The organism is Pseudomonas sp. fls2-241-TYG-175 (assembly GCF_030209155.1).
Taxonomy (GTDB): domain Bacteria; phylum Pseudomonadota; class Gammaproteobacteria; order Pseudomonadales; family Pseudomonadaceae; genus Aquipseudomonas; species Aquipseudomonas viridiflava.
Window position 1 is genome coordinate 172,034 of the sequence record NZ_JARVSO010000009.1, and the last position, 57,671, is coordinate 229,704.

Here is a 57,671-nt window from a genome sequence, read left to right on the forward strand (position 1 = left end):
AGTCGCACCTGTCGTTCCTGGCCAACGTGTACAACCAGAAAGCGCGTGATTTCTACCACCGTCATGGTGTGCAACTGATCGATGCGGCTTATGAAGCGCACGAAGAGACCGGCGAAGTGCCGGTCATGATCACCAAGCACTGCCTGCGTTTCTCGTTCAACCTGTGCCCGAAACAGGCCAAGGGCGTGACCGGCGTGCGCACCAAGGTCGCACCGATGCAGCTGATTCATGGGGACGAAGTGCTGACCCTGAAGTTCGACTGCAAACCCTGTGAGATGCACGTGGTGGGCAAGATGAAAGGCCACATTCTGGACCTGCCACTGCCGGGCAGCGCCGCGGCCAAGGCAGTCGTCGGCCATATCACGCCTGAAGACCTGATGAAGACCGCACGCCAGCGCGCTCCGCGCTGATATGAGTCAGTCCTGAGGGCAGGCGTTTACTCGCCCTCGGGATTCCGTTGCCGCTCGCCAGGCACGCACTCCATATGCGTGGTGTTCCACACCGGATCGGTTTCAACGTCGGTCACCGAAAATCCCTGCTTTTCCCAGAAGCGGATCGCGCCGGGCAGAAACGGATGGGTGTGCAGGTACAGCACCTCTATCCCGCCAGCTTCGGCGTGCGCCCACAGCGCTTCACACAGGCGACTGGCCAGACCATCACCCCGGAACTGAGGCATGACGTAAAGGCGCACGATCTCCACGGTATCGCGACCGACGTAGTCCAGTTGTGGAAAGCGATGATCGAACGGCAAATAGCCGACAGCCGCGATGATCTTCCCGTCATGACGTGCAGTCAGAAATTTTCCTCTGTCGCCGTTCAGGTACACCTGTTCGAAGGCTGCCAGATCGGCAGGGAGCACGGCGGCATCGAGCATGGGGAAAACCTCGGCTCGGGCACGCATGGCGAACTCGATGGTTTCAGAAATTTCGGCGCGGGTGACTTCCTGGATAGTAAGGGTCATGGCAACGGATCTTGTGAATGAAGACGCAGGGTAATACAAATGCTGCGCCAGCTTCATACGGTAATGATCGTGCCCATCGCACTGCGCTCATCGGTGTACACAAGTCCTCATGCGGGAATACGATGATGATCGTTCCCACGCTCCAGCGTGGTAACGCCTCCCAGGACGCTCCGCGTCCGCTCTTGAATGCGGTGCAGATGTATGCCCAAGCTCCAGCGTTATCCACGTCATGCGCCCGGCTCACTGAGTCCGCAATCTGTGCCATTTGTGACGCGGAGCGTCACGGGAGGCGTGCCCACGCAGAGCGATGGGCACGATCAGTGGTGAGGCGGATTTTTGTATAACAATGAGCGCGGAGCATAGGCACGCATCCAGTGACGCTCCGCATCCACCACCTATCCTCTTCCATGCACACCTTTACAGCGCAACCCGTCCGTTGCGCACCATTGCAATGCAGCCTGCCCGGCCATCCCGATACCTGCTCCAGGACACTGATGTCGCTTAAGACGCCCGGAAACACGAGGCGTGCGGTCACTCATCAATGATCGACACCAAGCTGGCACAACCCCTGCATTATTCCAGACAACCCCACCTTCAATAAGGTCGGGCCGCCCCGGTTGATCGACGCAGATCGCCAGTCTCATGGAGACCTCAGGGCCATCAGGTGCATCCGGCAACGAGGCTCGATCCGCACCCTTTACAGCATAAGAGAACAGGCAAAGGCGCCTGGAACCGAAAGGTTCCGGGCGCTTTTTTTTGCTTCAAAAAAACTGATTGGCCTCGGCCGGGATTAGCCATGAACACCACAGTCTTCCCCCACAACGATGTAAAAACCCTGATCGTCGTCGGCAATGGCATGGTCGGTCATCATTGCGTCGAGCAGTTGATCGCAGGCGGCGCGCTTGAGCGTTATCGCATTCATGTGTTCGGCGAAGAGGCACAGCGTGCCTATGACCGCGTTCACCTGTCCGAGTACTTCACAGGGCGCGATGCCGAGTCGCTGGCCATGAGCGAGATGGCGCTTTACGAACAGGCGGGCCTGACCCTGCACCTGGGCGTGCCGGTGCTGGAGATCGACCGTGATCGACACGAGATCATCACCGCTGAAGGCTGCTTCAGTTATGACAAGCTGATTCTGGCGACAGGCTCGTACCCGTTCGTGCCGCCCATCGAAGGCGCGCAGGGCAATTCAAAACTGGTCTATCGCACACTGGAAGACCTGGACAGCATTCGTTACGCCGCCTCGAAAGCCCGTCGTGGTGTAGTGGTCGGTGGCGGCCTGCTGGGACTGGAAGCAGCCAACGCCCTGAAATCCTTGGGCCTTGAAGCTCATGTCGTGGAGTTCGCACCACGTCTGATGCCGGTCCAGCTCGACGAACTGGGCGGCGCTGCGTTGAAGGCCCGGATCGAAGCGCTTGGCGTGGGCGTGCACCTGTCACGCGCCACTCAATCGATCACTGACGGCAAGCAATACCGCTACCGCATGAACTTCGCCAACGATGAATTCCTCGAGACCGACCTGATCGTGTTCTCCGCCGGTATTCGTCCGCAGGACGCCCTCGCCCGCCAGTGCGAGCTCGAACTGGGCCCGCGTGGCGGCATTGCGATTGACGAACACTGCCGCACCAGCGATGAAGACATCTATGCCATCGGCGAATGCGCGGCCTGGAACGGCAGCGTGTTCGGCCTGGTTGCGCCGGGCTATCAGATGGCCCGTGGCGTAGCGGCGCAATTGTGCGACAAGGACACCGACCCCTTCTTCGGTGCGGACATGTCCACCAAGCTCAAGTTGCTGGGCGTGGACGTCGGCTCGATTGGCGATGCCCACGGCGCGCTGGCCGGTGCGGTCAGCTATCGCTTCATCGACGAAGCCACCGCCAGCTATCGCCGACTGGTGGTGTCGGCTGACGGCAAACAGGTGTTGGGTGCCGTGCTGGTCGGCGACAACAGCTACTACGACACGCTGCTGCAATACGCGCAGAACGGCATCACCCTGCCTGGCGATCCGTCGAGCCTGATCCTGCCGCACAGCGAAGGCGCGCCGACACTGGGTGCCGACTCGCTGCCCGCCACCGCGACGATCTGCTCATGCCACAACGTCAGCAAGGGCTCGATCTGCTCGGCCATCGACAACGGCTGCACCGACCTTGCCGGAATCAAAGCCTGCACCAAGGCAGCGACCGGCTGTGGCGGCTGTACCGCGCTGCTCAAGCAGGTCTTCGAACATGAACTGATCGCCCGCGGCGTTGCGGTGGACAAGAGCCTGTGCGAGCACTTCGCCTACACCCGTCAGGAGCTGTATTCAATGGTCCGCATCGAAGGCATCGAAACCTTCGAAGAACTGTTCGCCCGTCATGGCAAAGGCGCTCACGGCTGCGACATCTGCAAGCCTGCGGTCGGCTCGATCCTGGCTTCGTGCTGGAACCGGCCAATCACCGAGCCTTCGCTGGTGCCATTGCAGGACACCAACGACACCTTCATGGCCAACATGCAGAAGAACGGCACCTACTCGGTGGTGCCGCGCATTCCAGGCGGTGAAATCACGCCCGATGGCCTGATCGCCATTGGTGCGGTGGCCAAGAAGTATGATCTTTACACCAAGATTACCGGCGGCCAGCGCATCGACCTGTTCGGCGCGCAACTGCACGAGTTGCCGGACATCTGGAGCGAACTGATCGAAGCCGGCTTCGAAACCGGTCACGCCTACGGCAAATCGACCCGGACCGTGAAGTCCTGTGTCGGCAGTACCTGGTGCCGCTACGGCGTTCAGGACAGCGTCGCCATGGCGCTGCGCATCGAGGACCGCTACAAGGGCCTGCGCTCGCCACACAAGCTCAAGTTCGCGGTGTCAGGCTGCACCCGTGAATGCGCTGAGGCGCAGAGCAAGGACGTGGGTGTGATTGCCACCGAGAACGGCTGGAACCTGTACCTCTGCGGCAACGGCGGTATGCGCCCGCGTCACGCCGAGCTGTTCGCGACCGACCTGGATGACGAAACCCTGATTCGCTACATCGACCGATTCCTGATGCTCTACATTCGTACTGCCGACAAGCTGCAGCGCACGTCCGTATGGCGCGAGTCGCTGGAAGGCGGGCTGGATTACCTGAAAGCCGTGATCCTCGACGACAGTCTGGGGCTTGCGGCGGAACTCGAATCGCAGATGCAACTGGTGGTCGATCGCTATGAATGCGAATGGGCCAACGCATTGAAGAATCCGGAAAAGCTCAAACGCTTCCGCACCTTCGTCAACGACGGCCGTGGCGACCCGGACGTGCATTTCGTCAAGGAGCGCGCCCAGCGTCGTCCGGCAAGACCTGAAGAACTCAAGCTGATCCCATTGTTCAAGGAGGTGGTGTGATGAACTCATCCGATACGGCTTTTGCAGAAAACACTCAGTCCGCACTGCATCTGCACTGGCATGCCCTGTGCGGACGCCAGGACCTGGTCGCCAACTCAGGCGTGGTGGCATGGCTCGACGGTACGCAGGTTGCGCTGTTTTATGTGCCTGATACGGCAGACGGCGAGAAGCTTTACGCCATCGACAACCGCGACCCCAAGTCCGGAGCCAACGTGATCGGACGCGGGCTGATTGGCCAGATCGCTGGAGACCTGGTCATCGCCTCACCGCTGTACAAACAACACTTCCGCCTGCATGACGGCTCCTGTCTGGAATATCCGGAACAGCGACTGGAGGTCTGGCCGGTGCGGTTGAACGGTGATCAGGTGGAGATTGCGGTTTAGCGGCAGGGATGTTTGGCCGGCATGATCACGCGTTACTCCAGATGCGTCGCCAGGACGCGGAGCGTCCTGAGCGGCATTCCCACGCAGAGCACTCATCGTTATACACAAATCGACCTGAAGGAACGCGGTGCCCGAAAGTGGGAGCGGACTTGTCCGCGAATACTGCGATTCAGACGCTGGATCTTTGTCGGATGTGCCAGCTTTCGCGGACAAACGGAACGCCGCCCGGTCCGCTCCTACGACCGAAATAGTGCTCGCTCCAGATGCGCGTAGCGACTTGTGTATAACGATGAGCGCAGAGCATGGGAACGATCGTTGATCATCCGGACACTGATCATGCCCATCGCCGCGTGGGCATGCCTCCCGTGACGCTCCGGGTCACACATGGCACAGATTGGGGATTCAGTGAGCCGAGCGCATGGCTCCAGTCACCTTTTGATTTCCCACGGGTTTTGATCAGTCAAATATGGCCCTCAGAGCATTTATCTGTATATCCATACAGATAAAACTTGCCCATCGGCGCTTCAAAGTTCATCCTTGCAGCCTTCACCACCGGTAATCGAAGACGGTAGTCATGCGGCTGTTCCTTTGCGAAAAACCCTCTCAGGCCAAAGACATCGCGGCTGTGCTCGGCGCAACGCGGCGTGGGGACGGCTGCTGGGTGGGTGCCAATGCCACCGTGACCTGGTGCGTCGGCCATTTGCTGGAAACCGCACCGCCGGATGCCTACGACGCCCGTTACAAGCGCTGGGTGCTGGAAGACCTGCCCATCGTTCCGCAGCAATGGAAGATGCTGGTCAAACCCAGAACCGCCAGTCAGTTCAAGGCGGTCAAGCGTCTGCTGGGGGAAGCAAAAGAGCTGGTGATTGCCACGGACGCCGACCGCGAGGGTGAAATGATTGCCCGGGAGCTGGTCGAGCATTGCCGCTATCGCGGGCCGATCCAGCGCCTGTGGCTGTCTGCCCTGGACGACGCTTCGATCCGCAAGGCGCTGGCCACGCTCAAGCCCGGTGCGGACACCTTCAGCCTGTATCACTCGGCACTGGGCCGTTCCCGCGCCGATTGGCTGATCGGCATGAACATGAGCCGACTGTTCACCCTGCTGGGCCGGCAATCGGGCTATCAGGGCGTGCTGCCGGTCGGACGCGTGCAGACCCCGACACTTCGACTGGTCGTGGACCGCGACCGCAGCATTGCCAATTTCGTCCCTGTGCCTTACTGGGCCATCGATGTGAAGCTGCTGCATGACCAACAGGCGTTCATCGCCCAATGGCGAGCGCCTTCGGACGCTTGTGATGATCAGGACCGCTGCCTGAATCAGCCGCTGGCGCAGCAGGCAGCAGAAGACATTCTCCCGGCAGGCAGCGCCCGGCTGGTCAAACTGCGCACCGAGCGAATTCGTGAAGCGGCGCCCCTGCCCTTCGATCTCGGCACGCTGCAGGAAATCTGCTCGAAGAAGCTGGGCCTCGGCGCGCAGGAAACCCTCGACATCGCCCAGTCCCTGTACGAAACCCACAAGGTGATCACCTACCCGCGCAGCGATTGCGGCTACCTGCCCAACAGCCAGCACAGCGAAGCCGCGAGTATCATTGCGGCGCTGGGCAAGGCCGATCCGGCGCTGGACGAGCTGATGCCGCACCTTGATGCACAACGCCGCTCTCGGGCATGGAACGATGCCAAGGTCAGCGCGCACCACGGCATCATCCCCACCGCAGCGGCCCGAGGCATCGAGCGCCTGACCGGCAAACCGAGAGCGGTCTACACGCTGATCAGAGCCCGTTATCTGGCGCAGTTTCTGCCCAATCATGAGTACGACCGCACCCAGGCCGACTTCGACTGCGCAGGTCACGCCTTGCGCGCCGTCGGCAAACAGATCGTCGAACCGGGCTGGAAGCGTGCCATGCCAGAGGCGCTGGCCCCGGCAAAAGGTCGCGAGGCCCCTGCGCCGCAGCCGCTGCCCAGATTGGTCCAGGGCTGCGACTGCGCTGTTGCCGATGTCATCCTCAAAGACCTCTGGACCCAGCCGCCCAAGCCGTTCACCGAAGGCGATCTGATCAAGGCGATGAAGAATGTCGCAAAACTGGTGGAAGATCCGCTGCTCAAGCAGAAGCTCAAGGACACCACCGGCATCGGCACCGAGGCGACGCGCGCTGGCATTATTCAGGGGCTGCTGGATCGTGGCTATCTCACCAAACAGGGCAAGGCGCTGTGTGCCACGCCAGCGGCTTTCAGCCTGATCGATGCCGTACCGCGCGCCATTGCCGACCCAGGCACCACTGCCATCTGGGAACAGGCGCTGGACATGGTGCAGAGCGGCGAAATGAGCCTTGAAGAGTTCGTTACCCGGCAGGCCGCCTGGATGAGCAAGCACGTTAGCCGCTGCGTCGGCATGCGCATGTCCATCAGCGGTCCGGCAAGCCCCGCAGGCGTGAAGCCGCCTTGGAAGAAAAAGCGCAAGGCCGGCCCGCGCAAGGCCGCCGGCGCCGAGAAAGCAACCGGCACGGCGGCGAAAAAACCGCGCCGCGCCGCGAAACCTGCCAGCAAGGCTTAGGCCCGCCGAGCAGGTATTCGCTGCAAGGAATCAATTCAAAACTGCATAACCAGGTGTAGCCACATGTCAGACCGCGAAATCATTGTCCCTCCCACCATGGAACTGATCATGGACCGTGCTGGCTACGCGCCTGCGGTCAGGGTCGGCCACACGCTCTACTGCTCCGGGCAGGTCGGACGCACACGGGATATGGACGTGATCCTGAACCCTGAAGCGCAATTCATCGCCTGCTGGGAGAACCTGCGCACGGTATTGGCCGAAGCTGGCTGCACGTTCGAGGACATCGTCGACATGACGACTTATCACGTGTCGATGAGCGAGCACATGCCGGTCTTTCGCGACGTGAAAAACCGGCTGTTTCCACGCGGTCAATGCGCCTGGACCTGCATCGGCGTTGCCGAACTGGCGCATCCAGGCCTGTTGCTGGAGATCAAGTGCGTGGCCGTGATCCGCCAAGCCTGACTGAGCGCTTCAATTCTGGAAATGCGCCTTTAGCTGGTCCAGCATCGCCGTGTCAGTACGCTCGAAACGCAGCGGCGTGACGGAAACTCCGCCGTTCATGATCACGTGGGTTTCGCTGCCGGGCGCGTCCACCAGATCGTGGCGATGAATGCTCAACCAGAAGTAGTCCCGCTCACGCATGTCGGTGCGTGAAGCGACTTCCAGTGAGTCGATGCGACCGGCCCCCTGGGTGGTGAATTGCATCGGGCCCGCTTCCGCTGCCGGGACATCCGGGAAATTGATGTTCAGACAAGCGCCCTGCTCCCAACCCAGCCCCCAGACCTTGCGAATCACATCAGGCGCCAGTTGCCGTGCCGTCTCCCAGCGCACCGAGTCACGACGCGTCAGGGCCTGGCTCAGGGCAATCGAAGGGACGCCCAGCAACAGCCCGGCCATGGCCGCACCGACCGTACCGGAAAACACCGTTTCAACGCCCAGGTTCGCGCCTTTATTGATGCCGGACAGGATCAAGGTGGGTGGTTGACTCATCAATTGCTGCAAAGCCATGGCGACACAGTCGGCGGGCGTGCCCGACACCGAAAACCTGCGCTCGCCACGCTTGGTCACGCGCAGTGGGTGATGAATGCTCAAGGCATGCGATATGCCGCTCTGGTCGTGATCAGGGGCAACGATCCAGACGTCGTCGGCCAACTCGCCGGCCACTTCTTCAAGTGCCAGCAGACCTGGGGCATCGATGCCATCGTCGTTGGTGATCAGGATTCGGGGTAGTTTCTGGAAAGACATGACTGCTCCTGAGTAGTGAACTGCTGACCATACACCCAGCAGTACCAACTGACCGCTCTGGTGGGCAGAGCGGTGTTCCGTTCATTCGGACAGGTGAAAGCGATGTATCAGAGACTGGAGCGCAACGGAATCTCATGGCGGGAAGATTCGACCTGCACGTCGTCCAGGCCGACCATCTCGTCGTGCGCCACGCCCTGGCTCAGAAACAGCTGCACGTCCGGCACCGACGACAGCACCTTGCGCGCTTCCTCGACCGAAGCCAGATGCAAAGGCTTGCCGTGCGAGTCCTGAACCGGCACTGACTTGCCGTCCACAAGCGCATGGAGCACGTACGAACCGCCTTCCATCGACACCAGATTGAGCTCACTGATCTTGCCAGCCTTGATATCGCTGGACAGGTCTTGAATGTTCAAAATCACACCTCCGTAGGCGTTCCGGGAATCAGAGCGTCACAGAAATTGAGCCTGAACAGACGTTAACGTTCCCTTGCTGTCATGTCAGACATGAACAATAACCCTCGTCAGGCGAGCGACCAAAAGAAGTGGCCAGCTGCTACTCTGCTTGCGCAATGCTCGGTACAGACGCGCTCCGCTTCCCTCAGTGACGGTTCAAGGACAGAAAATGATCGATTTCAACAACAAAGGTTTTTTCAAGCTCAAGCAGAATGACGAGTACGCAGAACGCGTGAAGGACCTGCTGCTGGACGGCGAAACAGTCATCGACTCCTACAAGTCCATGCGCGACGGCGTGGTGTTCACCACCAAACGCATCATCTCGGTCAACGTTCAGGGGCTGACAGGCAGCAAGAAAGACTTCACGTCGCTGCCCTACAAGAACATCGTGGCCTGGTCGGTGGAAACCTCGGGGACCTTCGACCTGGATTCGGAACTGGAGATCTATTACTCGGCGATCGGAAAGGTGAAGTTCGAATTCACAGGCAAGACGTCAATGGTTGAAATCTCAAGGTACATCGCCCAACACCTGCTCGGCTGACTCACCGGACGCCCGCCTGTCTGCGCGCAGACGGGCGAGCGTCACATACGACGACTCAGTGGCCCAGCAACTGCGCCGCGTCGAAGCCCATCCGCAGGTTGCCCCAATGACGGCCTTCGAAGAAGAACGGCACGTCGATCTCGGTCATGATTTCACCGGTATCGCGCAGGTAGGTCTGCAGCAGGAAACGCTGCTTGTTGCCTGCCGCTCGCAGGCCGACCGGATCAGAGAACATCCGCTTGTTGCGGCACACCGGCAGGTCGACGGCGCGATTACCAGTCGGTTTCTGCGATACCCAGCTGTTGTTGACCGGGCAATAGCCCTTGTTATCGACAATGAACGAGACCTTGCCGCCTCGGGTGCCCTTGGTCAGCTTGTCGCACTCTTCCTGGCAGATCTGCGCGAAACGCTCGGTGTAGCTGGTCATGTATTGCTTGGGATCGGTGCCGGGAATCAGTTTGTAACTCTGATCGAACAGGTTTACGCCACCCTTGTGCAGCACCGCAAGCCGGGTCTGCAGAATATCCCGACACTCACTGGCCCGCGTGATTGCAGCGTCCAGCTCACCGTGCCCGAGCACGAAACGTCCCAGCAGCGCCTGCACCCGCTCGGCAACGCCTGACAGGTCACGGGTGGCAGTCGCCGAATGCTGCATGCGCTGGTCGATGGCCTGGCTGTCGGCATAGATGCGCGTCACCCGGTCGTTGATACCTGTGTTGGTGTTCGCGAACTGCTGGATATGGGAGGCAATGTCCGCGAGCTTGCCATTGGTGGATTCGAAGTCGACGATCATGCTCTCGAAATGCCCCGAGGCACGCTCCACGACCAATTGCGTTTCACGCGCGCTCTGGCTGATCTGGGTGGTCTGCTCGTAGGTCGAGCTGACTTCCAGCAGCATTGCGTCGATGTTCTGCGAGATGTCGTCGGTGGCTTTGCTGACGTTCTGCGCCAGGGTGCGGACCTCGTCGGCCACCACGGCAAAGCCGCGACCGCTTTCACCGGCACGTGCCGCTTCGATGGCCGCGTTAAGGGCCAACAGGTTGGTCTGCGAAGAAATCTGCTGGATCAGGCCGACAATGGACTTGATGCTCGACGAACGCTGGTTCAGGGCAGACACCAACACGCCGAATTCATTGAGGCTGCTGGATATCTGGCTGATGTTGCCGGTCACTTCGAGCAGTTCGGAGTAGGAACCGCGCGCCATGCTCAGGTTCTGGGCGGTGGTGCTGGAAATACCCTGAGTCTGCTGCGACACGTCCTCAATGCTGCCGACCGCCATATTGCTCTGATCCATGACCTCCTTGGCAAAGCGCGCCTGATCGGTTGCGCTGTCGCTGGAATCACTGATGTTCTTGAGCGAGCGCGCCGACTCGACCGCGATCTGCACGGTCAGCGCCTGAATGCTGCTGATCACTTCACGCTGCTTGGCCAGAAACCGGTTGCAGGTGCTTGCCAGCACGCGGATTTCATCATGGGTCAACAGCGGCAGATCCTTGGACAGATCACCCTCGCCATTGGCGATTTCTTCCAGCGCACCGGTCATGAACATCACAGGCCGAACGATCAGATGACGCAGGTACCAGACCATGAAACTGACCATACCCAACGTGAACAGGGTGCTGATCAGAATCGCGTTGCTCAGTGCGTCCAGCCTGCCCTCGATAAGCGCCAGTACACCGGACTCCAGTTCCGCACTGCGCAACAACATCACGATGTCGGCCCGAACAGACAGCGCCACCCAGTACAGCAGTGCACTGACGACGACCAACAGAAAAAGGCTTGAGAGCTTTTTGGTCAGGGTGTTGAAGAACTGCTTTTCGACCGACTCGTAAAAGGCCTTTAACGTTTGCATGCAGCTGCTCCTGGGCGCGGAAGATGATCGGTTTCGATGGTTAACGTCTGTTAGTGCAAAAGCTTTAATGAACCGGAGCGATCAGTTTCGAAAAACACCTGATCGGGCGACAACCGCCTGCGAGCAGGCGGTGAGCGAGCGGTTAGCGGAATGAGGCCGGATGAGGGCCTGTAGACGTCAAAGCCGGAACCGATCCACCGAGCGCGAGAGCTGCACTGCCAGGGCGGACAACTCGTCGGTGGTGGTCGCGGTCTGACCAATGACCCGGCTGTTGTCCTCGGACATGCTGGCGATCATTTCCACTTGGTGGGCGATTTCATTACTCGCCAGGCTCTGTTCGCCAATCGTGCGGGTGATGTCGTTGACAAGGTGCGTGGTACTCAGCGTGGCGTCGAGGATATCCCGGATGGCCTGCTGGACCTCGGCGGTCACCGCCATGCCTTTATCGACCTGGACCACCCCGGCTTCCATGCTGGTCACCGCCTCGCGGGTGCTTTGTTGAATCCGGGCGACCATGCCGGTGATTTCCTGAGTCGATGCGCTGGTGCGACCTGCCAGGCTGCGCACCTCATCGGCGACCACGGCAAAACCACGGCCCTGTTCACCGGCACGCGCCGCCTCGATGGCCGCGTTGAGCGCCAGCAGGTTGGTCTGATCGGCAATGCTCTTGATGACCTGAATGATGTTGAAAATGGCTTCAGACTCCTTGTCCAGCGTGCGGATCACCTGCGCCGACTGTTGCGCCGAACGGGCAATGCCGTCCATGTCGCTGACCACCTGATGGATCACCCGTCCGCCGTTCTTGGCCAGCGTCTCGGCCTGATTGGCCATCTCCCTTGCCTGTTCGGCGTGACGGGTGATTTCTTCGATGCTGGCGGTCATTTCGCTGGTGGCCGCCGACATGGTCGCCGCCGCCGAGCTTTGCTGCTGGCTGCTGCCCGCCACTTCGTGACAGCCGCTGCTCAACTGCCCGCTCATGCCGCTGACGCCATGGGCATTGCTGCGCACCACTTCGATCATGCCGCGCAGATCGCGCTGCATGACGGCAAGGCTGCGAATCAGCGCGCTGGCCTCATCACGACTGGCAGGCTCGGCAATAGGCTCGCTGAGGTCGCCATGCGCGATGCTGTCAGCGATGCGGCTGGCTGACTGCAGGGGAATCATGATGCTGCGGGTCACCCAATGCCCCTGCGCGACCAGCAGCAACAGGCTGATGACCAGAACCACGCCAAGCGTGGTATTGGCGGTGCTGATGGCGTCGCGGGTGATTTCGCCGCTGGCTTTCGAGTTGTCTTCGATCAGGTCGCTCAACGTGGACATCTGGCCTTCAAGCTGGGTGAAGGCGGCAGAGAATGTACCCAGATCCTGTTGGGCGCGGTCAGGACTGTCCAGCGCGAGGCCGACAATTCGCTCGCCCGCGCTGATATAGGCATCGAGGCTGGGCTTGACCTTGTTCAGTTCGGCCTTGAGGGTGTCGTTGATCGGCAGCGCCAGGTTGTCACTCAGCACTTTGCGGAACTGCGCGGCGTGCTCATTGAGGGAGGCCAGGACCTCGTCACGGGTTGTTTCGCTCTTGCCCAGCCCGACCAGCATCGCCGAGAGCACATCGGCGCGCAGGGCGTCGTGCATCATGTCGGCCTGAAGGTGATTGCTCAACGCGGTCATGCTGACCTCGTTGTCAGTCATCGCCGCCGCCATTCTGTTATTGCCCAGATAGCTGACCAGACTGATGATCAGCACAGCCAGTACTCCGGTGCCTATCAACAGAAACAAACGAAGTTTGATCGACATCCTGAAGCTCCCCTGCGGTCAATGAAATAACGCGAGCTGCGGATTGCTCTTATGCAAAGCTTATCGACGCCTGTTCACGGATATTTAAGACTATTTTCGCGGGGTTACCGGTTTAAATCGGATTGGATGTACCGAGCGTGCAGCGTCAGGCCCGCCGGACGGGCTCTGACGCGACAAGGGCTTTACTGTGCTGCGCGTGCCTTGGCGATTTCGTCGTACATCATCTTCACCAGACCGGCATCCAGTTGCTGGGAAAACTCGTCGATGACAGGTTTTACGCGCTCACGAAAACGGTCTTTCTCGGCAGGAGAAATGTCGTTGACCGCAATCTGTTTCTCCAGATTGGCCCGGGCATTGTCCATGCTGGCGGCCGTCACTTCACGCTGGAAGACCTGAGCCTTGGCGGCGGCATCGCGAATCAGTGCCTTTTCATCGTCGTTCAGGCGATTCCAGGTTTTCTGACTCATGATCAGCGACTGCGGGTTGAAGATGTGCCCGGTCGCGGACAGGTATTTCTGCACTTCGAAGAACTTGCTGCCTTCGATTACCGTGTACGGATTTTCCTGACCATCGATGGTGTGCTGCTCAAGGCCGGTGTAGACCTCGGGAAACGCCATTGGCACCGGGTTGGCGCCAAGGGCCGAGAAAGTCTTCAGGTAGATGGGCGACTGAATGACGCGGATCTTCAGGCCCTGCATGTCCTCCAGGCGGGTGATAGGGTGCTTGCTGTTGGTTACATTGCGAAACCCGAGGTCCCAATAGCCCAGGGCGACCAGCCCCTTGCTGTCGAGCTGCGCTGCGAGCTTCTGGCCGACCGGACCGTCGATGACCGCATGGGCTTCTTTCACGTCGTTGAATAGAAACGGAAAGTCGAGCATTGCAAAGTCCGGCGCCTGAGCGGCGAGAATTCCGGAATTGAGTACTGTGATGTCGAGCGTGCCGCCCTGCAAGGCTGACACGGTCTGCACATCGCCGCCCAGCGTGCCGCCGGGAAACAGCCGTACCTTGATCTTGCCGCCACTGCTTTCGCTCAGCAGGTCAGCGAATTTCTGTGCGCCCTGCCCTTGCGGATGCTCCTTGACGTTCTGAAACGCAAAACGCAGCGTGCGCTCGCGAATCTCTGCCGCATGGCTGGCCACACTCGCCAGCAACAGGCTGGTGGCGCAAGCGCCGGCCAACAGGGTCTTCATCAGTTTCAGCATGTCATTCTCCGGTCTTGTTATTGGAAATGGAGTGATTGAAAGCCAGCGGCTCCTGCCTCTTTGTCATCGGGTCAAAAAGCTCAGCGGAACCAGCACCAGCTGCGGGAACAGCACCAGTAAAAACAGCACGACGAACTGCGCCAGCATGAACGGCCAGACGCCTCGGATGATCTCGTCCATGCTGATCTTCGAGACGCCGCACACCACGTTGAGCACCGTGCCCACGGGCGGCGTGATCAGGCCAATGGCGGTGTTGATCAGAAACAGCACGCCGAAATACACCGGGTCGATACCCGCCATCGTCACGGCAGGCATCAGAACCGGCGTCAGGATCAGAATGGTCGGGGTCATGTCCATTACCGTGCCAACCATGATCACCAGCAGCATGATGACCATCAGCAGCAGGGTCGGGTTGTCCATGAACGGCTCGAGCAATGCCGCCAGTTGGTCAGGCAGCTCCGCGATCGTCACCAGCCACGACGAGACCATGGCCGCAGCGACCAGCAACATCACCACCGAGGTGGTCTTGGCGGACGACAGCACCAGTTCGTACAGTTGATTGATCTTCAGTTCGCGGTAGATCACCAGCGACACGAACAAGGCGTAAACCGCCGCAACCACGGCGGCCTCGGTCGGCGTGAAGATGCCGAACTTCAGGCCGAACACGATGATCAGCGGCAAGCCCAGCGCCCATGAGCCATCCACCAGCGTGCGCAGGATTTCCTTGCCGCTGCGCTTGGGCGGCGGTTCGACGTTCTCACTGCGCGAGACGAACCACCAGGCGATGGCCAGTGCGGCACCCAGCATCAACCCCGGCACGATCCCGGCCAGAAATAGTTTCGAGATCGAGACCCCGGACGCGACACCGAACACGATGAAGCCGATGCTCGGTGGAATGATCGGCGCAATGATGCCGCCCGCCGCGATCAGGCCCGCCGAATGCGAGCGATTGTGCCCGGCATGAACCATCATCGGCACCAGCAATGCAGCCAGCGCGGCAGCATCAGCGACTGCAGAACCGGACAGAGAGGCCAGCAGACAGGACGCGATGATCGCCACATAGCCCAGCCCGCCGCGCTTGTGCCCGACCAGCGCCATGGCGATGTTGACGATGCGCCTGGACAAGCCTCCGGCGTTCATGACTTCGCCAGCCAGCATGAAGAACGGCACGGCCATCAGCGGGAAGCTGTCGGCACCGTTAAGCAGGTTCTGGGCAATGATCTGCGCATCGAACAGGTCCAGATGCAGCATCAACGCAACACTGACCAACAGCAGCGCGAACGCAATCGGAATCCCCAGCGCCATGCTGCCCAGCAGCGATCCGAGAAAGATCATCAGGGTCATGGTCGATTACTCCGGGTAGCAGCAGGCGCATCGGATTTGATGGTGGTGTCGGCTTCGGCTTCGTTTTCCCTGACCATGACCAGCGCACCCTCATCCAGCCTGCCGCTCAGCGCCAGATACAACTGATACAGCAGGATCGCCGCAGCGCTGACGCCGAATACCAGCCCGGCTGCATAGAACACCGCCATCGAAAATCCGGACGCGGGCGCCACGACATGCAGGTTGATCACAGCCTGCTGCCAACTGCCGCTGGAAATCAGCCAGCAGATGTAGAGCATCAGCAGTTGTCCGGTAATCAGGCAGATGCGCCTGCCCATCGGCGGCAAGCGTTTGACCAAGCTGTCCAGGCCCAGATGTCCCCGCTCTTTCATCGCCACTAGCGCGCCAAGAAAGATCATCCACACGAAGAACCAGCGTGAGAGCTCTTCCGACACGCTGATGCCGGAGTTGAACGCATAACGCAGCACGACGTTGCCAAACACCAGCACGACCATGGCCACCATGCACAACACGATCAACAGTTTGAGCAGCTTGAAATACAGATCGACGATTTTCGTCATTGGCAGACCTCGCAGATGCACAAGAGCCAGCGCAGCGGCCAGACATCATGAGAGCCATCTCGGGATGGGCGTCATGGGGCGCAACTGCGCTGAAACGGATGGGCGAATCGAAAAACTACTGCGAGCGAATCCAGCCAATGCCTGCATATCGGGCATTGACGAACGGCGAAGGTGAAACGGAAAGGATCAATCCCTGGAGCATGACGGTGTGCCTCGATTGTTCTTATTGTGTTCCTGCCTGGAACGGCACAGGCGGATGTGCGTTAAAAATGTACCAGCCGGTTAATAACGTCAATGGGTTTTTGATTGTCGTAGGGTGGACCGAATCCTGAATTCATTGATCAACATTGCCTAACAGCCGCCAAAAGCTACGATCCGCGCCGAATAAATATTTTTTTAGAATCATTACCTCGCCTGGGCACGCACAATACTGGGCGATTATCGGATAAGAATTTACAAGGATGAATGCGATACAGGGGTCCACACCACGTCTTCGACGCAGCGCTGTCATGCGTCTATGGTGAACTGGACGCAATCCACGCCAACCGCAGGAGCAAGCGCAGTGCCTGACAAGACTTTGAAAGCCGACCTGACCTATCGCCCTCGCCTCGCCGACCTCAGCCCACTCAACCCACCTGCCGGGCTGCTGGCACCGCAAGCCGAGCCGCTGGTGTCGCCACGCACCACGCCGGCCAGCGACTTGAAGTCGCGCAAAGGCTACGCGGAAGATTTCCTCGGCGACTTCGTTGTGCCTTGGCCAGCTCCGGACACTGAGCTGGCCGCCGATGTCTACCCGTTGAAGAACGCCGGGGATCGCCTGGACTACATGCACTTTTCCATCACCATGTCGCGCAGCCGGCGTCTGGCGCTCTACGTGGGCGTGAACATTGATGGCGATAGCAGCGTGGAGGTCAAGCGCAGCAACGATTCGTGGTCGTTCGACGGCAGGCTGCCTGCCGAGGCGCAGATTGGCGAGAGTCTGTATGCCAGCAACCTGCTGGACCGCGGGCATCTGGTGCGGCGGCAGGATCCGAACTGGGGCAAGGATGCACAAACCGCCAATGCCGACACCTTCCATTTCACCAACTGTTCGCCACAGATGAGCGCGTTCAACCAGAAGACCTGGCTTGAGCTGGAAGACTACATTCTGGATAACACCCGCCGCTGGAAATCGCGGGTCACAGTGTTCAGCGGGCCCATCCTGCGCGATGACGACCGCAGCTACCGCAACGTGAAAATCCCTTCGGCGTTCTGGAAGGTCGTGGCGTTTCTTGGCGACGATGGCAAGCCTTCTGCCAGCGCTTACATGATTGATCAGAGCCGCGAACTGGGCGAGTTGAGCATCGTGTTCGGCCAGCTCAAGACCTGGCAACGCAGCGTGGCGCAGATCGAACAGCTCACCGGTATCCATTTCGGCAAGCTGGCGGACTATGACGGCTTCTCCAACGAAGAGCGCCTGACCGGTACCCGCATCGAGGCGCAGATTCGTGGACCGCAGGACATTCGGCTGTAAATAACAGCCGAACGCCCTGTCCGTGCATTACTCGAACTGCTGGCGGTTTTCCGGCGTGATCAGCTTGAACGGCACCCAGATCACCGGAGACGCCAGCGTTTCGCCGCGCGCCATGCTCAACGCCGCATCCACCGCACCGTTGGCCTGACCGACCGCGTCCTGAAACACACTCACGGCCAGCTTGCCCTCGGCCATCAGTTTCAGTCCGTCCGGCGTGCCGTCGATGCCGCCCACCAGATAGTCGCGGGCATTCTTGCCGGCCTTTTCAAGGCCCATGATCGCACCGATGGCCATTTCATCGTTGTTGGCGGCGATGATCGAAAAGTCCACGCCTTGCTTGACCCAGTCGATGACGATCGTGGCGGCCTGGCTGCGCTCCCAGTTGCCGATTTTCTTCTGCACGACTTTCATGTTCGGGTATTTGGCGACCACCTTTTCCACGTCTTCGGTGCGCATGACCGACGACTTGTTGCTCGGATCACCCACCAGAATCACCACGTTGCCCTTGTAGTTGGCACGTCGTGCGAGTTCTTCGGCCTGCAGGGTGCCGGACTCCAACTCGTCCGAGCCGACGAATGCCGTCTGCGGCGGCCATTTGGCGGGTTCCGGATTGCGGTTGACGAACACCAGCGGGATCTTCGCCTCGTTGGCCAGACGCATCATCTCCGGGGCACTCTTGCCGTTGACCATCGCGACGACAATCGCGTCGACTCTGGAGCTCACCAGGTTGCGGAACTGGCGCATCTGCAGCTCCACATTGTCCTGTCCGTTCTCCATGAAGATATCGGCGTCGAGCACTGCTACCTGCTTCTCCACACCGTGACGCAGGATGGTCTGAAAGTTGTCGTTGTACTTGGCCATGCCGACGCCGACCAAAGGCGTGCTGGCGTGAGCCAGACTGGCGGCCAGCAGACTGGCACCCAGGGAAATCGCTAACCATTGCTTCATGTTCTGACTCCCGGGCATCAAACGCTGAAATGATGGAGCAGCTCGCGCTGGTCCCTGGCCATTTTCGACAAGTCCTGGCTGCTGCTGGCCGATTGCTCGGCACCGTCTGCGGCCTGCTGGGCTGAGTCGTTGATGTGCGTGACCATGCGGCTGGTTTCCTGCACCGTCGCGCTCTGCTCTTCGGTGGCGGCGGCAATCTGGATGTTCATGTCGCGAATGGTGCCCACCGCCTCGCCCATCTCCTGCAACAGCTCATCAGCGCCGGACGCCAGCGTCACACAGTGATTGGACTGGATCTGGCTTTCGTTCATGACCTGCACCGCAGAATGAATCTTGCTCTGCATCTGGCCGATCATTTCCTGGATTTCGCTGGTGGACGTCTGGGTGCGGCTGGCAAGCGACCTGACTTCATCGGCAACCACCGCAAACCCGCGGCCCTGTTCACCCGCCCGCGCAGCCTCGATGGCGGCGTTGAGGGCCAGCAGGTTGGTCTGTTCGGCGATGGTGCGAATCGCATCGACAATGCCGTCGATGTTCTGGCCGTATTTCTGCAACTCATCGGTCACCGCTGACGCCTTGTTGACCTGCTCGGCCTGCTGGCGAATGTTGACGATGGTTTCAGCCACGCGCTGCTGAACCTTTTCGGTCAGCTCACTGGTGCTGTCTACCGCGCTGCGGGTGTCCTGGGCACGCCGGGCGACTTCCTCGACCGTGCTTTCCATTTCGTTCATGGCCGAAGCAGCCGAGTGCAGACGATCCTTCTGCTCATCGACCACCCGCGTGGTCTGCTCGCTGATCTGCGCGTTGTTGCTGGCCGTCAGCGCAAGGGTATCGGCCGAGCCGATCAGCTCGCGGAAGGTCTGTTGCAGGGACTGGGTGAACTCGTTCAGGTAGCCACCCAGCTCGCCGAACTCGTCCTTGCGGCTGACATCGAACCGCACGCGCATGTCGCCTGTGCTCAGGGTTTTCAGTACCTCGCGGAATGCCGCCAGCGGGCGACGCAGGCTGAAGGCCACCCAGGTGCCGATCACGACCGCCGCCAGCACCGCCAGAATGCAGGCAACCAGCAGCAGGCTCAGGCTGGTGGCGATCGTCGAGTCAGCACCCTCCTTGGCCTCGTTGGCAACCGCCAGCGACTGGTTGCCGAATTCGCCGATCTTGTCCAGCGTGGCCTGAAGACGTGCTTCGGCAGCCTGACGCTGTTTGCCGACCTGATCGGCCAGCGCCGCTTCCTGACGATAGGCCTGATAGACGCCATCAGCGCCGGTCAGGTCATTGAGCAGACGGTTGACCATCACCCCGGCAATGCGGCCTGCGCGAGGATCGACTGCGGTCAGCTCACGGGCTCGGGTGCTGATCACTTCGTCCTGAAGATTGAGCAGGCGCTGCAGGGTTTGCATGTCGGGCGTCGCAGCGTGCGCGGCCAGACCTTCGTAGGACTTGCCCACTTCCAGCAGCAACTTCTCGGCTGCGGCGACGTTGTCGGCCGAGCCGGTCGTGCGCTCGCGGGCAATGTAGTCACGCAGGTAACTGGTCAACTGGACGCTCTGGCTGCTGCTGTAGCCCTGCAGGACACGGGTCTGCAGCATCTGGATGACGTGTTGACGATGACTGGCGATCAGGGTCTGCGCCTGCTCGGCATAGGCCGCGCTGAGCTGCTTCTCCTGTGCCAGATTGTCGCGCAGCCCGGCGCGGTCGCCGATGTAGGCTGGCGTGCTGTCGAGCAACTGATTGAAACGCGCCATGCTGTCGTTGAACGGCTGCTTGCCGTCATCGATCTGCTTGGGGTCGTTGCTGACCAGCACGCCCAGCAGCGCCTGGTTGGCGCGCAGAACGTGAACATACAGCTCGCTCGCTGCACGGCTCAACGGTGCCGATTGACCTGTGATCACGGTCAGCCGCTCGCTTATCGAATGGGTGCTCTGATAACTGATACTCACCATGGCGAGCAACAGCACAACCAGCACGGCAAACCCACCAATCACTCGCTGAAGAATGGTCATGGCTGTCCTCTTTTGTTTTTATGGTGCACCGGATGCCTTGCGCCGGGACGCCGGGGACGTCGACACGCAAATGGGTCGGAGCTCAAAAGAGGGTGTCGGCTGGGGAACAGGCGACTTGAGGCAGGGTTCACACTATTTCATGTTGCTCAGGGAGCGCCCGATGTCGCCTCAGGCACTGCCCTGATCTGCCCTGATAACGCTCAGCGAAAGTGTCGCGCAACCGCTTCAGGTGCATCGGGAACATCCATGTTGATGCGACGCCACGCCGCCTGGGCAAAGCTGTACACCGAAAAGGCAATCAGCCCGAGCGCCACGATCAGCAGCACCAGTCCGCCGGCTGGCAGATCCTGCAGACCGTTGAGCGCATCCTTCATGCCCGGAGGATGCATCGCCTGATAGCTGGAACCGCTCACGGCAAGCAATACCGCGATCTCGATGAAGGCCACGCCCCGGGCAATGAGACCGAAGCGCGAGACAGGACGCACGTAGCGCATGACGTCTTCGTCGGCCTCGAAATACTTTTCGAACGACGCTTTGTAGCCCTTGATGATGTGCACGATGCCCAGTGCAAGCGGCACCAGCGCCACCACGTAAACGAGCAGATTGGAGTGGTCCCAGGACAGGATCGACTGCAGCAGATCCTGCGTCTGGCCGCCGCCCGAACCACCAGAGCTTTTAAGACCGCTGATCAATAGGCCCGCCGCGAAGAAAGCCAGCGCGCCATAAGTGAAACCACCTACAAGCAGACCGCCACGAATCACCAGCCCCTTGAGTTCGCGACCATGATGATCGACATCGCGGGTCGCTTGCAGCACACGCCAGGCGGCGAATGCAAGCAGGCCGACTACTACGATGCCGACCAGCACGTTACCGAACGGCTGACTCAACAAGGCTTCAAGACTGCTATGACTGTCTGCGGGTTGCGAGGAACCCTGCGCCGCCAGTACGGCGAACAGACCGATGATCAGATAGACAACACCACGAGCGGCGTAACCGCCTCGTGCAAGCATGACAAGGCTGCGTTGCGCAGACATAAGGACCTTCCCTGAAAAGAGTGATACACGAACAGACCCGTGACCACTCCAGGGGTTCGAAGCATTTTCGAAGCAATTGAGGTGCAGAGCGAAATGAATCGCTCTGCCACCTTGGGCTGCCTCAGGCGAAGGTCGCGCCTCGGGCGTTCACGAACAATGAATACAGTGAATGGCTGCTCGCCATGAACAACCGGTTGCCTTCCCGCCCGCCGAAACAGACGTTGGCGCAACGTTCCGGAAGCGTGATGTGGCCGATGGCCTTGCCCTGCGGATTGAACACCCGCACTCCGTCGAGCTTTTCAAGATCGGCCTGGGGATTGCCATTACCACCCCAGCCGCACCACAGGTTCCCGTTCTCGTCGCACTTGATGCCGTCGATGGCGGCGTAATCCGCACCCTCGACGTGCTTGCGGCGCGCGCCGAGCGTGCCGTCATCGTTCACGGCAATGGCCCAGATGATGCCGTTCGGCTTGGCGCGACCTTCGACGACATAGAGGGTTTTCTCGTCCGGCGCAAAACACAGCCCGTTCGGCCCGGCCAGATCATCGATCACCCGGCTGACCTTGCCGTCGGCGGGATCGATGCGATACACACCGAAAGGCTGGGACTGAGGCACCTTGTGGCCTTCATAGTCGCTGTTGGCCTGGAACATCGGGTCAGTGAACCAGATCGAGCCGTCGCGCTTGCAGACGATGTCGTTCGGCGAATTGAAAGGCTTGCCTTCGAAACTGTCGGCCAGCACGGTGATGCGTCCGTTGTATTCGGTGCGTGTGACACGCCGCCCTTCGCGGGTGGTGAATGACCCTTCGCACACCAGCAGACGCCCTTGACGATCACGGCACATGCCGTTGGAAAAATTCGAGTGCTCGCGATACACCGAGAAACTCCCGGAAACCTCATCCCAGCGCATGATTCGGTTATTGGCAATGTCGCTGACCAGCAGGTAGCGACCATCGCCAATCCATACCGGACCTTCGGCCCAGCGCATGCCGGTCGCGAGCTTTTCGACGCTGGCATTGAAGATGCGCAGGTCCATGAAGCTGTCATCCAATATGCCGACCAAAGGATCGGGGTAGCGCTGGGTGAGTGGCTCGGCGAGAGAAAATCGCGGCAATGCGCCAATGGCTGCAACGGTCGCCGAGACCGCCAGCGACTTTTTCAGAAATCCCCTGCGGCCCTGATCGGTAGCGGTACCTGCTTGAGAAAAATCCATCGGTGCGTCCTTATTTATTGTTAGAGGAGTGACATCGCGCCTTGTCGACGATGTCCAGGCAGTAGGACAGCGTTAAGATCGCTCAAGTGCGCTTTGCATTCGACAATGAACAGGCTGGGGCTTGAAACCACAATCAGGTATCTTGCTGCGCCTTTATTCATCTCATTTCTTTGAGGGCTTCAGCCATGCCGTCGAGCAAACGCGAACAGGCACAGACAGAGCGCAGTTTGATTGCAGCGCTGACGCAGTCCTGCGAAACGGCAAAATCGGAGATCCCGGGCTTCTGCTGGTTGACTCATGAAGTCGATTACGCAAACTTCCCGGCCAGTCTTCAGGTGATCTGGGCATTCGACACCGTGGCCGCGAAAGATCAGGCATTGAGCCATGGGCTGGATCAACGCATGATCCAGTTGACTGCCGAGGCGCTGGATGAACTTGATATCACGTTGAAGACGCTGGCTGGGCACGTACACTTCGACAGCGAAGAACAGTGCCTGCGCGAGAACGGCGGCAATTGGGAGCTGCGGCTTTCACGTAAGTACGCCAGACGAGGTTGACCCATGGCCAAGGACATCGAAAACCCCTGCATTTCTGTGTGCCAGCTCAGCGGTGATCTGTGCGTGAGTTGTGGGCGGACCAAGGATGACATTCGCAAATGGAAGCGCATGAAGCGTCCGGAGAAAATGGCAGCCGTGCAACGCGCCACTCAGCGCATGAAGAGCCTGCAGAAAAAGACTGTCTGACACCGCTTATTCATGAAACATGCTGAAACTTCTTTAAAACGGCTCAGGTCTGTATTCCTCGTGGCTCGGTGGGTTGGAGTCTGACGAATTACGAGAATGCTCGCCTTGGCCAGTCATGCAGATCGCCGCAATACCCTCTCCCTGGACAGCCTGAACTTTTTCCTCGCCGACGTGCGCGACGGACTGGGTCCCTACCTCGCCATTTACCTGTTGGCAGTACACAAATGGGACCCAGCCAGCATCGGTGTGGTGATGACCATTGCCGGTATTGCCGGGCTCGTGACCCAGACACCCGCCGGAGCCCTGATCGACCGAACGAAGTACAAGCGCGCGATCATTGCTGCTGCCGCGTTACTCGTAACCTTGAGTTGCCTTGTTTTGCCGTTCACCTCGTCATTCACGCTGGTGGCGCTGACCCAGGCGCTGAGCAGCGTCGCTGCGTCCGTCTTCGCCCCTGCCATCGCGGCCATTTCGCTGGGTATTACCGGACCGCGCGCCTTCACCCGACGTACCGGGCGCAATGAAACCTTCAACCACGCCGGCAATGCCTGCGCGGCGCTGCTGGCGGGTGGTTTCGCTTACCTGTTCGGTCCGGTGGCGGTGTTCTACCTGATGGCGGCCATGGCCGTGGCCAGCGTCGTTGCCGTCAGCTTCGTTTCCGCCGATGCGATCGACCATGATGTGGCCCGAGGTTTCGACGCCAGTCATAAGGTGCATGACGGTGCGCCGTCGGGCCTGAAGGCTTTGCTGAGCAACAGGCCGCTGCTGTTGTTCGGCATCTGCTGCGCCCTCTTCCACCTGGCCAACGCCGCGATGCTGCCGCTGGTGAGCCAGAAGCTTTCGCAGATCAACATGCAAATGGCCACGCCGCTGACCTCGGCCTGCATCGTTGCCGCTCAGTTGGTCATGGTTCCTGCGGCTTTGCTGGTGGGCATGAAAGCGGACGTATGGGGCCGCAAACCCTTGTTGCTGGCAGGCTTTCTGATTCTGCCGATTCGCGGCGTGCTCTACACCTTGTCTGATGACCCCTACTGGCTGGTCGCAGTACAGATGCTCGACGGCATCGGTGCAGGCCTGTTCGGGGCGCTGTTCCCGTTGATGGTCAAGGACCTGACCCAAGGCACCGGACGCTTCAACGTCAGCCTGGGCGCGCTGTCGACGATGTTTGGTCTCGGGGCTGCGCTGAGCAACAGCCTGGCAGGTTTCGTGGTGCACTCGGCGGGTTACAGTGCCGCGTTCCTGACCCTCGCCGGTGTGGCGGCGGCGGCGTTCTGCCTGCTGTGGTTCGCCGTACCGGAAACCCTCGCTCAGGCCGAGCAAGGGTCCGAAGGAAAAGGCCCGACCGATTCCGACCCTGACGCGATGACCTCTGTCACGCCAGCCTGACCGTCTCGACCTGCCAGCCTTGCGGCTGGCAGGTCGCGATCACCAGTCCATTTCCGGTACCTTCCAGACCGCCGATCCAGACGCCCTCTTCATCCCACAAACCGCTGCGACCGGCCGATTCCCAACCGCCAGTAGGTCCGCCGTGGTTGGCCATCAGGACAGGCAGTCCATGGCGCCGGGCGTGCCCCTGCAGCAGCGCAGCATCCTTCTCGTAACCGCCGGGTGAGACCAGCACGCTCGCTGCGTACACCCACGCCTTGCCGTCAGCCATGCGCTGAACATGCTCGGGATGACTGAAATCGGCGCAGACGCACAGGCCTATCCGTTGTTGCCCCAATGGCAGAAAACAGTCTTTCGATCCGGCACTGAACACCGCGTCCTCGCCGGGGTGCAGGTATTGCTTGGCGTACGCAATGACCTCGCCCTCTGCGGTGAAGGTCAGCGCGCCGATGTGGACAGTGTTGTTGGGACCCTTCAAAGGGATGCCGACGGTGGTTGCCAGATTCAGTTGCATCGCCAGTGAGCGGATGGGCTCCAGACGGTCATCTTCAAGGGCGACCGCCAGTTCACGGGCGATGTCCGGCTCGTAGCCGGTCAGGGACAGTTCGGGGAACAGCAGGTACTCGGCACCCTGGTCTGCGGCGCAGCGCATGAAGGTCAGATGCCCCTCGAGATTGCGCGCAAGCTGGCCACGTTCAGAATGGAACTGCGCGGCGGCGAGGATCGGGGGCATGGCGGCTCTCTGTTGGTTGATCGTGCAGGTCGGGGTTCTGTCTGCGGCATTGTGCGCGAACTATAGACCGGACGCAGAGCGTCCTGAGAGGCATTACCACGCGGAGCGTGGTAACGATCAGAGTTTGTCAAACACTGATGATCGTGCCCATCGCTCCGCGTGGGCATGCCGCCCGTGACGCTCCGCGTCACATTTGTGCTGCGCTATGCATTTCAGATGGGACGCAGAACGCAGGAGCGACCTGCATTCACAACAAGTTACATTTGAATCCCCACGCATGTTGTACGACGTCTTATCTTATCTGCGACTGTCTTTCATCTCACTACAATAACAATGGAGATTCGACACATGCCTGGCACCCCTTCGATTGAAGAAAAGGCAACGTCTGTCGCAGAACCCCGCTTGAAAAAGCTCGCCAAGCTGTTGGGACCCGGCATCATCGCCGTATTGTCCTGGCTCGGCGCGGGCGATCTAATTACCTCTTCGGTTGCCGGTGCGAGTTACGGGTACGCGATGATGTGGGTGCTGGCGATTTCGCTGCTGCTCAGGTTTCTGATCGTCAACATCATTGCCCGCTTCCAGCTCTGTAATAACCAGGGTATGACCATCCTGCAGGGTTACGCGCAACTGCATCCGTTCTTCGCCTGGTTCATGCTGGCATACGCACTGCTGATGGGCCATCTGATCAACGCCTACATGATCAAGGGCGCTGGCGAAGCATTGGCGATGCTGTTGCACATCAACCAGCCGCTGCTCTGTTCGGTCGCGGTGGTGATTGCCGTATGGTTGCTGGTGGGACGCAATATCTACGCGATGATCGAAGGCGTGATGAAAGTGCTGCTGGCGATCATGACGCTGGCCTTTCTAACCCTGGCGATCATGTCGGGGCCGGATGTCACCGGCATCATCAAGGGCACTATCGGTTTCAGCATTCCGCCCGATGAAGGCGTGCATGGCGCGCTGCTGGTCGCGGTGTCGGTCATCGGTGCAGTCGCCGGTTCCATTGCCAACTTCGTTCACCCTTATGTGATGCGTGAAAAGGGCTGGATCGGTCCGCAACACAAACGCATTCAGCGCAACGACCTGCTGTTCGCAGTCATCGTCGGCATCGTCATCAACCTGGCGATCTGGGTGGTGGGCGTCGAGATTCTGCGTCCCAACGGCATTCAGGTGAACACGCTGGGCGATCTGGGCAAGGCGCTGGAATTGTTCTTCGGTCCGCTGGGCTGGTACATCTTCTTCATCGGCGTGTTCGCCACGCTGTTCGCCAGTATTTCCGGCAAGACCACGGCATTCCCGATGCTCATCACCGACGCGTTCCAACACATCCGTCCCGAACGCCGCACACGCTACGGCAAAGAGTTTCACCGTGATCCGATGCACAAGTGGTTCATGCTGTTCATTCTGGTCACCCCGCTGGTTTGGTCGCTGCCAGGCATGCCGGATTTCGTGACCCTGACCCTGGGCGTCAACGCGCTTAACATCGTCGGCCTGCCGATCATTTCGCTGGGCCTGCTGATCATGTCCAACCAGAAATCCCTGCTGGCCAAGGAGTACCGCAACAACCTGTTCGAAAACATCGCACTGACCTTCGCCACGGGTCTGGCGTTGTGGGTAGCGTTCCAGCTGGGAACCGAGCTGCTGGCGTAATCTGATCATGATCAGGCGCGGTGAGCTGCCCGGCTCACTGCGCCTGGATCTGCGTTGCGTTCCTTCCTTTACCAGTTGTACGCCACCTTCCCGTAATAGAACGCCCCGCTGTAGCCATAAGGCGAATAGGTGCTGTACGCCAGGTTGCCGCCGCTCGACGCAAAGTCGTTGAGCTTCTCAGGGTATTTGTCTGTCACGTTGTCCCCTCCTAGGGTGAACACCCAATTCTTGTGCGTGTAATCCACGGCGAGGTCCAGAAGCCAGGCTGCACTGAAGGTCTGATCGTTGACCTTGTCTGCCTGATAGCTGGTGAATTCCCCGTAGCGGACCAGATTGGAGTGCAGCGCCCACGGCCCGAACGTGAAGTCGTTGCCCAGACTGAGCTTGTGCTGCGGCGTGGTATCGCCCAGCAGACCGATACGTTCGCGACGATCAACCCGCACCAGATTCACGCCCAGTTGATCGAGTATCGCCGGATTGGCTTTTACATCGGTGACTTTGGTGTGGTTGTAGTTGTAGCCGACCGTGCTGTTCCAGCGCACGCCGTTATCGAACTGATAGCGATAGTTAGCCACAAGATCGATGCCGTCGGTGCTGGTGTCGGTGGCGTTGGTGAAATAGCGGGCACTGGTGTAGTTGATGTCGCCCACACCATTGCTGCGCAGGTAGTTGATCGCGGTGTTGTTGAGCACCAGATTGGACGACAGCGAGATCCGGTCGCGAATGTCGATGCGGTACACGTCGGCCGTAACGGTCAGGTTGTCCAGCGGCTCCAGCACCAGCCCCAGGCTGTAGTTGCGGGACTTCTCTGCTTTCAAGTCTTCGGCGCCGAGCAGTTGCGCAACGTTGCTGCCGGCCGGAAACGTACCGGCTTCCTGAATGGTGTTGCCGATCAGTTGCGACGAGGTGAAGGTGAAATTCTGCTGGGCCAGTGACGGCGCGCGGAAACCGGTGGATACACTGCCACGCAGGGCGACTTGCGGGGTGAAATCGTAGCGTGCCGATACCGAGCCACTGATGTTGGAACCGAAGTCGCTGTAATCCTCGTGGCGCACTGCCGCCGACACGCCGAGCTTCTCGGTCAGGTTGGTTTCAACATCCAGATACTGCGCAAAATTGTGGCGTGAAGCGCTGCCCGCATCGGCCGCCCGGAATCCGCCCAGCCCGGAACTGCCTGTCTGAAAATAAGACTCGGCCTGCCCTGCTTCGATTTGATAACCCTGCCGCAGATACTCGGCGCCGAATGCTACCGACACCGGATACGGCAGCCAGGCCGCATTGAATTCCCGCGACAGGTCCAGGCTCAGTTGTTTCTGATCGTTGGTCAGCGTGCCGTTGTCGAACGAGCGTGGCGTGGTCAGACCCAGCGACGTATTGATGGTCCGGGTACGAATCTCGTAGCTGTTCTTGCCGTAGTTTGCGGACAGGTCGTAGTGCCAGTCGTTTGCCAGTTCACCACGCAAACCTGCGACCAGCGACGTGTCTTCCAGCGTGCCGTGAATCAGCGGCAGGTATCCATTGGGAAAAATGGCGGGGTTGTTGTTGGACGCATTGCTGGGACGGTAGAACGCGGCGGTTTCGCCCCGCCGCTTGCTGTAGCCGCCGAAGCTGTAGAACTCCAACGCGTCATTGAAACTGTATTCGGTGTTGAACTGGACCTTGCCCTCTTCGGTTTCCGGTTCGCCCTGACGAAACACACGTTGGCCGTAGGTCGTCGATCCGATGCTGGACGCCCGCAGGTCATCGCCAGCCCGGTTGGTGTAATCGTTGTTGGCACCCTCGCCGGACAGATTGAAAAAACCGTTGCTGCCCAGCGCAAAACCGGTATTGCCCGCAACTTGCCGCTGAATGCCATCGCCCTTCTTGTACTGACCATAACGGGTCGAGACCGAACCGCCGTGGTCGGCATTCTTGAGGATGATGTTGATCACTCCGGCAATGGCATCCGAGCCATAACGGGCCGAGGCTCCGTCACGCAGCACTTCGATGTGATCGATGGCTGACAGCGCAATGGCGTTCAGGTCCGCAGGCGCCGAGCCTCGCCCCACCGCGCCACCCAGATTGACGAACGCCGAGGTATGGCGGCGCTTGCCGTTGACCAGCACCAGTACCTGATCAGGCGAAAGACCACGCAACTGGGCCGGTCGGGCCAGCTCGGCACCGTCCACCAGGCTGGGCCTTGGAAAATTGATCGAAGGAATCAGGCGTGCCAATACCGTACCCAGCTCGCTTGAACCGGAACTGCGCAGGCTGTCGCCGGAAATCACGTCGATCGGCGACAGCGATCCGCTGGCGGTACGTTCCTGTGCGCGGGTACCGGTGACGATGACGGTGCCCAGGGTCGAGGTTTGCGCCTGCGCGTTGTCCTCAACAGTTTCTTCAGCCTTCGCGACCGTGCTGACACCTGCAGCGCCCAGCAGATTTGCCGAGAAAATCGCTGTAGCCAGCACTTTTCGTTTGAAACTCCCCATACCGCAACCCCTTGAATTCCCTTATCCAGAACATCGTGTTCTGGTGACAACGAGCGATCCGTGCGGTGGACGGTGGCGATCATGACGGTTTTATTTGATGTTCCGGTGGACCGATGCGTTATAGCTTAACGCCATTAAATATCAGGTTTTAAATACCAATAACGCATAAGCTGCTGCCTTTTTGTCTAATTGAAAGGTGCCCGATGACGCATAAAAAAGAGGCCGCATCTGCCTGAGAATGCGGCCCCAAAAGGTGACTGTTCCGAGCCTGACTGCGCCTATCTGGCGGTGATCACTGAGAGTTTGGTAATCCCGGCGCGCTCAATGGAGGCCATGACGCGTGCCACTTCGCCATAGTTCACACCGTTGTCGGCCTGCAATTGCACACGGACGTCCGGGGCTTTCTCCCTGGCGGCCTTGAGGTTGGTTTCCAGCAGGTCCGGCTGGATTTCATCCTTGTTGATGAACAGCTTGCCCTGCCCGTCGATGCTCACCACCAACGGGTCTTTTTGCTCCACCGGAGCAACGGATTCGGTCTTGGGCAGGTTGATCGGAATCGAGTTGGTGAGCAGCGGCGCGGTGACGATGAACACCACCAGCAGTACCAGCATCACGTCCACCAACGGCGTGACATTGATCTCGCTCAGCACTTCATCGCTGTCCTGAGTGGAAAAGGCCATGTCAGGAAGCCTCCTTCACTTTTTGCGCAGTGCCGTTTGCACCTGACTTGAGCACCGGATGCAGCAGCACCCGGAAGGCGCTTTTCTGCGCCAGGCTGTAGAAGTCGTGGGCAAAGTCATCGAGATCGGCAACCGTCAGCTTCAGACGGCGCAGGTAGTAGTTGTAAACGAGCACCGCAGGCACGGCGACCGCAATACCGACGCCCGTTGCCACCAGCGCAGCACCGATAGGGCCTGCCACGGTTTCAAGGCTTGCGGAGCCTGCGGCACTGATCCCCTTGAGCGCCGACATGATGCCCCAGACCGTACCGAACAGGCCGATGAAGGGCGACGTGCTGCCGATACTGGCGACAATCGCCAGACCGTTTTCCAGCGATCGACGCTCGCGCACGATCTGCTGACGCAACGAGCGTTCCAGTCGGTCCTGATGATTGATGGACTGGCTCAGGTCGTGGGGCTGCGCGGTCTCGTTGACCTGGATGGCGGCGTAACCGGCCAGTGCAACGCGGGCGGCAGCGCCCGGCTTCTCGTGAGCCAATTGGGCTGCGGAATCCAGGCTCGACGCGGCCCAGAATTGCTTGTGAAATGCGCGATCCTGAGCCTTGAGGCGTGAGAACTGCACGCCCTTGAGCAGGGCCAGGCCCCAGGTAGCGACCGAAAAGATCACCAGCAGCCAGATGACGGCGTGTTCGATGGATTCAAACGGCGAAGCAAGTAGGTTCATGGCGCAGCTCTCTCTGAACAAGGCATGGAGTGTCGCGATGCGCCTTTTGTCAGGTAGCCCGCAGGTCAATCGAATACGTGGATTTAGTTGATCTTGAAATCGATGGGCACGCTGACCCAGCCATCCTGGGCGATATCACCCTGCTTGGCCGGAACGAAGCTCCAGCGTTTCACGGCAGCCAGTGCGGCGTCATCGAGCGACTCGCGACCGCTGCTCTTCTGAATCTGAATCTCGCCGGGTTTGCCGCTGGCCAGCACGTGTACCCGCAACATCACGGTCCCTTCCCACCCGCGACGCATGGCCAGCGAGGGGTATTCCGGTGCCGGATTGCGTAGATAACCGGCACTGGCCGAAGCCGGCGTGACGGGTTTTGGCGCGGGCGGCGCTGGAGGTGCAGGTGCTGCGACTGGCGGCGCGGGCACAGGCGGCGCAGGCGTGGACTCCACGGGTTTCGCGACCGGCTTCACGACCGGTTTGGGCGGTTGCGGCTTTGGCTTGGGTATCGGCTTGGGCGGTGGCGGCTTGACGGCCAGCTCATCCTCGACCGGAGGCGGCGGCTCGGTTACAGGCTGTACGACAGGCTCGGGTGGCGGCGGCGGTGCCTGCACCGGCGGTGCAGACCTTGAAAATTCGATGGTCATCGGCGGAATTTCCGGCGGCACCACCGGTAACGCGGGCGTCGGCTTTTGACTCAGCCAGTAGATCACCGCGCCGTGCAACACGAGCGCAAACACGCCCAGCAGGATGGCTTCCCGGCGCCCGAGAACAGGTTTGGGATTGCTGTGCAGTCGCGCCGATGACAAGGGGCCACGAAAGGGACGCCCCAGATCAACCAGGTCGCCATTCGGCGTCTGGCGCCATGGCACATCAAGTGCGCTGGCGGCGGTCTGGACATTGCCCATTGATACGCTCCTGTATTTTTTCATAAAAAATCCAGGTTCTGTTGGTATCAGTCACCTTTCCAAAGTTGGTGTGGCAAGGCAATCATGGCTTAAAGGTGCTTGCTCCTTAAAAGAATATTTGGTTCGCTGGTTATTCTTTTAAGAGATATAAACTGGATAGACGGAATCGGTACAAAGACCGTGGGAGGCGGCTTGCCAGCGATGGCGTCAAGTCAGTCAATGCTGGGCTGCCTGAAAAAACGCATCGCCGGCAAGCCGCCTCCCACAGTTGGCGTCCGCTCAGAAGCTTGCAGAACGAGGGCTTTCCACATCAAGCCGGACGCGACTTGCCCCAGTCACGAACTGGCAGGGAAGCCGCGTACGCCATGGCTTCCTGTCGGGTGTTGAATGAGGCAAGTCGGTCTTTAGGGGTACACACGGTCCAGGGACCGCGGTTGACGCTGATCAGTTGATAGCCGTTGATCTGGGTTTTGGAAAGCATGGGAGCACTCATATTCACCTCCAGTAGCAAGAGAAATATCGTGATGCCCCGCCTACCTTACTCCTGAGCGACCCGTCTGTGCGGGCCGCTCGGCCGACAGATCAATGCCCGCTGTGATCGCCATGACCGCTGTGTGCGTCAGCGGTCAAGGACCTGGCCACCGCTGTCACCTTGATCGACTCCTTCACACCCTTGGCGTTTTCCACGGTCAGGGTCAACGGCACCTGATCGCCCTCTTTGACCTGCGCCAGCAGCCCCATGAACATCACGTGATAACCGTCGGCATCGAGCGCCACGGTCTTGCCCGCCGGAAGGTCCACGGAGGCCACCTGCCCCATGTTCATCACATCGTTTTTCATGCTCATCTGGTGGATCTGAACAGTCTTGGCAACGGGCGAAGCGACGTCCACCAGCTTGCTGTCCTCGCTTGCGGTGATGTGCATGAATGCACCGGTTGCAGGCTGACCCGGCACAGTGGCGCGTACCCAGGCATCATCAACCCGTGTCTCGGCAAACGCATGAGCACTCAGCCCCAGCAGCGAGACAGCCAGCAGCATCGGTTTTACGGCGTTACGAATCAGCGTATTCATCAACATACTTCCATCAAAGTGAGCAGATCTTCGGCGCATTGCTGGGCAGACAACTTGTGCGACAGGCCCAGACGCAGCACACCACGGGTGTCATAGACATAGCTGGTGGCGGTGTGTGAGATCGTATAGGTATCGCCAAGCGGGACCTTTTCGAAGAACACACCGAACTCTTTCGCCGTGGCAGCAGTTTCTTCAAGTGTTCCGGACAGGGCGACGAAGGTCGGATCGAACGCCTTCACGTAGGCATCGATCACTTCGGGCGTGTCGCGCTCCGGGTCAAGGGTGATGAACACCACCTGAAAGGTCTTGCCGTCCTCGCCCATCAGCTTTCTGATCTGCGCAGCGCGGGCAAGCGCTGTGGGGCAGATGGCTGGACACTGGGTGAAACCGAAGAAGACCATCGGCATCAGGCCACGAAAGCTCGACAGCGTCTTGACCTCGCCTTTCGGGTCCTTGAGCCGGAAGTTGCGACCGACGATTTCATTGCTCATGTCCTTGCCGTGCTTGAACGGCAAGGCATTGGAATTGCCGCAACCGGCCAGCAGGCCAAGGCTGAGCAGCGAGAGGCCGGAGACGACCTCGCGGCGGGTGAAATTCTGCGTCATGTATTACGTCCCTTGAAGGATAAGGCGCGACCACGGGTATTGAAGCCAGCTGTCGTTCCCGTAAACCGGCAGGCTCAACAGCGTTGATGCCTGACCACAAACGATGAGCATAGGCTTACAGGCTCAAGGCGCTTGCGGCAGGCAACCTGGGGACGCCTGGCGAGGGGCTTGATGTAGCAGGCCTTGAGGCAGACGCAGCCTGACATTCAGGGTACGCGCCAGCCATCCCAGGCCAATGAAGAACAGCAGCGCGAGGGTCAGCTTGCCGGCAAAGGCGCAATCGAACGTGGCCAGCTGCATGACCAGGGCATGGCTGCCCTTGTCCATCGAAGGCAAAGAAGCGCCGACATCACCGCAGATATCGTCCGCTGAAACCGACGAAATAGCCGACAGCATCTGCCCATGACCGAAACCGCACGCAACGCCATTGAACAGGACGAAGCCGTACAGCATCCAGGCGATGAGCGAGCGGTGGGTTCGGACGAAATTCATGGCGGCGAATTTAACACTCAAGGGTGCTGGCGAACACCGCGAATGCTGTTACAAAAAACGTGCTGGAGCGCGAGCCGTGCTGCTGCGGGCTGCAGTGCGGGTGCGACAAAACGGCACAGGCACGCTTACCACTGCTCCATAGTGGAGTCGCTCCCACAATCCATCAGCCGACGCGGGCACCGTGCATGAACAGTTGAATCAACATTGCCCCCATCCCGGCGCGCGCCACCCGCCCGCGCCGTTCGGCATCGACCAGACCGAACAACAACGAAGCGAAGGTTTCAGTAAGCACCGCAGCGCTCATGTCGATTCTGAACAGCCCTTCCCGCTGGCCACGTAGAAAGAAGGCATCCAGCGCATCGGAATACGGTAACCAACGACGTCCGCCACAGCTTTCGTCCATGGTGTCCGGACGCCATTGGAAGACCAGAAACACCAGCATTTCACGATGAATGAGGTGGTTGTCGACCAGACGTTGCAGCGCTTCGACAGGAGGCGCGTGCTCCAGATCAGCCTCGGCGATCATCTGATTCATCAGGTCCGAGGCATGATTGAGCAGCATTTCAATCAGGTTGGCGCGGGTGCCGCAGAACCGGTTGAGCGTTGCCTTGCTCACACCGGCCGCCTGGGCAATGTCCTTGAGCGTGCCGGCAGGATGGTCTACCAGCGCAACGGCAAGGGCTTTCAAAAGCTTTTCATCAGCAGCGGTCAAGTCCATTGGTTGCTTTTTTACCTCTTCGGGTGGAATGCGGCGCGCATTGTGCAGAAGACAGCCTGTTTTCACAAAAGCCATTAACATTTGGTCACGAAAGTATCATGTGAGTCAATATTGACTCATCTGATTCCAGCGTAGATCATTCGCGGCTTTAGCGTCTGATGGGCCATGCCCGGGTGAGATATGAGTACATTGCGCGACTGGCGTAGGTTGTCGATGGTTACGCTGCTGTCTGCGGCGGTTCTCGCCGGTTGCGAGCAGAAGCCCCAGCAGGACCAGAGCGCCGCAACTGCTCCCCGACAGGTCGAGTCGGTGGCGGTGAAAACCGAATCCCTAACGGTCATCAACGAACTGCCCGGACGCGTCGAACCGGTCCGCGTCGCTCAGGTGCGTGCCCGCGTTGCCGGCATCGTGCTGACCCGCAATTTCGAGGAAGGCGCCGATGTAAAGGCCGGCGCCGTACTGTTCCAGATCGACCCGGCGCCATTCAAGGCCGCCCTGTCAAAGGCGCAAGGCGATCTGGCCAGAACCGAAGCCACGCTGTTCGAAGCCCGGGCCACGGTCAAACGCTATGAATCGCTGGTGGAAATCGAGGCGGTCAGCCGCCAGACCTACGACACCGCCCGCGCCACGCTGCAAAACGCTGTCGCTGCCAAACGCTCGGCTCAGGCTGACGTGGAAACAGCACAGCTGAACCTGGGTTTTGCGACGGTCAGGGCACCGATTTCGGGCCGCATCGGCCGGGCTCTGGTGACCGAGGGTGCATTGGTGGGCCAGGCGGAAACCACGTTGATGGCGACCATCCAGCAACTGGAACCGGTGTTTGTCGACTTCACCCAGCCCGTCGCCGATGCACTGCACATGCGCGCCGCCATTCAGGAAGGTCGCCTGCCCAAGGGCGGTGAAGATGCATTGTCCCTGAGTATCGACGGTACCGATTACACCAGCACCGGCACGCTGCTGTTTACCGACGTCGAAGTGGATCGCACCACCGGGCAAGTGCTGTTGCGCGCACGCTTCGCCAACCCTCAAGGCGTGCTGCTTCCCGGTATGTATGTGCGGGTACGCACGCCACAAAGCGTCAATGCCAACGCCATTCTCGTGCCGCAGCGCGCTGTACAGCGTTCCGGCGACGGCACGGCTCGCGTGCTGGTGATCGGCCAGGACGGCGCGGTCGAGGCCCGCCCCGTCAAGACAGGCGCAATGCAGGACTCGCGCTGGCAGATCACCGAAGGCCTGAAGGCCGATGAGCAGGTCATTGTCGGCAATATGACCGGCATCAACCCGGGTGACAAGGTCGTCCCCAAATCGCAACCCGCCCAACAGCAGGCCAAGGCTCAGTAAAGCCGCCTTCAGCGCGATCGAGGATCACCTTCCATGTCCCTGTTCTTTATCCGGCGGCCCAATTTTGCCTGGGTGCTTGCCTTGTTCATCCTGCTGGCGGGGCTGATGGCCCTGCCCGCCTTGCCTGTAGCGCAATACCCCGTGGTCGCGCCGCCGCAGATCACCATCACCGCCACCTACCCCGGCGCTTCGGCGAAGGTGCTGGTCGATTCGGTCACCAGCGTGATCGAAGACGAGCTCAACGGCGCCAAGGGCATGCTGTATTACGAGTCGACCAGCAACTCGACTGGCTCCGCCGAGATCAACGTCACCTTCAATCCGGGCACCAATCCGGACATGGCCCAGGTCGAAGTCCAGAACCGGATCAAGAAAGCCGAAGCCCGTCTGCCGCAGCCTGTGCTGAGTCAGGGCTTGCAGGTCGAGCAAGCCAGTTCCGGGTTCCTGATGATCTTTGCGCTGAGCTATACCGGTGACACGGCCAACAAGGACACGGTGGCGCTGGCCGACTACGCGGCGCGCAACGTCAACAACGAGATCAGTCGGGTGAACGGTGTCGGCCGGCTGCAGTTCTTCGCCGCCGAAGCGGCCATGCGCGTCTGGATCGATCCACAGAAACTGGTGGGCTACGGCCTGTCGATCGATGACGTCAACGCCGCGATTCGCGCCCAGAACGTTCAGGTGCCGGCCGGTAGTTTCGGCAGCACACCGGGTTCATCCCTGCAGGAGCTGACCGCGACCCTCGCGGTGAAAGGCACGCTGGATAATCCGGAAGAATTCGGACGCATTGTGCTGCGCGCCAATCAGGACGGCTCCACCGTCCATCTGGAAGACGTCGCCCGGCTGGCCGTCGGCAGTCAGGATTACAACTTCGAATCGAGACTGGATGGCAAACGCGCCGTGGCCGGTGCTATTCAGCTGTCGCCCGGCGCCAATGCCATCCAGACCGTGAAGGCCGTCAAGCAGCGCCTCGACGAGCTGTCGGTCAACTTCCCGGAAGGCGTCGAGTACTCGATTCCTTACGACACCTCGCGTTTCGTGGACGTGGCCATCGACAAGGTGATTTACACCCTGATCGAAGCCATGGTGCTGGTGTTTCTGGTGATGTTCCTGTTCCTGCAGAACATCCGTTACACGTTGATTCCGACCATCGTGGTGCCAGTGTGCCTGGCCGGTACGCTGGCGATCATGTACGTGCTGGGTTTCTCGGTGAACATGATGACCATGTTCGGCATGGTGCTGGCCATCGGCATTCTGGTGGACGACGCCATTGTGGTGGTCGAAAACGTCGAACGGATCATGGCCGAAGAAGGCCTCTCCCCGCCCGCCGCCACCGTCAAGGCCATGGGACAGGTGTCTGGCGCGATTCTGGGCATCACTCTGGTACTGGCAGCGGTGTTCCTGCCACTGGCGTTCATGGGCGGCTCGGTCGGGGTTATCTACCAGCAGTTCTCGCTGTCGCTGGCCGTGTCGATTCTGTTTTCGGGGTTCCTCGCCCTGACCTTTACGCCAGCCCTGTGCGCCACGCTGCTCAAACCGATCCCCAAGGGTCATACCGAGAAGCGCGGTTTCTTCGGCGGCTTCAACCGTCTGTTCGGCAAACTCACCGACCGTTACGATCGTGTCAACTCCAGCCTGATCAAACGTGCTGGCCGCTACATGCTGCTGTACGTCGGCATCGTCGGGCTGCTGGGTTTCTTTTACCTGCGCCTGCCCGAGTCGTTCGTGCCCGTGGAAGATCAGGGTTACCTGATCATCGATGTGCAGTTGCCGCCAGGCGCGACCCGTCTGCGGACCGATGCCACGGCGAAGCTGCTGGAAGATTACATGCTGTCCCGGGAAACGACAGACGCGGTCGCCATGCTGCTGGGCTTCAGTTTCTCCGGCATGGGCGAAAACGCCGGTCTGGCCTTCCCTACCCTCAAGGACTGGTCGGAGCGCGGCGACGGACAATCGGCAGCGGACGAAGCGGCGGCGTTCAACCAGCATTTCGCCGGTCTCAGCGATGGTACGGTCATGGCGGTCACGCCACCGCCCATTGAAGGCCTCGGCACCTCAGGCGGTTTCGCCCTGCGCCTTCAGGATCGCGCCGGACTGGGCCGTGAAGCCCTGCTGGCAGCGCGCAACGAACTGTTGGGCAAGGCCAACGGCAACCCGAAAATTCTTTACGCCATGATGGAAGGTCTTGCAGAAGCACCGCAATTGCGCCTGAACATTGACCGCGAGAAGGCCCGCACCATGGGGGTCAGTTTCGAATCGATCAGCAGTGCGCTGGCGACTGCATTCGGCTCTTCGGTGATCAGCGATTTCGCCAACGCCGGCCGCCAGCAACGCGTGGTGGTGCAGGCCGAGCAAGGCGCACGGATGACGCCTGAAAGCGTGCTTCAGCTGTATGTGCCCAATAGCAGCGGCACGCTGGTTCCCCTCGGCGCATTCGTGTCGACACATTGGGAAGAAGGCCCGGTGCAGATTGCCCGTTACAACGGCTACCCGGCGTTCAAGATCTCGGGCGACGCTCCGCCGGGTGTCAGTACTGGCGAGGCAATGGCTGAAATCGAGCGCATCGTCTCGCAACTGCCGCCGGGCATCGGTTATGAGTGGACCGGCCTGTCCTATCAGGAAAAGGTTGCCAGCGGTCAGGCAACCGGGCTGTTCGCCCTGGCGCTGCTGGTGGTGTTTCTGTTGCTGGTCGCACTGTACGAGAGCTGGGCCATCCCGCTGGTGGTGATGCTGATCGTGCCTGTAGGTGCGCTGGGTGCAGTGCTGGCCGTCACGGCGGTGGGCCTGCCGAACGACGTGTATTTCAAGGTCGGCCTGATCACCATCATTGGTCTGGCGGCGAAGAACGCCATTCTGATCGTCGAGTTCGCCAAGGAGTTGTGGGAACAGGGCCACTCGCTGCGTGATGCTGCGATGGAAGCCGCGCGTCTGCGCTTCCGGCCCATTGTCATGACCTCGCTGGCGTTCATTCTGGGTGTCGTGCCGCTGACGCTCGCGACCGGTGCAGGCGCTGCGAGTCAGCGGGCCATCGGCACCGGGGTGATCGGCGGCATGCTCAGTGCGACGCTGCTGGGCGTGGTGCTGGTGCCGATCTTCTTCGTCTGGGTGCTGTCGGTACTGCGCCGCAAGCCTCATCAGCAAGTCGTCGACGACAATCCGGGTCAGGACAAGGTATCGGGGGACTGAGCCACAAGCGCGCCATCATCTGTTTGATGATGGCCCTGGGTCCAGGCGGGAACCGTATCGGTGACGATCTCGGAGGCCACGCTGACCCGGTTGCGTCCCTGGGATTTGGCGGCATACAGCGCCCGGTCGGCCAACTGGATCAGCCCGCGCTGATCCATATGCCGATCAGTACCGACGAATGTGGCAACGCCCAGGCTGACGGTGACGATTTCAAACGGGCTTTGCGGGTGTTCGATGCGCTGTTCCTGAAGCTTTCGCAGGATCGCCTCGGCCACCTTGCAGGCGTTCGCCTCATCGGTACTTGGCAGCACCACGGCAATTTCCTCTCCGCCATAACGCGCGGCAATATCCCCAGGTCGGCGAATGCACTGCTCGACCAGCCGGCTGATGGCAACCAGGCATTCATCGCCTGCCAGATGGCCGAAATGGTCGTTGTAGCGCTTGAAATGGTCGGCGTCGATCAGGATCAGTGACAACACGCCGCGCTCGCGGCGGGCGCGCTTGAATTCGATGTCTATGAACTGATCGAAACGACGACGATTGGCCAGCCCGGTCAATTTGTCTTCGGAGGCGATCAGTTCGAGATTCTGGTTGAGTTCGATCAGGGCGGCCTGGGACAGTCGCAGTTGCTCCTCGACCCGGATGCGGCTGTGAATGTGCACGATCAGACGCACGCCGAGACCGACTACCAGTACCAGCAGCACCATAACCAGCAGCAATGACTGTTTGGCCTGTACCAGCCAGGCATGCATGGCTTCCTGTTGGCCCAGCGCAACCACCGTCACCAGAGGATATACGTTGCTGCGCTGGAAGGCGTAGAAACGAGGAACGCCGTCGAGCCTTGAAACGAAATCGACATAGCCAGACTTTTTATCGGAAAAGAGGCTGAAGATGGGTGTGGAGGACAGGTCACGACCAATGTCCCCTTCTCGATAGGGAAACCTGACGTGCAATCGCCCTTCCGAAGTCGTCAGGCTGATGACACCTGAATTCCCGACCTGAATGTCTGAATAGAACTTAAGCAGGTGGTCGATACCAATGGTTACCACCATCAGGCCCGCGAAACCGCCGTCAGGATGATTGATCCGCCGACTCACAGAAATCACCCACTGGCCGTTTGCGCGACTGCGGATGGTCGGCCCTATGAAAGACGCACGTCCGGGGTTCTCGACATGGTGCCTGTAGAACTCGCGGTTTGTGCTGTTGATGCCGACGGCGTTGCCATTGGTGGAGAAGGTGCAGATCCCTTCGGCGTTGTACAGCGACACGCTGCTGATCTGCGGCAATGCGCCCATCTGCCGGGCGATGATCGAGCGCAGGCGCTCGATCTGGTCAGGCCCGGCACCTTCTTTTTCAACGCGTTCGGTCAGGCCGAGAAGCATCACCTCGCTCTGCTTGAAAATGCCGTCGGTATAAGTACTCAGCGCGCTGGCCAGGTTTGCGCTGTTGGTCTGGATGTTTTCGAAGGTCTTCTGGCGTGCCGTCCAGGTCTGCCAGGCCATGAGCAATACGACACAAACACATGTCGTACAGATCAGCCAGGAGGCAAGTCTGAGATCGCGTTTCAAAACCTGCCTCCGCGGCAAATGAGAGCTCGCGCAACCGACCTGCACGAAATCCGAGTATCAGTGTCCGGACACACCGATAGTTACTTATCGGCACACATGGGCCTGAGCTTCAGCGCCCGCTGTCAATTTTTGCGATTGGATGACGTGTAATCGCAGATCAAACAGGGCTCAACATACGCGAGGACCTGGAGATTGGATCACTGTCGAGGATTTATTTTTGAAGGGCCGTGAGCGCTTCGGCTCACGGCGATAAGGCGGGATTGTTGCGAGACAGTTCGGGGCGATCAGGCGATGGCGGCAGTCTGCGCGGGCGCACGCACGGCTTCGGCTTCCAGCTCACGCACCAGCGGCAGGACGTGTTCGCCGAAATAGGCGACTTCTTCCTGGAAATGCAGGAATGCGGACAGCACCAGATCCACACCGACCGCCTTGAGCGCCACGATACGCTCGGCAATCTGCCGGGGCGTACCGATCAGGTTGGTCTTGAAACCGTCGTTGTACTGGACAAGGTCCTGGAAAGTGGACTTCGCCCAGTTACCCTCGCCCTCCGGACTTGCCTTGCCCGCCTGTTTCGCGGCATCACCAAAGGCATTGACCGCTTCCGGGTCTGCCTTGTCGACGATTTCGGACAGCACGGCACGGGCTTCTTCTTCGGTGTCACGGGCAATGATGAACGCGTTGACACCGATTTTCACGGAGTGCCCGTTGGCAGCCGCCTTGGCACGAATATCGTCGACCTGAGCCTTGATGCCCTCCAGAGTGTTGCCGTTGGTGAAATACCAGTCCGACACACGGGCAGCCATGTCACGTGCCGCTCTGGAGCTGCCGCCCTGAAAGATTTCCGGGTGCGGACGCTGGATGGGCTTGGGCTTGAGGGTGTAATCGTGGAAGCGATAGAAATCGCCCTTGAAGGTGAAATTATCGGTGGTCCAGATGCCCTTGAGTGCACGGATGAACTCTTCCGAACGGCGATAACGCTCGTCATGCTCCAGCCAGGGCTCGCCAATGGCAGTGAACTCGCCCTTGAACCAGCCGCTGACAATGTTGACTGCCACGCGGCCTGCCGTGAGCTGGTCGATGGTCGCCAGCTGCTTGGCAACCACGGAAGGCGTCCAGGGGCCGGGCAGAATCGCGGCGATGACCTTGAGCTTGTCTGTGGCCGCCAGCAGTGCATGACTGAACGCGACCGACTCGTGCTGGTATTCGGCGCCGTAACCGGCCGTGAAGCGAATCTGGGTCAGGGCGTATTCAAAACCGGACTTCTCGGCGATCTGCGCCAGCTTACGGTTGTAGTCGATGGTCCAGCTGGTGCGCTGTTCGATCTTGCTCACCACCAGGCCGCCGCTGACGTTCGGCACCCAGTACGCAAATTTGATAGGGGTCTGACTCATATCGTTACTCCTCTGGCTTCAGGGTCCCGGACACACGAATCGAGCGGGCTTGATGAACAGCAACAGAGCAGCAACCGTGCCACCGCAACATATCGAACCGAATCAACAAGTTGGACAGCCTGATGGGACACGCCAGCTGTCGGCAGCCCTGCAAGGTGTTGAGCGGGTGTTGCCCAGGCAACAGTCTGTCTCCTTGTCGAAGGCGGTGGCCTGCAACACAATGCCCCCGCTCCATCTGCGACGATCCCGCACGCGCAAGGCTGCCAGTGATGTTCGAACTCTCAAGCTACTTCGGTCTGTTCATGGCAGCACTGGGTGCGGCAACGCTGCTGCCCATGCAGTCGGAAACCGTGCTGGCCGGCATGCTGCTCAGCCAGGCCTACCCGGCCGTGGTGCTGCTTTCGGTGGCCACGGCAGGCAATGTGCTGGGCTCGATCCTGAACTGGCTGCTGGGCCGTTACATCATCCGACTGCGCCACAAGCGCTGGTTTCCGGCCAGTGAAGCGCAACTGGAAAAAGCCCAGCGCTTCTACCTGAAGTATGGCTACTGGTCATTGCTTCTGAGCTGGGTGCCTCTTATCGGAGATCCGTTGACGCTGATCGCGGGCGTTCTGCGTGAGCCGCTGTGGCGCTTTGTGCTGATTGTCACAGTGGCCAAGGGCGCGCGTTACCTGGTGGTGGCGGCACTGGTCACTCACGCGATTGGCTGAACCCGGCCTCAAAGGGTGACAGACGGTACTGAAACACACCGCTCATCGGCAACCGGATCCAAACCCGACGGAAGGCATGGCCACTGGCTATCCAGCACGCTTCGGTCAGCGTACTTTTGGATCCAATGAAGTCGTATTCGTCCGCAGGAGCACCGATGAAATTTCATGCCTGGTTTTTGATCCTCATGATCCCCGCCGTTTCCGCACATGCAGAAGCAAAACCCATCGCGGTTCCGATTGATCCTGCAGCGCAGCACGCGCTGGTGGACAAAAGCGGGACGATGACGCATCGCGTCGTGGTGACCAAACGCGAAAGCCTGCTCGGCGTGATCTATTCCAAACGCGTCTACAACTGCGACAACCATACGGTCAACCTGGTCGGCACAGGCGAGACGCTTGAAATCATGGAAAGCGCTCATGCTGTCAGCGGCATGGGACCTGTGATTCGCGACTCGACTGCGCAGTACATTCAGACCGAAGCCTGTAGCTGAGACGCTCCGCCACACCCCTCTCTGAAACCAGAGAACACCCCTTGCTGACCAGACACCGCAGCGCTTTGAACAAGTGCTGCGCGATCGCCTGCGCGCGCAATACACAAAAAATACTTGCACCTGAAGTATTACGGTATACCATCAGACAGACAACAATATGAAACTGTCGGCACACCGTGCAGAGGTAGCAAATGATCGACGCAACTGACTACAAGAACGTCATGGGCTCCTTTCCGTCGGGCGTTACCGTCATTACCACGCTCAATGAAGACGGCGAAGTCGTCGGCCTGACCGCCAGCGCATTCAGCTCCTTGTCGATGGACCCGCCGCTGGTCCTGTTCTGCCCCAACTACAGCTCCGACTCCTACGCGACGCTGATCAAAAGCAAACGCTTCGCCATCCACCTGCTTTCCGGCGGCCAGCAGGAAGAAGCCTACGCGTTCGCCCGCAAAGGCAAGCTGAAAGCCGAAGGCATCGAGTGGACACTGAGCGAACTGGGTAATCCACTGTTGAACAACGCCACGGCGATCATCGAGTGCGAACTGTGGCGCGAGTACGAAGGTGGCGATCACGCGATCATGGTCGGCGCGATCAAGAACCTGATTCAGCCGCAACAGCCTGTCGACCCGATGGTGTACTGCCGCGGCAAGATGAGCACGTTGCCTGCTCTGGCCTGAGTGACTTCACTCTTCCCACCCATTTGATAATACGGGTGCCGACCTAGCAGGCGCCCCGCTCTGATCGAGGTAAGTGTCATGAAATTTTCGCTGTTCGTGCACATGGAACGCTGGGACGAATCCGTCAGCCACCGCCAGCTCTTCGAAGACCTGACCGAACTGACGCTGATGGCCGAAAAAGGCGGTTTCAGCACGGTCTGGATCGGCGAACACCACGCGATGGAATACACCATTTCCCCAAGCCCCATGCCCTTGCTGGCGTATCTGGCGGCCAGAACCGAGACCATTCACCTGGGCGCAGGCACCATCATCGCGCCGTTCTGGCACCCGTTGCGGGTCGCGGGCGAATGTGCATTGCTTGACGTGATCAGTAACGGACGCATGGAAGTCGGCCTGGCGCGTGGCGCGTATCAGGTCGAGTTCGACCGCATGGCAGGCGGCATGCCCGCTTCCGAAGGCGGCAAGGCGTTGCGCGAGATGGTTCCGGTGGTACGTGCGCTGTGGCAAGGCGACTACGCTCACGACGGCGACATCTGGAAATTCCCGACCTCGACCTGCGTGCCAAAGCCCATCAATACACCGCCGATGTGGATCGCCGCGCGCGATCCGGACTCGCACAATTTTGCGGTAGCGAACGGCTGCAACGTCATGGTCACGCCGTTGATGAAAGGCGATGAGGAAGTCGTCGACCTGAAGAACAAGTTCGAGGCCGCGCTGGCCAACAACCCAGGCGTGCCGCGTCCGCAGCTGATGGTGCTGCGTCACACCCATGTGCATGCGACGGACGATCCTGAAGGCTGGAAAGTCGGCGCGAAAGCGATCTCGAAATTCTATCGCACCTTCGACGCCTGGTTCGGCAACAAGCAGACGCCGGTCAATGGTTTCCTGGCACCGAGTCCTGAAGAAAAGTTCGCGGAGCGCCCCGAATTCACCCTCGAAAGCCTGCACAGGACGGCAATGATCGGCACGCCGGAAGAGATCATTCCGCGCATCAAGTACTACCAGGAACTGGGTGTCGACGAGTTCAGCTTCTGGTGCGACAACAGCCTGCCGCATGCCGAGAAGAAGAAGTCGCTTGAGCTGTTCATCAAGTACGTGATGCCAGCGTTTCGGTAAAGTTTCGCCGGCACGGCGCTGCCTCGCGCAAACACAGGGCTGTTGAGGAAGCGCCGAACCTGCTTCTGCCCGAAGGGCGTGGGAGCTCTCGGAGGTTACGACGGCAGCGATGGGCTGCGCAGCAGCCCCTGAGTGCACCTGATACACGGCGTGCGCAGGTTTTGCTGCCGGTTCCCGGCAGATCGCCGGCAAGCCGCCTCCCACGGTCAAATGTTTGCGGCGCCACAGCGCTACGTCGAAAACGTAGTGGCGCACCCACAACATCGCGCCTGACCTCAATGGTTATAGGCGCGTTCGTTGTGCTCGGACAGGTCCAGGCCCAGCTCTTCGACAGTCTCGTGAGCTCGCAGTCCAATGAGCGCCTTGACCACCTTGAGAATCACCCAGCTCACCGCAAAGCAATAAACCGTGGTGAACAGTACGCCCTTGATCTGCGCAACGACCTGCGCGCCCATGGTCACGTCCGGTACCAGACCGCCCATGGATGGCACGCAGAACACGCCGGTCAGCACAGCGCCGATCATGCCGCCGATCCCATGCAGGCCGAATACGTCGAGGCTGTCGTCGTAGCCCAGGCGTTTCTTCAATACGGTCACACTCAGGTAGCAGAACACCCCGCACAACACGCCGATCGCCAACGCGCCACCCACGCCGACATACGCACACGCGGGTGTAATACCTACCAGACCGGCCAAGGCACCGCTGGCCAGACCCAATGCACTGGGTTTGCCGACCTTGAACCACTCGGTGAACATCCAGCCGAGAATGCCTGCGCAAGCGCCGACCTGAGTGTTGAGCATGACGATTCCGGACGTGCCGCTCAGACCGCCGCCTGAGCCGATATTGAAACCGAACCAGCCGACCCAGAGCATTGCTGCACCGGCCATGGTCAGGCTCAGGTTATGGGCAGGCATCGGTGTGTTCTGATAACCCTTGCGTTTGCCGAGCACCAGACAGGCCGCCAGTGCCGCGACACCTGCGTTGATGTGCACGGCAGTGCCACCGGCAAAATCCAGTACGCCCCAGTTATGCATCAGCGCACCCGCTCCGCCCCAGACCATGTGCGCCACCGGGGCGTAGACAAAAGTGAACCACAGCGCCATGAACAGCAGCGCGGCCGAGAATTTCATGCGCTCGGCGAAGGCACCGGCAATCAGCGCCGGGGTGATGATGGCGAAGGTCATCTGGAAGGTCACGAACACGCCTTCTGGAATATCACCGACCAGACTGTCGGGCGTCATGCCCGCAAGAAACGCGCGACTCAGCCCGCCGACAAAACTGTTGAAGGTCACCTGCCCTTCGACCATGTTGCTGGTGTCGACGACCATGCTGTAGCCATAGATCACCCAGAGCACGCCCACCACACCGGCGATGCCGAAACACTGGGTGAACAGCGATAGCATGTTCTTGGCGCGCACCAGCCCGCCGTAAAACAACGCCAGCCCCGGAAGGCACATGAACAGCACCAGCACCGCAGCCGTGATCATCCAGGCGGTACTGCCGGTGTTGAGTGTGGGGGTTTCTGCGGCCTGCACCAGCGGGGCGAAAATGCCGAGTGCCAGTGATGCCAGAAGGGGTTTGCCGAGTAGACGATTGACCATGTTCAAAGCTCCCGCAAATGAATGGAAAAGTGCCGGGCAGAAAACCAAGGTATTTAGCTGAAGCAGTGGGCCTTCAAGGCCTCTTAGGGGTGACTTGCCGCCATGACTTCGCGGCACGGTTGTGACCCAGACTTTGGATTCAGTGAGCCGAGCGCATGGCTCCAGTCACCTTTTCGCCCCTCGGCGACTTACTTTGAGAGGCCAAAGTAAGCAAAGCCTTTTGCTCCGGTTCCGGCCCCGGCTTCGCCGGGGTTCCTTCGTCCTGACACTGATTCGGGGGTCGCTGCAAATGGGCCATCCATGGCCCAGTGCAGCTCAATCGGCATCCATGCCGATTGCCCCCCGAATCAGCGCCAGGACTCAGCCTTCACCCACGTCGCGTTCTGCAGTGTTCTCACTATCGCGCTACAAAAGGACATCAGTACCGCTGCCTCTCCAGATAGCCAGATGCCTTGTGTATAACGATGAGCGCGGAGCATGGGCACGATCGATGTCCTGAAGATCAATACCCGCTGCCACCTCCAGGAATCCACGACGTTCCGGCCAGCGGCACGCGGGCCATGGCGGCCGACTCGACGGTCAGGGCCACGAGGTCTTCGGGGTCCAGGTTGTGCAGGTGCGACTTGCCGCAGGCGCGGGCCATGGTCTGGGCTTCCAGCACCAGCACGCGCAGGTAGTTGGCCAGGCGGCGGCCGCCTTCCACCGGGTCGAGGCGCTTGGACAGTTCCGGATCCTGCGTGGTGATGCCTGCCGGATCACGACCGTTCTGCCAGTCATCGTAGAAACCCGCCGCCGAGCCGATCTTCTTCAACTCTTCGTCCAGACGCGGGTGGTTGTCACCCAACGCAATCAGCGCGGCGGTACCAATAGCCACGGCATCGGCACCCAGCGCCATGGCCTTGGCCACGTCCGCGCCATTGCGAATGCCGCCGGAGACGATCAGCTGCACCTTGCGATGCATGCCCATTTCCTGCAACGCCTGAACCGCTTGCGGAATGGCGGGCAGAATCGGAATGCCGACGTGTTCGATGAACACCTCCTGAGTCGCCGCCGTACCGCCCTGCATGCCGTCGAGCACGATCACGTCAGCGCCCGCCTTCACCGCCAGCTTGACGTCGTAATAAGGACGACTGGCCCCGATCTTCACGTAGATGGGTTTTTCCCAGTCAGTGATCTCACGGATCTCGGCAATCTTGATCGCCAGGTCATCCGGCCCGGTCCAATCGGGGTGACGACAGGCCGAACGCTGATCGACGCCCACCGGCAAGGTGCGCATGCCTGCGACACGTTCGGTGACTTTCATGCCCAGCAGCATGCCTCCGCCGCCCGGCTTGGCGCCCTGCCCCAGCACGATTTCGATGGCGTCGGCCTTGCGCAGATCGTCCGGGTTCATGCCGTAACGTGACGGCAGGTATTGATAGACCAGATGCTGCGACTGGCCGCGCTCTTCAGGCGTCATGCCGCCGTCACCCGTCGTGGTGCTGGTGCCGGCGATAGTTGCACCGCGGCCCAGTGCCTCCTTGGCGTTGGCCGACAACGCACCGAAGCTCATGCCTGCGATGGTCACCGGAATTTTCAGGTACAGCGGCTTCTTGGCGAAACGGTTGCCAAGCACCACGTCGGTACCGCATTTTTCGCGATAGCCTTCCAATGGATAACGGGAGACGCTGGCGCCAAGCAGCAGCAGGTCGTCGAAGTGCGGCAGCTTGCGCTTGGTGCCGCCGCCGCGAATGTCGTAGATGCCGGTTTCGGCTGCGCGCTGAATTTCCTGGATGGTCAGGCGATCGAACGTCGCCGACTCGCGCAGGACCGGGGCTTTGGGAGTTGAGGAATCGCTCATGGTCTTGCTCCTGAATCAGTACGCGGAGGCGTTATCGACTTTGAAGTTGTACAACTGACGGGCCGAACCGTAGCGTTTGAAATCTGCGGCCTTCTCGTTGAAACCTGCGCGATTGAGCAACTCCTGCAATTCCTGCAGATGCTCTTCGCGCATCTCCTTGGCAATGCAGTCCGAGCCCAGCGACTCGACCGTGCCTTTGACGTAGATCCGGGTTTCATAGAGCGAGTCGCCCAACGCATCGCCCGCGTCGCCGCAGACAACAAGCCTTCCGGCCTGGCCCATGAAGCAGCTCATGTGGCCGATGCTGCCGCCAACCACGATATCGATGCCCTTCATGGAGATCCCGCAACGGGCACCGGCGTCGCCTTCGATCACCAGCAGTCCGCCGTGGGCCGTGGCTCCGGCAGCCTGCGAGGCGCTGCCCTTGACCCGGACCGCGCCGGACATCATGTTTTCCGCGCAGCCGACGCCAACATTGCCGTGCACGGTGATCGAGGCTTTCTGGTTCATGCCGGCGCAGTAATAACCCGCATGGCCCTGAATATCGATTGAGATGGCTTCGTTGACGCCGACCGCCAGGTTGTGAGCGCCGTCGGGGTGAGTGACCACCCATTCGCGGTCTTCCAGTTGCCTGACCTGATCGTGCAGGGCCTGATTGAGGTCACGCACGGTGGCGTTGGACAGATCGATGGTTTTCATGTGCGTGCTCCTTAGGCCGACTCGCGTTCCCAGATGTACATGGTGGCCGGGACAGGTTCCCAGACCCTGGCGTGCTCGATGCCCGGCAGGCTGGACAGCGCCTGATACTCCGAGGCCATGGCGACATAGTCGTCGGTTTCAGCGAGGATGGCCGGCTTGCAGGCAATCGGATCACGGATCACCGCAAAACCGTTGCGCGTGCCAATGGCAAAGGTGAAGAAGCCGTCGAGGTCTTCGAGAGATTTGTCGAGCGCCTGCTTGAGGGTATCGCCCTGCTGCAGGCGCCAGGCCAGGTAACCAGCGGCAACTTCGGTGTCGTTGTCGGTTTCGAAATGAATGCCTTCACGACGCAGGTTCTGGCGCAGGCGGAAGTGATTGGACAGCGAGCCGTTGTGCACCAGACACAGGTCGGCGCCGGTGGAAAATGGGTGACTGCCTTCCATGGTCACGGCACTTTCGGTGGCCATACGGGTGTGGCCGATGATGTGGCTGCCTTTCATCGAGGCCAGCCCGAAGCGTTGAGATATCTCCCTCGGCAGGCCCATGCCTTTGAGGATCTCGATGCTTTGTCCGGCGCTCATGATGCGCACGGTCGGCGCCAGTTGCGACAGCAAGGCGCGCACCGGCGCTTCTTCGGCCTGGACTTTAAGGACCACGGCGCTGGCGTTCTGAAACCAGTCCAGCGGTACGGCCAGTTTGTCTTCGATCTCGTCAATCAGCGCCTTGAAGTCATAGTCCTCAGTGGTCGCCTGCAAGGTCAGCTTGATCCAGCCATCGGCCACTTCATCACCATAGATGGCGAACCCGGCGCTGTCGGGACCGCGATCGGTCATGGCTTCGAGCATCGGCTCGAACAACTGGCCGAGCTGCGACTCCAGCGCCGGATTTTTCAGGTAAAGCCCTACGATTCCACACATGACTCAACTCCTGGGCAGAGACGCCCCGCCCACCGGCAAGACGTCGAAAACGGTTGCTTGAAGATCCGGCAGATCAGAAGAATTCGATGTAACGCTTCACTTCCCAATCGCTGACATGGCGGCTGTATTCCACCCACTCCATGCGTTTGAGGCGCACGAATTCGCCGACGATCTCGTTGCCCAGCACTTCGGCGAACAACGGGTCGGCTTCCAGCGCATCGCAGGCTTCCTTGAGCGACTGCGGCAAGGTCTTGATGCCACGTGCCGCAATCTCTTCAAGGCTCAGCTTGTAGAGGTTCTCGTTGCAGACATGATCGATTTCCAGTTGGCGGTCGATACCGTCCAGGCCTGCGGCGATGATCGCGGCGCTGACCAGATACGGATTGCAACCGGCGTCCGGCAGGCGAAATTCCAGGCGGCCATAAGGCACCCGTACCATCGCCGAACGGTTGTTGGCACCGAAAGCGATGAACGCGGGCGCCCAGGTCGCGCCTGACAGCGAGTTGCCCACCACCAGACGCTTGTAAGAGTTGACTGTGGGTGCAGCGAACGCACACAGCGCCGGTCCATGCGCCAGCAGGCCAGCGGCAAAGTGATAGGCCATCTTCGACAATCCCATGCCGCTGGGATCGCTGGCGTCGTGGAACAGGTTCTTGTTGCTGGCGCTGCCGATCGACAGGTGAAAGTGCATGCCGTTACCGGCGCGCTTGGGGTCGGGCTTGGGCATGAACGAGCAGATCATGCCCATGTCATTGGCGATTTCGCCTGCGGCCATGCGGAAAAAGGTGAAGCGATCGGCGGACTCCATCGCGTCGCTGTAGGTGTAATTGATCTCGAACTGGCCGTTGGCGTCTTCATGGTCGATCTGATAGATGTCGAAGCCAACGGGCTGCAATGCCTCGGTCAGGCGCTCAAGAAATTCCCGGGAGCGCGACAGACCCTTGTAGTCGTAGCAAGGCTTGTCGAGGTTGTCGCTGGCGTCGACCATTTGCAGGCTGCCCGCAACATCGCGCTTGAACAGGCTGAACTCGGGCTCGAGGCCGGTATTGAGGGTCCAGCCACGCTGGGTCAGGCGTTCGACCTGTTGCTGCAGCACGAAACGGCTGTCGTAGGGCCAGGGTTTGCCGTCCACATGCCCGATGCACACCACCCGCCCATACCCCGGCTGCCACGGCACCGGCGTCAGCGACGACAAATCGCCCTTGGCCATGAAATCAGGCCCGTGCGGCTCCATGCCCATGCCGCAGATGGCAAATCCGGCGAAACCGGCGCCGTCTTCGGCGACCATTTCCAACCCTGAGATAGGCACCGATTTGGTCTTCGACGAGCCATGAATGTCCACGAACTGAGCCAGCACGTATTTGATGCCGTGCTGTTCGATCAGACGTTGTGTTTCGGGTGGCAACATGAGACTTGTCTCCTGGCATGAACAAAACGTTTCAGGTAAGAACCGCAGTTTCACCCTCCGCCGGTTTATATTCCGATCAGGAAAGTTACTTTCCCAATAGGAATGCAAAGCGCTTGCCAGTTTGGTATGCCAGAAGTCGGATGCGTCAGAGAGGGGAAATTCTGCTGTTTATATGGGAAACTCGTTTTCTCTCCGGGAATAAATCGCCCAACAGGCGGACGCGCTGCACATTCCCAGTGCGAAATAAAAATTAACGAGCGGAAACCGTGCACAACCGATGACAGACCAGATGAACACGCCGAACGAAACCCCGCCCAAGCTCAAGCTTGAGCAATACCTGGGCATCCAGATCAAGCGTCAGCGTCAGGCTCAGGAACTGAAACTGGCCGATGTGGCCCGCATTGCCGGAATCAGTCAGGGCATGCTGAGCAAGATCGAGAACGCGCAGGTCTCTACCAGCCTCGATAACCTCAGCCGTCTGTGCGATGTGCTGGGCATGCCGATGTCCAAGCTGTTCAGCCAGTACGATCAACAAGGCAGCAGCGCCTTGCTGGTCAAGGCCGATGAAGGTCTGGAGGTGGTCAGGCGTGGCACGGAGAAAGGCCATACCTATCACCTGCTCAATCACACGCGAGGTCCGAAGAAGAGTTTCGAGGCGTACATGGTGACCATGGACGACGCGAGCGAAGAGTTTCCGACCTTCTCGCACCCCGGCACCGAGTTTCTGCACCTGCTGGAGGGCGAACTGATCTACCGCCACGGCAATCAGCTTTACCCGATGCAGGCGGGCGACAGCCTGACGTTCGACGGCGACATTCCCCATGGGCCGGAACAACTGGTGCAGGTGCCGATCAGGTTGTTGTCGATCATGAATTACGGCGCACAGGGAGAATAGATCGCGCCACCTGAGCCATTCTGCTCGTTTCTACGCTGCCCTTGAAAAACGCTGCGCCAACTCAATAAGCCTTGCATAGCCTGATCCACCTGGGACGCGGAGCGTCCCGGGAGGCATTACCACGCAGAGCGTGGTAACGATCATCATCACCCGACCCGACATTGATCGCGGGCTGCATGCCCACGCGATGGGCCCGATCATCTTCAGCCAGCACACTGATCGTTCCCATGCTCCAGCGTGGGAATGCCTCTCAGGACGCTCCGCGTCCGGTCTTGAATCCGAAGGTAGAGCATTACGGCTGCATGCCTACCCAGAGCAGTACCCACGATTACGGGACGCACCTAAATATTCCCCTCACTCAATAAAGTTTCCAGAAACCTCTGGACGCTGCATTTCCTTTCGCCTATAAAACAGTCTTCGTGAATATTTAATTCCTGATAGGAATTTTTATTCATCCATCAAAACGGTTTTCACGCCTGAACATTTTTGCCTCACCGAGCTGCCGCCACCTTTCAGAGGACTGACCATGCAACACGAGAAGAACCATTTCATCCTGAAGATCAGTTGTCCGGCGACGTCCGGGATCGTGGCGGCAGTCACGTCGTATCTGGCAGGCAATCAGTGCTACATCGGTGAAATGGCCCAGTTCGACGATGAGTTCAGCGGTACGTTTTTCATGCGTGCGGTGTTTCGTTTCAATGACGGGCATGCGGGCGATATCGAGCAGCTAAAGGCCGGCTTCGATGCGGTAGCCAGTGATTTTTCGATGCAGTGGGAGCTGCACGATACGCGTCGGCCGATGCGCGTGCTGTTGATGGTCAGCAAGTTCGACCACTGCCTGACCGACCTGCTTTACCGCTATCACAAGGGCGAGATGGACATGGCCATCACCGCCATCGTGTCCAACCACCTGGACCTGCGGCCGATGGCCGAGCGCGAGGGGATTCGATTTATCTATCTGCCGGTGACCAAAGACACCAAGGCCGAGCAGGAAGCGGCGTTGATGCGAGTGGTCGATGAGACCGGCACCGAGTTGGTGGTGCTCGCACGCTACATGCAGATTCTCTCCGACGACCTGTGCCGCCAGCTCTCGGGCCGGGCGATCAATATCCACCACTCCTTCCTGCCCGGGTTCAAGGGCGCCAAGCCTTATCACCAGGCCTACGAGCGGGGCGTAAAGCTGATTGGTGCAACGGCGCATTACGTCACCAGCGATCTGGACGAAGGTCCGATCATCGAGCAGGAAGTGCAGCGCGTCGATCACGTGTACCTGCCGGACGATCTGGTCGCAGCAGGCCGTAACACCGAAACCATCGCACTGTCCCGTGCCGTGAAATATCACTTGGAACATCGGGTGTTTCTCAACACTGACCGAACGGTGATTTTCCGATGAACCAGGCCCGACTCATTGATGGCAAGGCCTCAGCCGCAAAAGTGCTGCAGCAGGTACGCGACGAGGTGCAGAGCCTCAAGGCCGAGGGTATTTCACCGGCGCTGGCGGTCATTCTGGTGGGCGACGATCCGGCCAGCGAAGTCTACGTGCGCAACAAGATCCTGCGCGCCGAGGAAGCCGGAATCCGCTCATTGGAGTACCGCCTGCCCGCCGACAGCTCACAGGCCCGCGTGCTGGCGGTGATTGCCGGGCTCAATGCCGACCCGAGCGTGAATGGCATTCTGCTGCAACTGCCGCTGCCTGCACACATAGAAGAAGCCTGCGCGCTGCAGGCCATCGACCCGGCCAAGGACGTCGATGGTTTTCACAGTGAAAACGTCGGCGGTCTGAGTCAGGGCCGCGAGGTGCTGACGCCCTGCACACCCAGTGGCTGCATGCACCTGTTACAGGAAACCTGCGGCAACCTGACGGGCAGGCACGCGGTGGTGATCGGTCGCTCCAACATCGTCGGAAAACCCATGGCCGCCCTGCTCCTTCAGGCGCATTGCTCGGTAACCGTCGTGCATTCGCGCAGCACGGACGCCAAGGCCCTGTGCCAACTGGCCGACATCGTGGTCGCCGCCGTCGGCCGTCCTCGCATGATCGACGCCAGCTGGCTCAAGCCCGGCGCGGTGGTGATCGATGTAGGCATCAACCGCATTCAGGATCAGGGCCGAAGCCGACTGGTCGGCGACGTGGATTTCGACAATGTCTTGAACGTGGCATCGGCCATCACCCCGGTGCCCGGTGGCGTCGGCCCGATGACCATCGCTTTTCTCATGAAAAACACCGTGACCGCTGCCCGCCAGCAGTCCCGTGCGCAACGCAGCCAATCGGAGGCCGTATGCCTTTCAATCTATTGAAATACGGGCTCAGCCCGGAGTACCCGGTCGATGTTGACCTGCCTGCGCCCAAGGAGCTGAAAAAGGCTTATGACGTGGTGATCATCGGCGGCGGAGGTCATGGCCTCGCTACGGCTTACTACCTGTCCAAATACCATGGCATCACCAACATCGCGGTGCTGGAAAAAGGCTATCTGGGCGGCGGTAATACAGCGCGCAACACAGCAGTGATCCGTTCCAATTACCTGACCAGCGAAGGCGTCCGGTTCTACGCCGAGTCGGTAAAAATGTTTCAGGGCCTGTCCAACGAATTCGATTTCAACATCATGTATTCCGAGCGCGGCCAACTGACCCTGGCGCATACCGACGCCACGGTGCGTTCGTTCCGCCAGCGTGCCGAGGTCAACAAGCATTTTGGCGGGCGCACCGAGATGATCGACCGTCAGCAGATTCGCGAACTGGTGCCCAGCCTCAACCTTGATCCCGGTCATCTGCCGGTGCTTGCCGGGCTGTGGCACATCGACGGCGGCACTGCGCGGCACGATGCCGTCGCCTGGGGCTACGCCAAGCAGGCGGCCAAGCGGGGGGTGGAGATCCATCAGCTCACCGAGGTGCAGGAACTGGTGATCGAGAACGGCGCCATCACGGCGGTCAAGACCAACCGAGGCACCATCCAGTGTGGCTGCGCCGTGCAGGCGGTCGCGGGCATGAGTTCGCAGATGATGAAAAAGGCCGGTATTAGCTCGCCGATCCAGACGTTCCCGTTGCAGGCCATGGTCACCCAGCCGTTCAAGCCGTTCCTCGACCCGCTGGTGAGCTCTTCAGCGCTGCATTGCTACGTACAGCAGACCAGCCGTGGCGAAGTGGTGTTTGGCGGCGGATCGGACCCCTACCCGCTGTTCAACACCCGCTCGACGCTCGACCTGAAGGAAAGCCTGCTGGCCCATGCCATCGAGATGTTTCCTTTTCTGGCCAACGCCAAGCTGATGCGCCAGTGGGCCGGGATCACCGACATGACCCCGGACTACAGCCCGATCATGGGCCTTTCGCCGGTGAAGAATTATTACCTGGACGCAGGTTGGGGCACCTGGGGGTTCAAGGCGACGCCCATCTGCGGCAAGACCATGGCCGAACTGGTCGCCAGCGGCGGCAAGGTCCCGGAGCTGATCAAGCCCTTCGCCCTGGAGCGGTTTTCCACCTTCCAGCAAGTCAACGAAATGGGCGCAACCGCAGCCAGCCACTGACCCGTTATCGAGTAAGGAGCGATACATGAAAATCATGACCTGCCCGCTCAACGGGCCACGCAACATCAGCGAGTTCACTTACGGCGGCGAGTTCAAGCACATGCCTGACCCGCAGACCTGCAGCGACGCCGAGTGGGCCGATTACGTATTCAACAGCGAGGACACGCTGGGCGTGGTGCGCGAATGGTGGATGCACAACCCGTCCAGCTATTGGTTTCTGGCCGAGCGCCACACTGCAAGCGACCAGATCATCCGCACGTTCGACCCACGGGAAGTATTCACAGCCCGTATCGACTTCACACCGATGGCCGCCAAGGAGATCGCAGGATGAACACCCCCACTCGCCTTTCCGCGCCCATGGGGCTGCTAATCGACCGCAACCAGCCGCTCACTTTCAGTTTCGACGGCAAGACGTATCAGGGCCTGCAAGGCGACAGCATCGCCAGCGCCCTGCTGGCCAACGGTCGCTTTCTGCTCTCGCGCTCGTTCAAGTACCACCGCCCGCGCGGCCCGCTGACCATGGCCGGACAAGACGCGAACAGCCTGATCCAATTGCCTCACGAGCCCAACGTGATGGCCGACACGTTCGCGCTGCAGCAAGGCCTGCACGCCAGCGGACAGAACTTCAACGGCTCGCTGGACAACGACAAGGACGCGGTGCTGGGCAAGTTCTCGAAGTTCATGCCGGTCGGTTTCTACTATCGCTCGTTCTACAAGCCAAAAGGCATGTGGAAAATCTGGGAGCCGATCATTCGCAAAAAGGCCGGCCTGGGTGTGCTGGACCTGAAATTCCAGCCGGAGTATTACGACAAGGCCTACCTGTTCACTGATCTGGCAATCATTGGCGCCGGGCCAGCAGGCCTGCAGGCTGCTCTGACCGCCGCCAATGCCGGTGCTCAGGTGCTGCTGATCGAACAGCAGGCGATTCTCGGCGGCTCGCTGACCTACGCCCGTTTCGACCTCGAAGGTCAGCGCGCTGCACAGGTACGCCGTGATCTGGTCGAGGCAGTGGAAAGTAACGCCAACATCCGCGTGCTCAAACAGGCGACCTGCAATGCATGGTTCACCGACAACTATTTGCCGGTGATTCAAGGCAAGCGCCTGTACAAGGTCCGCGCCACGCAGTGTCTGGTGTGCAGCGGCTCGTTCGATCAGCCGGTGATCTTTCGCAACAACGACCTGCCCGGCGT

The 57,671-nt window shown here is 60.0% G+C and carries 52 protein-coding genes and 1 pseudogene (2 of these 53 running past the window's edge); 23 read left to right on the plus strand and 30 right to left on the minus strand.

The genetic code is table 11. The features are described from left to right. Positions 1-410, plus strand: partial view of a peptidase U32 family protein gene (locus tag QRN20_RS08550; RefSeq protein WP_285360164.1) — the 3' portion only. 1,597 nt of this gene lie to the left of the window's left edge; the window shows 410 of its 2,007 coding nt (coding positions 1,598-2,007); its start codon lies beyond the left edge, outside the window; its stop codon occupies positions 408-410. Between the two features lie 26 nt (positions 411-436). Here the strand turns inward: QRN20_RS08550 and QRN20_RS08555 are convergent, their stop codons facing one another. After that, on the minus strand, positions 437-961 hold the full coding sequence (locus tag QRN20_RS08555) for a GNAT family N-acetyltransferase (RefSeq protein WP_043305684.1): 525 nt from the start codon (positions 959-961) through the stop codon (positions 437-439). Positions 962-1,757: 796 nt separating this feature from the next. Between QRN20_RS08555 and nirB the strand changes: the two genes are divergently transcribed. From nirB to QRN20_RS08575, 4 genes are all read left to right on the plus strand, one after another. Beyond that, positions 1,758-4,319 carry a nitrite reductase large subunit NirB gene (gene nirB, locus QRN20_RS08560; protein ID WP_122518222.1) on the plus strand — a complete coding sequence of 854 codons (2,562 nt, stop codon included), beginning with the start codon at positions 1,758-1,760 and terminating at the stop codon, positions 4,317-4,319. Then, on the plus strand, positions 4,319-4,702 hold the full coding sequence (gene nirD / locus QRN20_RS08565) for a nitrite reductase small subunit NirD (RefSeq protein WP_004886538.1): 384 nt from the start codon (positions 4,319-4,321) through the stop codon (positions 4,700-4,702). Before nirB ends, nirD begins: the two co-directional genes overlap by 1 nt. Positions 4,703-5,276: 574 nt before the next feature. Next, positions 5,277-7,253 carry a DNA topoisomerase III gene (locus QRN20_RS08570; RefSeq protein WP_122518223.1) on the plus strand — a complete coding sequence of 659 codons (1,977 nt, stop codon included), beginning with the start codon at positions 5,277-5,279 and terminating at the stop codon, positions 7,251-7,253. Positions 7,254-7,316: 63 nt separating this feature from the next. Beyond that, on the plus strand, positions 7,317-7,715 hold the full coding sequence (locus QRN20_RS08575) for a RidA family protein (RefSeq protein WP_025993494.1): 399 nt from the start codon (positions 7,317-7,319) through the stop codon (positions 7,713-7,715). A 9-nt stretch (positions 7,716-7,724) separates the two neighbouring features. Here QRN20_RS08575 and surE read toward each other — a convergent pair whose 3' ends face one another. Together surE and QRN20_RS08585 are read right to left on the minus strand one after the other, a co-directional pair. Further along, positions 7,725-8,498 carry a 5'/3'-nucleotidase SurE gene (gene surE / locus QRN20_RS08580; protein WP_122414219.1) on the minus strand — a complete coding sequence of 258 codons (774 nt, stop codon included), beginning with the start codon at positions 8,496-8,498 and terminating at the stop codon, positions 7,725-7,727. Between the two features lie 107 nt (positions 8,499-8,605). Then, on the minus strand, positions 8,606-8,917 hold the full coding sequence (locus QRN20_RS08585; protein ID WP_025993496.1) for a DUF6482 family protein: 312 nt from the start codon (positions 8,915-8,917) through the stop codon (positions 8,606-8,608). Between the two features lie 202 nt (positions 8,918-9,119). Between QRN20_RS08585 and QRN20_RS08590 the strand changes: the two genes are divergently transcribed. Then, positions 9,120-9,491 carry a PH domain-containing protein gene (locus QRN20_RS08590; RefSeq protein WP_025993497.1) on the plus strand — a complete coding sequence of 124 codons (372 nt, stop codon included), beginning with the start codon at positions 9,120-9,122 and terminating at the stop codon, positions 9,489-9,491. Between the two features lie 55 nt (positions 9,492-9,546). Here QRN20_RS08590 and QRN20_RS08595 read toward each other — a convergent pair whose 3' ends face one another. The 6 genes and pseudogenes from QRN20_RS08595 to QRN20_RS08615 form a co-directional block, all read right to left on the minus strand. Continuing rightward, positions 9,547-11,343 (minus strand): methyl-accepting chemotaxis protein, encoded by a 1,797-nt coding sequence (locus QRN20_RS08595; RefSeq protein ID WP_285360167.1) that lies wholly within the window; start codon positions 11,341-11,343, stop codon positions 9,547-9,549. 177 nt (positions 11,344-11,520) lie between these two features. Continuing rightward, positions 11,521-12,384, minus strand: coding sequence for a methyl-accepting chemotaxis protein (locus QRN20_RS26825; RefSeq protein ID WP_407072087.1), 864 nt, complete (start codon positions 12,382-12,384; stop codon positions 11,521-11,523). After that, a pseudogene (locus QRN20_RS26830) lies at positions 12,379-13,134 on the minus strand (MCP four helix bundle domain-containing protein); the annotation flags it as partial. The gene QRN20_RS26825 and the pseudogene QRN20_RS26830, both read right to left, overlap by 6 nt. A gap of 182 nt (positions 13,135-13,316) precedes the next feature. Beyond that, positions 13,317-14,336, minus strand: a complete 1,020-nt coding sequence (locus tag QRN20_RS08605; RefSeq protein WP_029243505.1) for a TRAP transporter substrate-binding protein — start codon at positions 14,334-14,336, stop codon at positions 13,317-13,319. A 63-nt stretch (positions 14,337-14,399) separates the two neighbouring features. Then, positions 14,400-15,680, minus strand: coding sequence for a TRAP transporter large permease subunit (locus QRN20_RS08610; RefSeq protein ID WP_122434333.1), 1,281 nt, complete (start codon positions 15,678-15,680; stop codon positions 14,400-14,402). Then, complete coding sequence (locus tag QRN20_RS08615; protein WP_122421898.1) at positions 15,677-16,240, minus strand: TRAP transporter small permease; 564 nt, start codon at positions 16,238-16,240, stop codon at positions 15,677-15,679. The genes QRN20_RS08610 and QRN20_RS08615 overlap by 4 nt, the downstream gene beginning before the upstream one ends. Positions 16,241-16,802: 562 nt before the next feature. Between QRN20_RS08615 and QRN20_RS08620 the strand changes: the two genes are divergently transcribed. After that, positions 16,803-17,753 carry a DNA/RNA non-specific endonuclease gene (locus QRN20_RS08620; protein ID WP_029243508.1) on the plus strand — a complete coding sequence of 317 codons (951 nt, stop codon included), beginning with the start codon at positions 16,803-16,805 and terminating at the stop codon, positions 17,751-17,753. 27 nt (positions 17,754-17,780) lie between these two features. Here QRN20_RS08620 and QRN20_RS08625 read toward each other — a convergent pair whose 3' ends face one another. The 4 genes from QRN20_RS08625 to QRN20_RS08640 form a co-directional block, all read right to left on the minus strand. Continuing rightward, complete coding sequence (locus QRN20_RS08625) at positions 17,781-18,701, minus strand: substrate-binding domain-containing protein (RefSeq protein WP_029243509.1); 921 nt, start codon at positions 18,699-18,701, stop codon at positions 17,781-17,783. A gap of 17 nt (positions 18,702-18,718) precedes the next feature. Further along, positions 18,719-20,704 (minus strand): methyl-accepting chemotaxis protein, encoded by a 1,986-nt coding sequence (locus QRN20_RS08630; protein ID WP_122588411.1) that lies wholly within the window; start codon positions 20,702-20,704, stop codon positions 18,719-18,721. Positions 20,705-20,904: 200 nt separating this feature from the next. Then, a complete protein-coding gene (locus QRN20_RS08635; protein ID WP_004886498.1) occupies positions 20,905-21,738 on the minus strand; it encodes a DUF1206 domain-containing protein in 834 nt (277 codons plus the stop codon). 121 nt (positions 21,739-21,859) lie between these two features. Then, a complete protein-coding gene (locus tag QRN20_RS08640) occupies positions 21,860-22,951 on the minus strand; it encodes an SMP-30/gluconolactonase/LRE family protein (protein WP_004886495.1) in 1,092 nt (363 codons plus the stop codon). 185 nt (positions 22,952-23,136) lie between these two features. On the opposite strand from QRN20_RS08640, the gene QRN20_RS08645 reads away from it, so the two are divergent. The 3 genes from QRN20_RS08645 (at position 23,137) to QRN20_RS08655 (ending at position 25,080) form a co-directional block, all read left to right on the plus strand. Further along, positions 23,137-23,508: a hypothetical protein gene (locus QRN20_RS08645; protein ID WP_004886492.1), complete on the plus strand. Its 372-nt coding sequence runs from the start codon at positions 23,137-23,139 to the stop codon at positions 23,506-23,508. A gap of 3 nt (positions 23,509-23,511) precedes the next feature. After that, positions 23,512-23,694, plus strand: a complete 183-nt coding sequence (locus tag QRN20_RS08650) for a DUF1289 domain-containing protein (RefSeq protein ID WP_004886489.1) — start codon at positions 23,512-23,514, stop codon at positions 23,692-23,694. A 105-nt stretch (positions 23,695-23,799) separates the two neighbouring features. Beyond that, positions 23,800-25,080, plus strand: coding sequence for an MFS transporter (locus QRN20_RS08655; RefSeq protein WP_245006220.1), 1,281 nt, complete (start codon positions 23,800-23,802; stop codon positions 25,078-25,080). On the opposite strand, the gene QRN20_RS08660 is transcribed toward QRN20_RS08655, so the two are convergent. Continuing rightward, positions 25,067-25,813: a carbon-nitrogen hydrolase family protein gene (locus QRN20_RS08660; protein ID WP_122500533.1), complete on the minus strand. Its 747-nt coding sequence runs from the start codon at positions 25,811-25,813 to the stop codon at positions 25,067-25,069. The genes QRN20_RS08655 and QRN20_RS08660 overlap by 14 nt on opposite strands. Positions 25,814-26,161: 348 nt before the next feature. On the opposite strand from QRN20_RS08660, the gene QRN20_RS08665 reads away from it, so the two are divergent. Next, positions 26,162-27,463, plus strand: coding sequence for an Nramp family divalent metal transporter (locus QRN20_RS08665; RefSeq protein WP_029243514.1), 1,302 nt, complete (start codon positions 26,162-26,164; stop codon positions 27,461-27,463). 68 nt (positions 27,464-27,531) lie between these two features. Here the strand turns inward: QRN20_RS08665 and QRN20_RS08670 are convergent, their stop codons facing one another. The 9 genes from QRN20_RS08670 to QRN20_RS08710 form a co-directional block, all read right to left on the minus strand. Further along, positions 27,532-29,934, minus strand: coding sequence for a TonB-dependent receptor plug domain-containing protein (locus QRN20_RS08670; RefSeq protein WP_217667854.1), 2,403 nt, complete (start codon positions 29,932-29,934; stop codon positions 27,532-27,534). Positions 29,935-30,212: 278 nt separating this feature from the next. Then, on the minus strand, positions 30,213-30,614 hold the full coding sequence (locus tag QRN20_RS08675) for an ExbD/TolR family protein (RefSeq protein ID WP_122414209.1): 402 nt from the start codon (positions 30,612-30,614) through the stop codon (positions 30,213-30,215). Between the two features lies 1 nt (position 30,615). After that, positions 30,616-31,338, minus strand: a complete 723-nt coding sequence (locus QRN20_RS08680) for a MotA/TolQ/ExbB proton channel family protein (RefSeq protein ID WP_043305661.1) — start codon at positions 31,336-31,338, stop codon at positions 30,616-30,618. 83 nt (positions 31,339-31,421) lie between these two features. Beyond that, on the minus strand, positions 31,422-32,240 hold the full coding sequence (locus QRN20_RS08685) for an energy transducer TonB (RefSeq protein ID WP_217667852.1): 819 nt from the start codon (positions 32,238-32,240) through the stop codon (positions 31,422-31,424). Between the two features lie 310 nt (positions 32,241-32,550). Further along, the gene (locus QRN20_RS08690; RefSeq protein WP_058431586.1) at positions 32,551-32,733 is read right to left on the minus strand and encodes a hypothetical protein; all 183 of its coding nucleotides are present in this window, start codon (positions 32,731-32,733) and stop codon (positions 32,551-32,553) included. A gap of 89 nt (positions 32,734-32,822) precedes the next feature. After that, on the minus strand, positions 32,823-33,317 hold the full coding sequence (locus tag QRN20_RS08695; RefSeq protein WP_179302826.1) for a copper chaperone PCu(A)C: 495 nt from the start codon (positions 33,315-33,317) through the stop codon (positions 32,823-32,825). Further along, a complete protein-coding gene (locus tag QRN20_RS08700; protein ID WP_004886461.1) occupies positions 33,311-33,916 on the minus strand; it encodes an SCO family protein in 606 nt (201 codons plus the stop codon). The genes QRN20_RS08695 and QRN20_RS08700 overlap by 7 nt, the downstream gene beginning before the upstream one ends. 123 nt (positions 33,917-34,039) lie before the next feature. Next, positions 34,040-34,408, minus strand: coding sequence for a hypothetical protein (locus tag QRN20_RS08705; protein ID WP_004886459.1), 369 nt, complete (start codon positions 34,406-34,408; stop codon positions 34,040-34,042). A 163-nt stretch (positions 34,409-34,571) separates the two neighbouring features. Continuing rightward, positions 34,572-35,126: a TetR/AcrR family transcriptional regulator gene (locus tag QRN20_RS08710; protein ID WP_029243520.1), complete on the minus strand. Its 555-nt coding sequence runs from the start codon at positions 35,124-35,126 to the stop codon at positions 34,572-34,574. Positions 35,127-35,306: 180 nt separating this feature from the next. Here QRN20_RS08710 and QRN20_RS08715 point away from each other — a divergent pair, with 180 nt between their 5' ends. Then, entirely contained in the window at positions 35,307-36,467 is a 1,161-nt protein-coding gene (locus QRN20_RS08715; RefSeq protein ID WP_032652123.1) for an efflux RND transporter periplasmic adaptor subunit, read from the plus strand. Positions 36,468-36,500: 33 nt separating this feature from the next. After that, a complete protein-coding gene (locus QRN20_RS08720) occupies positions 36,501-39,650 on the plus strand; it encodes a multidrug efflux RND transporter permease subunit (protein WP_285360179.1) in 3,150 nt (1,049 codons plus the stop codon). Here QRN20_RS08720 and QRN20_RS08725 read toward each other — a convergent pair. Both QRN20_RS08725 and sfnG read right to left on the minus strand, forming a co-directional pair. Further along, complete coding sequence (locus QRN20_RS08725) at positions 39,626-41,218, minus strand: sensor domain-containing diguanylate cyclase (RefSeq protein ID WP_122588074.1); 1,593 nt, start codon at positions 41,216-41,218, stop codon at positions 39,626-39,628. The genes QRN20_RS08720 and QRN20_RS08725 overlap by 25 nt on opposite strands. 284 nt (positions 41,219-41,502) lie before the next feature. Beyond that, on the minus strand, positions 41,503-42,609 hold the full coding sequence (sfnG, locus tag QRN20_RS08730; protein ID WP_029243524.1) for a dimethylsulfone monooxygenase SfnG: 1,107 nt from the start codon (positions 42,607-42,609) through the stop codon (positions 41,503-41,505). A gap of 269 nt (positions 42,610-42,878) precedes the next feature. Between sfnG and QRN20_RS08735 the strand changes: the two genes are divergently transcribed. From QRN20_RS08735 to QRN20_RS08750, 4 genes are all read left to right on the plus strand, one after another. Then, positions 42,879-43,319, plus strand: a complete 441-nt coding sequence (locus tag QRN20_RS08735; RefSeq protein ID WP_122605215.1) for a YqaA family protein — start codon at positions 42,879-42,881, stop codon at positions 43,317-43,319. A 155-nt stretch (positions 43,320-43,474) separates the two neighbouring features. Beyond that, positions 43,475-43,810 carry a hypothetical protein gene (locus QRN20_RS08740; protein WP_058431581.1) on the plus strand — a complete coding sequence of 112 codons (336 nt, stop codon included), beginning with the start codon at positions 43,475-43,477 and terminating at the stop codon, positions 43,808-43,810. Between the two features lie 191 nt (positions 43,811-44,001). Next, positions 44,002-44,487, plus strand: a complete 486-nt coding sequence (locus QRN20_RS08745; protein WP_004886439.1) for a flavin reductase family protein — start codon at positions 44,002-44,004, stop codon at positions 44,485-44,487. A 78-nt stretch (positions 44,488-44,565) separates the two neighbouring features. After that, entirely contained in the window at positions 44,566-45,603 is a 1,038-nt protein-coding gene (locus QRN20_RS08750) for an LLM class flavin-dependent oxidoreductase (protein ID WP_029243526.1), read from the plus strand. A 275-nt stretch (positions 45,604-45,878) separates the two neighbouring features. Here QRN20_RS08750 and QRN20_RS08755 read toward each other — a convergent pair whose 3' ends face one another. The 5 genes from QRN20_RS08755 to glnT all read right to left on the minus strand — a co-directional run bounded on the left by QRN20_RS08755 (position 45,879) and on the right by glnT (position 52,068). Further along, the gene (locus QRN20_RS08755) at positions 45,879-47,204 is read right to left on the minus strand and encodes an ammonium transporter (protein ID WP_025994685.1); all 1,326 of its coding nucleotides are present in this window, start codon (positions 47,202-47,204) and stop codon (positions 45,879-45,881) included. 502 nt (positions 47,205-47,706) lie between these two features. Next, a complete protein-coding gene (locus QRN20_RS08760; protein WP_029241146.1) occupies positions 47,707-49,044 on the minus strand; it encodes an FMN-binding glutamate synthase family protein in 1,338 nt (445 codons plus the stop codon). A gap of 15 nt (positions 49,045-49,059) precedes the next feature. Continuing rightward, positions 49,060-49,743: a GltB/FmdC/FwdC-like GXGXG domain-containing protein gene (locus QRN20_RS08765; protein WP_029241147.1), complete on the minus strand. Its 684-nt coding sequence runs from the start codon at positions 49,741-49,743 to the stop codon at positions 49,060-49,062. An 11-nt stretch (positions 49,744-49,754) separates the two neighbouring features. Further along, positions 49,755-50,660 carry a class II glutamine amidotransferase gene (locus tag QRN20_RS08770; protein WP_029241148.1) on the minus strand — a complete coding sequence of 302 codons (906 nt, stop codon included), beginning with the start codon at positions 50,658-50,660 and terminating at the stop codon, positions 49,755-49,757. A 73-nt stretch (positions 50,661-50,733) separates the two neighbouring features. Continuing rightward, a complete protein-coding gene (gene glnT, locus QRN20_RS08775; protein ID WP_029241149.1) occupies positions 50,734-52,068 on the minus strand; it encodes a type III glutamate--ammonia ligase in 1,335 nt (444 codons plus the stop codon). Between the two features lie 289 nt (positions 52,069-52,357). Between glnT and QRN20_RS08780 the strand changes: the two genes are divergently transcribed. The 6 genes from QRN20_RS08780 to QRN20_RS08805 all read left to right on the plus strand — a co-directional run. Beyond that, positions 52,358-52,963, plus strand: a complete 606-nt coding sequence (locus QRN20_RS08780; RefSeq protein ID WP_025994689.1) for a helix-turn-helix domain-containing protein — start codon at positions 52,358-52,360, stop codon at positions 52,961-52,963. A gap of 526 nt (positions 52,964-53,489) precedes the next feature. After that, complete coding sequence (gene purU, locus QRN20_RS08785) at positions 53,490-54,356, plus strand: formyltetrahydrofolate deformylase (protein WP_058431578.1); 867 nt, start codon at positions 53,490-53,492, stop codon at positions 54,354-54,356. Then, positions 54,353-55,258, plus strand: coding sequence for a bifunctional methylenetetrahydrofolate dehydrogenase/methenyltetrahydrofolate cyclohydrolase FolD (gene folD, locus QRN20_RS08790; RefSeq protein WP_088235018.1), 906 nt, complete (start codon positions 54,353-54,355; stop codon positions 55,256-55,258). The genes purU and folD overlap by 4 nt, the downstream gene beginning before the upstream one ends. Next, the gene (locus QRN20_RS08795; RefSeq protein ID WP_122414204.1) at positions 55,240-56,481 is read left to right on the plus strand and encodes an FAD-dependent oxidoreductase; all 1,242 of its coding nucleotides are present in this window, start codon (positions 55,240-55,242) and stop codon (positions 56,479-56,481) included. Before folD ends, QRN20_RS08795 begins: the two co-directional genes overlap by 19 nt. Before the next feature lie 25 nt (positions 56,482-56,506). Continuing rightward, entirely contained in the window at positions 56,507-56,812 is a 306-nt protein-coding gene (locus tag QRN20_RS08800) for a sarcosine oxidase subunit delta (RefSeq protein WP_029241152.1), read from the plus strand. Beyond that, positions 56,809-57,671 carry the 5' end (the start) of a 2Fe-2S iron-sulfur cluster-binding protein gene (locus QRN20_RS08805; protein WP_058431575.1) on the plus strand. Its footprint extends 2,044 nt past the window's final position, so 863 of the gene's 2,907 nt are visible here — the first part of the coding sequence; the start codon lies at positions 56,809-56,811; its stop codon lies off the right edge, out of view. The genes QRN20_RS08800 and QRN20_RS08805 overlap by 4 nt, the downstream gene beginning before the upstream one ends.

Excerpts from the sequence above, each read along its gene's own strand:
- QRN20_RS08555 (WP_043305684.1), bottom strand. The coding sequence starts at position 961 with ATGACCCTTACTATCCAGGAAGTCACCCGCGCCGAAATTTCTGAAACC.
- nirB (WP_122518222.1), top strand. The coding sequence starts at position 1,758 with ATGAACACCACAGTCTTCCCCCACAACGATGTAAAAACCCTGATCGTC.
- nirD (WP_004886538.1), top strand. The coding sequence starts at position 4,319 with ATGAACTCATCCGATACGGCTTTTGCAGAAAACACTCAGTCCGCACTG.
- QRN20_RS08570 (WP_122518223.1), top strand. The coding sequence starts at position 5,277 with ATGCGGCTGTTCCTTTGCGAAAAACCCTCTCAGGCCAAAGACATCGCG.
- QRN20_RS08575 (WP_025993494.1), top strand. The coding sequence starts at position 7,317 with ATGTCAGACCGCGAAATCATTGTCCCTCCCACCATGGAACTGATCATG.
- surE (WP_122414219.1), bottom strand. The coding sequence starts at position 8,498 with ATGTCTTTCCAGAAACTACCCCGAATCCTGATCACCAACGACGATGGC.
- QRN20_RS08590 (WP_025993497.1), top strand. The coding sequence starts at position 9,120 with ATGATCGATTTCAACAACAAAGGTTTTTTCAAGCTCAAGCAGAATGAC.
- QRN20_RS08595 (WP_285360167.1), bottom strand. The coding sequence starts at position 11,343 with ATGCAAACGTTAAAGGCCTTTTACGAGTCGGTCGAAAAGCAGTTCTTC.
- QRN20_RS26825 (WP_407072087.1), bottom strand. The coding sequence starts at position 12,384 with ATGCAGCGCGATCTGCGCGGCATGATCGAAGTGGTGCGCAGCAATGCC.
- QRN20_RS08605 (WP_029243505.1), bottom strand. The coding sequence starts at position 14,336 with ATGCTGAAACTGATGAAGACCCTGTTGGCCGGCGCTTGCGCCACCAGC.
- QRN20_RS08610 (WP_122434333.1), bottom strand. The coding sequence starts at position 15,680 with ATGACCCTGATGATCTTTCTCGGATCGCTGCTGGGCAGCATGGCGCTG.
- QRN20_RS08615 (WP_122421898.1), bottom strand. The coding sequence starts at position 16,240 with ATGACGAAAATCGTCGATCTGTATTTCAAGCTGCTCAAACTGTTGATC.
- QRN20_RS08625 (WP_029243509.1), bottom strand. The coding sequence starts at position 18,701 with ATGAAGCAATGGTTAGCGATTTCCCTGGGTGCCAGTCTGCTGGCCGCC.
- QRN20_RS08630 (WP_122588411.1), bottom strand. The coding sequence starts at position 20,704 with ATGACCATTCTTCAGCGAGTGATTGGTGGGTTTGCCGTGCTGGTTGTG.
- QRN20_RS08635 (WP_004886498.1), bottom strand. The coding sequence starts at position 21,738 with ATGTCTGCGCAACGCAGCCTTGTCATGCTTGCACGAGGCGGTTACGCC.
- QRN20_RS08640 (WP_004886495.1), bottom strand. The coding sequence starts at position 22,951 with ATGGATTTTTCTCAAGCAGGTACCGCTACCGATCAGGGCCGCAGGGGA.
- QRN20_RS08645 (WP_004886492.1), top strand. The coding sequence starts at position 23,137 with ATGCCGTCGAGCAAACGCGAACAGGCACAGACAGAGCGCAGTTTGATT.
- QRN20_RS08650 (WP_004886489.1), top strand. The coding sequence starts at position 23,512 with ATGGCCAAGGACATCGAAAACCCCTGCATTTCTGTGTGCCAGCTCAGC.
- QRN20_RS08660 (WP_122500533.1), bottom strand. The coding sequence starts at position 25,813 with ATGCCCCCGATCCTCGCCGCCGCGCAGTTCCATTCTGAACGTGGCCAG.
- QRN20_RS08665 (WP_029243514.1), top strand. The coding sequence starts at position 26,162 with ATGCCTGGCACCCCTTCGATTGAAGAAAAGGCAACGTCTGTCGCAGAA.
- QRN20_RS08670 (WP_217667854.1), bottom strand. The coding sequence starts at position 29,934 with ATGGGGAGTTTCAAACGAAAAGTGCTGGCTACAGCGATTTTCTCGGCA.
- QRN20_RS08675 (WP_122414209.1), bottom strand. The coding sequence starts at position 30,614 with ATGGCCTTTTCCACTCAGGACAGCGATGAAGTGCTGAGCGAGATCAAT.
- QRN20_RS08680 (WP_043305661.1), bottom strand. The coding sequence starts at position 31,338 with ATGAACCTACTTGCTTCGCCGTTTGAATCCATCGAACACGCCGTCATC.
- QRN20_RS08685 (WP_217667852.1), bottom strand. The coding sequence starts at position 32,240 with ATGGGCAATGTCCAGACCGCCGCCAGCGCACTTGATGTGCCATGGCGC.
- QRN20_RS08690 (WP_058431586.1), bottom strand. The coding sequence starts at position 32,733 with ATGAGTGCTCCCATGCTTTCCAAAACCCAGATCAACGGCTATCAACTG.
- QRN20_RS08695 (WP_179302826.1), bottom strand. The coding sequence starts at position 33,317 with ATGTTGATGAATACGCTGATTCGTAACGCCGTAAAACCGATGCTGCTG.
- QRN20_RS08700 (WP_004886461.1), bottom strand. The coding sequence starts at position 33,916 with ATGACGCAGAATTTCACCCGCCGCGAGGTCGTCTCCGGCCTCTCGCTG.
- QRN20_RS08705 (WP_004886459.1), bottom strand. The coding sequence starts at position 34,408 with ATGAATTTCGTCCGAACCCACCGCTCGCTCATCGCCTGGATGCTGTAC.
- QRN20_RS08710 (WP_029243520.1), bottom strand. The coding sequence starts at position 35,126 with ATGGACTTGACCGCTGCTGATGAAAAGCTTTTGAAAGCCCTTGCCGTT.
- QRN20_RS08715 (WP_032652123.1), top strand. The coding sequence starts at position 35,307 with ATGAGTACATTGCGCGACTGGCGTAGGTTGTCGATGGTTACGCTGCTG.
- QRN20_RS08720 (WP_285360179.1), top strand. The coding sequence starts at position 36,501 with ATGTCCCTGTTCTTTATCCGGCGGCCCAATTTTGCCTGGGTGCTTGCC.
- sfnG (WP_029243524.1), bottom strand. The coding sequence starts at position 42,609 with ATGAGTCAGACCCCTATCAAATTTGCGTACTGGGTGCCGAACGTCAGC.
- QRN20_RS08735 (WP_122605215.1), top strand. The coding sequence starts at position 42,879 with ATGTTCGAACTCTCAAGCTACTTCGGTCTGTTCATGGCAGCACTGGGT.
- QRN20_RS08740 (WP_058431581.1), top strand. The coding sequence starts at position 43,475 with ATGAAATTTCATGCCTGGTTTTTGATCCTCATGATCCCCGCCGTTTCC.
- QRN20_RS08745 (WP_004886439.1), top strand. The coding sequence starts at position 44,002 with ATGATCGACGCAACTGACTACAAGAACGTCATGGGCTCCTTTCCGTCG.
- QRN20_RS08750 (WP_029243526.1), top strand. The coding sequence starts at position 44,566 with ATGAAATTTTCGCTGTTCGTGCACATGGAACGCTGGGACGAATCCGTC.
- QRN20_RS08755 (WP_025994685.1), bottom strand. The coding sequence starts at position 47,204 with ATGGTCAATCGTCTACTCGGCAAACCCCTTCTGGCATCACTGGCACTC.
- QRN20_RS08760 (WP_029241146.1), bottom strand. The coding sequence starts at position 49,044 with ATGAGCGATTCCTCAACTCCCAAAGCCCCGGTCCTGCGCGAGTCGGCG.
- QRN20_RS08765 (WP_029241147.1), bottom strand. The coding sequence starts at position 49,743 with ATGAAAACCATCGATCTGTCCAACGCCACCGTGCGTGACCTCAATCAG.
- QRN20_RS08770 (WP_029241148.1), bottom strand. The coding sequence starts at position 50,660 with ATGTGTGGAATCGTAGGGCTTTACCTGAAAAATCCGGCGCTGGAGTCG.
- glnT (WP_029241149.1), bottom strand. The coding sequence starts at position 52,068 with ATGTTGCCACCCGAAACACAACGTCTGATCGAACAGCACGGCATCAAA.
- QRN20_RS08780 (WP_025994689.1), top strand. The coding sequence starts at position 52,358 with ATGAACACGCCGAACGAAACCCCGCCCAAGCTCAAGCTTGAGCAATAC.
- purU (WP_058431578.1), top strand. The coding sequence starts at position 53,490 with ATGCAACACGAGAAGAACCATTTCATCCTGAAGATCAGTTGTCCGGCG.
- folD (WP_088235018.1), top strand. The coding sequence starts at position 54,353 with ATGAACCAGGCCCGACTCATTGATGGCAAGGCCTCAGCCGCAAAAGTG.
- QRN20_RS08795 (WP_122414204.1), top strand. The coding sequence starts at position 55,240 with ATGCCTTTCAATCTATTGAAATACGGGCTCAGCCCGGAGTACCCGGTC.
- QRN20_RS08800 (WP_029241152.1), top strand. The coding sequence starts at position 56,507 with ATGAAAATCATGACCTGCCCGCTCAACGGGCCACGCAACATCAGCGAG.